Annotated in this window: 52 protein-coding genes (1 of these 52 running past the window's edge); 17 read left to right on the plus strand and 35 right to left on the minus strand. The window is 60.5% G+C overall.

Annotated elements, in window-relative coordinates:
* Positions 1–437 precede the first annotated feature (437 nt).
* Positions 438–1,379: a LysR family transcriptional regulator gene (locus PQR62_RS23700; RefSeq protein ID WP_408160541.1), complete on the plus strand. Its 942-nt coding sequence runs from the start codon at positions 438–440 to the stop codon at positions 1,377–1,379.
* 139 nt (positions 1,380–1,518) lie between these two features.
* On the opposite strand, the gene PQR62_RS23705 is transcribed toward PQR62_RS23700, so the two are convergent.
* The 9 genes from PQR62_RS23705 to PQR62_RS23745 all read right to left on the minus strand — a co-directional run bounded on the left by PQR62_RS23705 (position 1,519) and on the right by PQR62_RS23745 (position 13,316).
* Positions 1,519–2,295: an SDR family NAD(P)-dependent oxidoreductase gene (locus tag PQR62_RS23705; RefSeq protein ID WP_408160542.1), complete on the minus strand. Its 777-nt coding sequence runs from the start codon at positions 2,293–2,295 to the stop codon at positions 1,519–1,521.
* Between the two features lie 42 nt (positions 2,296–2,337).
* A complete protein-coding gene (locus tag PQR62_RS23710) occupies positions 2,338–4,092 on the minus strand; it encodes an IlvD/Edd family dehydratase (RefSeq protein WP_408160543.1) in 1,755 nt (584 codons plus the stop codon).
* A gap of 67 nt (positions 4,093–4,159) precedes the next feature.
* Entirely contained in the window at positions 4,160–5,377 is a 1,218-nt protein-coding gene (gene mmsB / locus PQR62_RS23715) for a multiple monosaccharide ABC transporter permease (protein ID WP_408160544.1), read from the minus strand.
* Positions 5,378–5,389: 12 nt separating this feature from the next.
* Positions 5,390–6,919, minus strand: a complete 1,530-nt coding sequence (gene mmsA, locus PQR62_RS23720) for a multiple monosaccharide ABC transporter ATP-binding protein (RefSeq protein WP_408160545.1) — start codon at positions 6,917–6,919, stop codon at positions 5,390–5,392.
* A 244-nt stretch (positions 6,920–7,163) separates the two neighbouring features.
* Positions 7,164–8,237: a multiple monosaccharide ABC transporter substrate-binding protein gene (gene chvE, locus PQR62_RS23725; RefSeq protein ID WP_408160546.1), complete on the minus strand. Its 1,074-nt coding sequence runs from the start codon at positions 8,235–8,237 to the stop codon at positions 7,164–7,166.
* A 261-nt stretch (positions 8,238–8,498) separates the two neighbouring features.
* Positions 8,499–9,548 carry a galactofuranose ABC transporter, permease protein YjfF gene (gene yjfF, locus PQR62_RS23730; protein ID WP_408160547.1) on the minus strand — a complete coding sequence of 350 codons (1,050 nt, stop codon included), beginning with the start codon at positions 9,546–9,548 and terminating at the stop codon, positions 8,499–8,501.
* A complete protein-coding gene (locus PQR62_RS23735) occupies positions 9,545–10,627 on the minus strand; it encodes an ABC transporter permease (RefSeq protein ID WP_408160548.1) in 1,083 nt (360 codons plus the stop codon). Before PQR62_RS23735 ends, yjfF begins: the two co-directional genes overlap by 4 nt.
* Complete coding sequence (locus PQR62_RS23740) at positions 10,624–12,222, minus strand: sugar ABC transporter ATP-binding protein (RefSeq protein ID WP_408160549.1); 1,599 nt, start codon at positions 12,220–12,222, stop codon at positions 10,624–10,626. Before PQR62_RS23740 ends, PQR62_RS23735 begins: the two co-directional genes overlap by 4 nt.
* A 119-nt stretch (positions 12,223–12,341) precedes the next feature.
* Positions 12,342–13,316 (minus strand): ABC transporter substrate-binding protein, encoded by a 975-nt coding sequence (locus PQR62_RS23745; RefSeq protein ID WP_408160550.1) that lies wholly within the window; start codon positions 13,314–13,316, stop codon positions 12,342–12,344.
* Between the two features lie 460 nt (positions 13,317–13,776).
* Here PQR62_RS23745 and PQR62_RS23750 point away from each other — a divergent pair, with 460 nt between their 5' ends.
* The 6 genes from PQR62_RS23750 to PQR62_RS23775 all read left to right on the plus strand — a co-directional run bounded on the left by PQR62_RS23750 (position 13,777) and on the right by PQR62_RS23775 (position 20,060).
* Positions 13,777–14,697, plus strand: coding sequence for an aldose 1-epimerase (locus PQR62_RS23750; RefSeq protein WP_408160551.1), 921 nt, complete (start codon positions 13,777–13,779; stop codon positions 14,695–14,697).
* A 14-nt stretch (positions 14,698–14,711) separates the two neighbouring features.
* Positions 14,712–15,725: a 2-dehydro-3-deoxygalactonokinase gene (locus tag PQR62_RS23755; protein WP_408160617.1), complete on the plus strand. Its 1,014-nt coding sequence runs from the start codon at positions 14,712–14,714 to the stop codon at positions 15,723–15,725.
* Positions 15,726–15,803: 78 nt separating this feature from the next.
* Positions 15,804–16,439, plus strand: a complete 636-nt coding sequence (locus tag PQR62_RS23760) for a 2-dehydro-3-deoxy-6-phosphogalactonate aldolase (protein WP_408160552.1) — start codon at positions 15,804–15,806, stop codon at positions 16,437–16,439.
* Positions 16,440–16,549: 110 nt separating this feature from the next.
* The gene (gene dgoD / locus PQR62_RS23765; RefSeq protein WP_408160553.1) at positions 16,550–17,698 is read left to right on the plus strand and encodes a galactonate dehydratase; all 1,149 of its coding nucleotides are present in this window, start codon (positions 16,550–16,552) and stop codon (positions 17,696–17,698) included.
* 259 nt (positions 17,699–17,957) lie between these two features.
* Entirely contained in the window at positions 17,958–19,127 is a 1,170-nt protein-coding gene (locus tag PQR62_RS23770) for an MFS transporter (RefSeq protein WP_408160554.1), read from the plus strand.
* Between the two features lie 42 nt (positions 19,128–19,169).
* Positions 19,170–20,060, plus strand: a complete 891-nt coding sequence (locus tag PQR62_RS23775; RefSeq protein ID WP_408160555.1) for a LysR family transcriptional regulator — start codon at positions 19,170–19,172, stop codon at positions 20,058–20,060.
* Positions 20,061–20,151: 91 nt separating this feature from the next.
* Here the strand turns inward: PQR62_RS23775 and PQR62_RS23780 are convergent, their stop codons facing one another.
* Together PQR62_RS23780 and PQR62_RS23785 are read right to left on the minus strand one after the other, a co-directional pair.
* Positions 20,152–20,334 (minus strand): hypothetical protein, encoded by a 183-nt coding sequence (locus PQR62_RS23780; RefSeq protein ID WP_408160556.1) that lies wholly within the window; start codon positions 20,332–20,334, stop codon positions 20,152–20,154.
* Between the two features lie 204 nt (positions 20,335–20,538).
* Positions 20,539–20,799, minus strand: coding sequence for a DUF4148 domain-containing protein (locus PQR62_RS23785; RefSeq protein ID WP_408160557.1), 261 nt, complete (start codon positions 20,797–20,799; stop codon positions 20,539–20,541).
* 256 nt (positions 20,800–21,055) lie between these two features.
* On the opposite strand from PQR62_RS23785, the gene PQR62_RS23790 reads away from it, so the two are divergent.
* Entirely contained in the window at positions 21,056–21,268 is a 213-nt protein-coding gene (locus PQR62_RS23790; protein WP_408160558.1) for a hypothetical protein, read from the plus strand.
* Between the two features lie 30 nt (positions 21,269–21,298).
* Here PQR62_RS23790 and PQR62_RS23795 read toward each other — a convergent pair whose 3' ends face one another.
* From PQR62_RS23795 to PQR62_RS23805, 3 genes are all read right to left on the minus strand, one after another.
* Positions 21,299–22,099 carry a transporter substrate-binding domain-containing protein gene (locus tag PQR62_RS23795; RefSeq protein ID WP_408160559.1) on the minus strand — a complete coding sequence of 267 codons (801 nt, stop codon included), beginning with the start codon at positions 22,097–22,099 and terminating at the stop codon, positions 21,299–21,301.
* 456 nt (positions 22,100–22,555) lie between these two features.
* Entirely contained in the window at positions 22,556–23,755 is a 1,200-nt protein-coding gene (gene argE, locus PQR62_RS23800; RefSeq protein WP_408160560.1) for an acetylornithine deacetylase, read from the minus strand.
* A 287-nt stretch (positions 23,756–24,042) separates the two neighbouring features.
* The gene (locus PQR62_RS23805; RefSeq protein WP_408160561.1) at positions 24,043–24,390 is read right to left on the minus strand and encodes a hypothetical protein; all 348 of its coding nucleotides are present in this window, start codon (positions 24,388–24,390) and stop codon (positions 24,043–24,045) included.
* 97 nt (positions 24,391–24,487) lie between these two features.
* Between PQR62_RS23805 and PQR62_RS23810 the strand changes: the two genes are divergently transcribed.
* From PQR62_RS23810 to PQR62_RS23820, 3 genes are all read left to right on the plus strand, one after another.
* Entirely contained in the window at positions 24,488–25,885 is a 1,398-nt protein-coding gene (locus tag PQR62_RS23810; protein WP_408160562.1) for an aminotransferase-like domain-containing protein, read from the plus strand.
* Positions 25,886–26,522: 637 nt separating this feature from the next.
* Complete coding sequence (locus tag PQR62_RS23815; RefSeq protein WP_408160563.1) at positions 26,523–26,951, plus strand: hypothetical protein; 429 nt, start codon at positions 26,523–26,525, stop codon at positions 26,949–26,951.
* Positions 26,952–28,099: 1,148 nt separating this feature from the next.
* On the plus strand, positions 28,100–29,083 hold the full coding sequence (locus tag PQR62_RS23820) for a porin (protein ID WP_408160564.1): 984 nt from the start codon (positions 28,100–28,102) through the stop codon (positions 29,081–29,083).
* A 271-nt stretch (positions 29,084–29,354) separates the two neighbouring features.
* Here PQR62_RS23820 and PQR62_RS23825 read toward each other — a convergent pair whose 3' ends face one another.
* The 12 genes from PQR62_RS23825 to PQR62_RS23880 all read right to left on the minus strand — a co-directional run bounded on the left by PQR62_RS23825 (position 29,355) and on the right by PQR62_RS23880 (position 40,866).
* Entirely contained in the window at positions 29,355–30,104 is a 750-nt protein-coding gene (locus PQR62_RS23825) for an SDR family NAD(P)-dependent oxidoreductase (RefSeq protein ID WP_408160565.1), read from the minus strand.
* 100 nt (positions 30,105–30,204) lie between these two features.
* Positions 30,205–31,098, minus strand: coding sequence for a DMT family transporter (locus tag PQR62_RS23830; RefSeq protein ID WP_408160566.1), 894 nt, complete (start codon positions 31,096–31,098; stop codon positions 30,205–30,207).
* A 77-nt stretch (positions 31,099–31,175) separates the two neighbouring features.
* Entirely contained in the window at positions 31,176–32,039 is an 864-nt protein-coding gene (locus tag PQR62_RS23835; RefSeq protein WP_408160567.1) for a PhzF family phenazine biosynthesis protein, read from the minus strand.
* 222 nt (positions 32,040–32,261) lie between these two features.
* Positions 32,262–33,062, minus strand: a complete 801-nt coding sequence (gene hutG / locus PQR62_RS23840; protein WP_408160568.1) for an N-formylglutamate deformylase — start codon at positions 33,060–33,062, stop codon at positions 32,262–32,264.
* Positions 33,063–33,122: 60 nt separating this feature from the next.
* Complete coding sequence (locus PQR62_RS23845) at positions 33,123–34,526, minus strand: formimidoylglutamate deiminase (protein WP_408160569.1); 1,404 nt, start codon at positions 34,524–34,526, stop codon at positions 33,123–33,125.
* A gap of 33 nt (positions 34,527–34,559) precedes the next feature.
* Positions 34,560–35,198, minus strand: a complete 639-nt coding sequence (locus tag PQR62_RS23850) for a HutD/Ves family protein (protein WP_408160570.1) — start codon at positions 35,196–35,198, stop codon at positions 34,560–34,562.
* The gene (locus tag PQR62_RS23855; RefSeq protein WP_408160571.1) at positions 35,188–35,979 is read right to left on the minus strand and encodes an amino acid ABC transporter ATP-binding protein; all 792 of its coding nucleotides are present in this window, start codon (positions 35,977–35,979) and stop codon (positions 35,188–35,190) included. The genes PQR62_RS23850 and PQR62_RS23855 overlap by 11 nt, the downstream gene beginning before the upstream one ends.
* Complete coding sequence (locus tag PQR62_RS23860; RefSeq protein WP_408160572.1) at positions 35,979–36,644, minus strand: amino acid ABC transporter permease; 666 nt, start codon at positions 36,642–36,644, stop codon at positions 35,979–35,981. Before PQR62_RS23860 ends, PQR62_RS23855 begins: the two co-directional genes overlap by 1 nt.
* A 295-nt stretch (positions 36,645–36,939) precedes the next feature.
* Positions 36,940–37,692, minus strand: coding sequence for a transporter substrate-binding domain-containing protein (locus PQR62_RS23865; RefSeq protein ID WP_408160618.1), 753 nt, complete (start codon positions 37,690–37,692; stop codon positions 36,940–36,942).
* 147 nt (positions 37,693–37,839) lie between these two features.
* Entirely contained in the window at positions 37,840–38,577 is a 738-nt protein-coding gene (locus tag PQR62_RS23870; RefSeq protein WP_408160573.1) for an IclR family transcriptional regulator, read from the minus strand.
* A 319-nt stretch (positions 38,578–38,896) separates the two neighbouring features.
* Positions 38,897–39,643: a peptidoglycan editing factor PgeF gene (gene pgeF / locus PQR62_RS23875; RefSeq protein ID WP_408160574.1), complete on the minus strand. Its 747-nt coding sequence runs from the start codon at positions 39,641–39,643 to the stop codon at positions 38,897–38,899.
* Positions 39,644–39,792: 149 nt separating this feature from the next.
* Positions 39,793–40,866: an RluA family pseudouridine synthase gene (locus PQR62_RS23880; RefSeq protein ID WP_408160575.1), complete on the minus strand. Its 1,074-nt coding sequence runs from the start codon at positions 40,864–40,866 to the stop codon at positions 39,793–39,795.
* A gap of 101 nt (positions 40,867–40,967) precedes the next feature.
* On the opposite strand from PQR62_RS23880, the gene PQR62_RS23885 reads away from it, so the two are divergent.
* Positions 40,968–41,768 (plus strand): outer membrane protein assembly factor BamD, encoded by an 801-nt coding sequence (locus PQR62_RS23885; protein WP_408160576.1) that lies wholly within the window; start codon positions 40,968–40,970, stop codon positions 41,766–41,768.
* Between the two features lie 111 nt (positions 41,769–41,879).
* Here PQR62_RS23885 and yaaA read toward each other — a convergent pair whose 3' ends face one another.
* The gene (yaaA, locus tag PQR62_RS23890; protein ID WP_408160577.1) at positions 41,880–42,656 is read right to left on the minus strand and encodes a peroxide stress protein YaaA; all 777 of its coding nucleotides are present in this window, start codon (positions 42,654–42,656) and stop codon (positions 41,880–41,882) included.
* 504 nt (positions 42,657–43,160) lie between these two features.
* Between yaaA and PQR62_RS23895 the strand changes: the two genes are divergently transcribed.
* The 5 genes from PQR62_RS23895 (at position 43,161) to PQR62_RS23915 (ending at position 48,315) form a co-directional block, all read left to right on the plus strand.
* Complete coding sequence (locus tag PQR62_RS23895; RefSeq protein WP_408160578.1) at positions 43,161–44,915, plus strand: methyl-accepting chemotaxis protein; 1,755 nt, start codon at positions 43,161–43,163, stop codon at positions 44,913–44,915.
* A gap of 282 nt (positions 44,916–45,197) precedes the next feature.
* Complete coding sequence (locus PQR62_RS23900) at positions 45,198–45,485, plus strand: hypothetical protein (RefSeq protein WP_408160579.1); 288 nt, start codon at positions 45,198–45,200, stop codon at positions 45,483–45,485.
* 35 nt (positions 45,486–45,520) lie between these two features.
* Positions 45,521–46,051, plus strand: coding sequence for a putative toxin-antitoxin system toxin component, PIN family (locus PQR62_RS23905; RefSeq protein WP_408160580.1), 531 nt, complete (start codon positions 45,521–45,523; stop codon positions 46,049–46,051).
* A 129-nt stretch (positions 46,052–46,180) separates the two neighbouring features.
* Positions 46,181–47,341 (plus strand): pyridoxal phosphate-dependent aminotransferase, encoded by a 1,161-nt coding sequence (locus PQR62_RS23910; RefSeq protein WP_408160581.1) that lies wholly within the window; start codon positions 46,181–46,183, stop codon positions 47,339–47,341.
* A 281-nt stretch (positions 47,342–47,622) separates the two neighbouring features.
* Positions 47,623–48,315, plus strand: a complete 693-nt coding sequence (locus PQR62_RS23915; protein ID WP_408160582.1) for a glutathione binding-like protein — start codon at positions 47,623–47,625, stop codon at positions 48,313–48,315.
* 125 nt (positions 48,316–48,440) lie between these two features.
* Here the strand turns inward: PQR62_RS23915 and PQR62_RS23920 are convergent, their stop codons facing one another.
* From PQR62_RS23920 to PQR62_RS23955, 8 genes are all read right to left on the minus strand, one after another.
* The gene (locus tag PQR62_RS23920; RefSeq protein WP_408160583.1) at positions 48,441–50,252 is read right to left on the minus strand and encodes a GGDEF domain-containing protein; all 1,812 of its coding nucleotides are present in this window, start codon (positions 50,250–50,252) and stop codon (positions 48,441–48,443) included.
* A gap of 365 nt (positions 50,253–50,617) precedes the next feature.
* A complete protein-coding gene (locus PQR62_RS23925; RefSeq protein ID WP_408160584.1) occupies positions 50,618–51,070 on the minus strand; it encodes a MaoC family dehydratase in 453 nt (150 codons plus the stop codon).
* Positions 51,071–51,119: 49 nt separating this feature from the next.
* Positions 51,120–52,145, minus strand: coding sequence for a diguanylate cyclase (locus tag PQR62_RS23930; RefSeq protein WP_408160585.1), 1,026 nt, complete (start codon positions 52,143–52,145; stop codon positions 51,120–51,122).
* Positions 52,146–52,162: 17 nt separating this feature from the next.
* Positions 52,163–53,173 carry a chemotaxis response regulator protein-glutamate methylesterase gene (locus PQR62_RS23935; protein WP_408160586.1) on the minus strand — a complete coding sequence of 337 codons (1,011 nt, stop codon included), beginning with the start codon at positions 53,171–53,173 and terminating at the stop codon, positions 52,163–52,165.
* 2 nt (positions 53,174–53,175) lie between these two features.
* The gene (locus PQR62_RS23940; protein WP_408160587.1) at positions 53,176–55,530 is read right to left on the minus strand and encodes a hybrid sensor histidine kinase/response regulator; all 2,355 of its coding nucleotides are present in this window, start codon (positions 55,528–55,530) and stop codon (positions 53,176–53,178) included.
* Positions 55,527–56,222, minus strand: a complete 696-nt coding sequence (locus tag PQR62_RS23945) for a chemotaxis protein CheW (RefSeq protein WP_408160588.1) — start codon at positions 56,220–56,222, stop codon at positions 55,527–55,529. Before PQR62_RS23945 ends, PQR62_RS23940 begins: the two co-directional genes overlap by 4 nt.
* Positions 56,215–57,558 carry a CheR family methyltransferase gene (locus PQR62_RS23950; RefSeq protein ID WP_408160589.1) on the minus strand — a complete coding sequence of 448 codons (1,344 nt, stop codon included), beginning with the start codon at positions 57,556–57,558 and terminating at the stop codon, positions 56,215–56,217. The genes PQR62_RS23945 and PQR62_RS23950 overlap by 8 nt, the downstream gene beginning before the upstream one ends.
* Positions 57,555–57,671, minus strand: partial view of a chemotaxis protein CheW gene (locus tag PQR62_RS23955; RefSeq protein WP_408160590.1) — the final stretch only. It continues 345 nt past the right edge of the window; only the last 117 of its 462 coding nucleotides appear in the window; its start codon lies off the right edge, out of view; it ends in the stop codon at positions 57,555–57,557. The genes PQR62_RS23950 and PQR62_RS23955 overlap by 4 nt, the downstream gene beginning before the upstream one ends.

A 57,671-nucleotide genomic window follows, 5' to 3' on the forward strand; every position in this document is an offset into this window, starting at 1 on the left:
TTGCGTGCCGGTGTTGCCGTTGGCCTGATGCACATTGCTTTGAATGTCGATACCGGCAACCACCCGGCCGTAGATGGTGACGCTGGTCTGTGCTTGCGCAGATACTGCGCAGGAACCGAACAGCGCGGCTGCGCACAATGCCTTTACCGGAGTAAAGGATGGACTCATTTGCTTCATGAATAGTCTCCGTGGATTTTCTGTTTAAGTTATTTTTGCGCCGGGATTGATCGTTGACGATCTCCCAACTTATTTTTGTGATGCCTGCACCCATTACCGCCAGCGCGATCTGCAAATTGTTTTATCAAATTACAGATGTAAATACAGTGCTGCGGAGCTAGATACTAAGGATTCGCGATATGTCTTTCCAATGAATTCTTTCGCAAATCCGATACGCGATTTGATATCATCGACTCACAAAAAAAATCTCACGGAGACATATGAAAAACAGTGATCCAAACTGGTTTCTGCGAGCACGATTAAAAACACGCCAACTTCTGCTGTTAATCGCTCTCGACGACACGCGCAACATTCACCGCGCCTCCACCGAGCTCAACATGACTCAGCCGGCTGCCTCCAAGCAGCTCAAGGATCTTGAAGACATGCTCGGCGTTTCGCTGTTCGAACGCCTGCCGCGCGGCATGCGCCCCACCATCTACGGCGAAGCGATGATCCGTCATGCGCGCATGGCGCTGACGGCCTTGTCAAAAGCACATGAAGATATCGTGGCGCTCAAGTCCGGTCTGGCCGGGCAGGTCGATGTCGGCGTGATTCTCTCGCCCGGCATGGCCTTGCTGCCGCCGGCCATTGCCCGCGTGAAGGAAGAGTCGCCGATGCTGCGTATCGGCGTGCAAGTGGAGAGCAGCAACATCTTGCTGTCGCATCTGCTGCACGGCGAGCTGGATTTTCTGATCGCCCGCATTCTCGACGAGGAGAGCAGCGACAATCTGCACTATGAAGAATTGGCGGATGAACCGATCTGCGCCGTCGCACGCGTCGGCCATCCGCTGCATGCGCGCAAGAATCTGGCCTTGTCCGACATCGCCAACGAAGCCTGGATCATGGCGCCCAAGGGCAGCATCTTGCGTGCGCGCTGCGACCGCATGTTCCGCGAAGAAGGGCTGGCGCCGCCGGCCAATGTGGTGGACACCGCCGCCATTCTCTTCATCACCAGCCTGCTGCAGCAGACCGATTTCCTGTACGCGATGCCGACCGAAGTGGCGCGCTATTACACGCAGGCGCGACTGATGGATATCCTGCCCATCGAGCTGCCCTGCCGCATGGACGGTTTCGGCATCATCACGCGACGCGATCATCTGCTGTCGCCGGGCGCAACGATCCTGCTGGATTCGATACGCGATGTGGCGAAGATGATTTACTGAGGCGCTGTCGCCGATCGGCGACAGCTTTTCATGCTCACTTCAGAGCGCAAGCAGCCCCCACAAAAGAACGGCGCCCCCGTCTGGAGGCGCCGTTCTTTTTTACGTCGGTGGCCGGATCAATTTCGATGACGACAGGGGCTCAGACCCAGCCGGCATCCACGATGAATTCCTGCGCAGTGCACATCAGGCTGTCGTCGGAGGCAAGGAACAGCACCATGCGCGCCAGATGCCAGGGCAGCAACTCGCCTTGCAGACATTGATTGCGCTTGATCGATTGCTTGCCTTCCTCATCCAGCCACAGCGCGATCTGACGCTCGGTCATGACCCAGCCCGGCGTCACCGTATTGACGCGAATCTTGTGCGGACCGAGATCGCGCGCGAGGCCGCGCGTCAGGCCCAGCACCGAAGACTTGGCAGTGGTGTAGACCGGGAAGCCGCCGCTGGAACTGTGCCAGCTGATAGAGCTGAAATTGATGATGGAACCGCCGCCCTTTTTCTTCATGCCCGGCACCACCGACTGCACCGCGAAAAAGGATGGACGCTGATTGATGGCGATGCGGTTGTCCCAATATTCCAGCGTCACGTCTTCCAGCTTGTGGCGCTCGTCGTTGGCGGCATTGTTGACCAGCACGTCGAAGTCGCCGATCTGTTCCGCGATCTCGGCGATGTCTTTTTGCAGCGCGGCGATATCGCGCAAGTCGCAATGACGGAATACCGGCTTCGGCAAACCGGCGTCGGCCAGCTTGCGGCACAGCACTTCGCTGGCTTCGGTGGCGATATCGACGAAGGCGACCAGCGCGCCCTGCTCGGCCAATGCGCTGACGATGGCGGCACCGATGCCGGTGCCGCCGCCGGTGACGAAGACCCGTTTACCGCGCAGGCTGGGGTAGCTGGCCAATTGATAAGTGTCTGACATGTGTGCTCCTGTATGCGTATTGATGTGTTCAGTGGGCGGCGATCAGTGCGAATGCTTGGGCACGCCGGCGCCGCGGCAGCCGACCAGAAAATCGAAATCGCAACCCTGATCCGCCTGCAGCACGCGGTCGATGTACAGCGACTGATAACCGCCCTGCATCGCCGGTACTTTTTCAGCCTGCTGCGCAGCACGTTCGGTCTGGCGACGCGCCATTTCTTCGTCGCTGATGTCCAGATGCAAACGCCCGGCGTAACCGTCCAGCTCAATGAAATCGCCATCCTGCACGATGCCCAGCGGACCGCCGGCAGCCGCTTCCGGCGCCACGTGCAAGACCACGGTGCCGTAGGCGGTGCCGCTCATGCGCGCATCGGAAATGCGCACCATGTCTTTCACGCCCAGCGCCAGCAGCTTGGGCGGCAGGCCCATGTTGCCGACTTCAGCCATGCCGGGATAGCCCTTGGGGCCGCAGTTCTTCATCACCAGCACCGAGCTGGCATCGACCTCCAGATCGGGATCGTTGATGCGTTCCTTGTAGTGCGAAAAGTCCTCAAACACCACCGCCTTGCCGCGATGCTTCATCAGCTCGGGCGAGGCCGCCGAAGGTTTCAGCACCGCACCGCGCGGCGCCAGATTGCCGCGCAGGATGCACATGCCTCCGTCATCGATCAGCGGATTTTGCAGCGAACGAATCACTTCGTCGTTGTAGATCGGCGCAGTCTGGGTGTTTTCCCAGATGGTCTGACCGTTGGCGGTCAGCGCGTTCTTGTGCGGAATCAGATCGGCTTCGCCGAGACGGCGCAGCACCGCCGGCAAGCCGCCGGCGTAATAGAACTCTTCCATCAGGAACCGGCCCGAGGGCTGCAGATCGACGATGGTCGGCGTGCCGCGTCCTATGCTGGTCCAGTCTTCCAGCTCCAGGTCGACGCCGATACGGCCGGCGATGGCCTTGAGGTGAATCACCGCATTGGTCGAACCGCCGATGGCGGCATTGACGCGAATCGCATTTTCAAAGGCTTCGCGCGTCAGGATCTTGGACAGGCGCAGGTCTTCCCACACCATGTCGACGATGCGCATGCCTGACATGTGCGCCAGCACATAGCGGCGCGCATCAACCGCCGGAATCGCGGCGTTATGCGGCAGCGAAGTGCCCAGCGCTTCGGCCATGCAGGCCATGGTCGAGGCTGTGCCCATGGTGTTGCAGGTGCCGGCGGAGCGCGACATGCCGGCTTCCGCCGACATAAATTCATGCAGGCTGATGGTGCCGGCCTTGACCTGTTCGCTGAGTTGCCAGACCACGGTGCCGGAACCAATGTCCTTACCGTGATGCTTGCCGTTGAGCATCGGACCGCCGGTCACCACGATGGCCGGCACGTCGCAACTGGCGGCGCCCATCAGCAGGGCCGGCGTGGTCTTGTCGCAGCCGGTCAGCAAGACCACGGCGTCGATGGGATTGCCGCGTATCGACTCCTCGACGTCCATGCTGGCCAGATTGCGCGTCAGCATCGCGGTCGGTCGCAGATTCGATTCGCCGTTGGAGAACACCGGAAACTCGACCGGGAAACCGCCCGCCTCAATGATGCCGCGCCGCACGTGTTCCGCGATCTTGCGGAAGTGAGCATTACATGGCGTCAGCTCGGACCAGGTGTTGCAGATGCCGATCACCGGCTTGCCTTGAAATTCGTGATCCGGAATCCCCTGGTTCTTCATCCAGCTGCGATACATGAAGCCGTTCTTGTCGGCGGTGCCGAACCACGCCGCCGAACGCAGCTTGCGGGTCTTGTCTTTCTTGTCGTTCATCCTGAGGCTTTCCGTTTTTATAGGTGTTGCTGCCGGGTCTTGCTGAAACTGCGCTTGATGCGTCGGCTTACTTGTTCTTGTTGTAGACGTCGAAGCACACCGCCATCAGCAGCACCAGACCCTTGATCATCTGTTGATAGTCGATGCCGATGCCCATGATCGACATGCCGTTGTTCATCACGCCCATGATGAAGGCGCCGATCACCGCGCCCATCACCTTGCCGACGCCGCCCGAGGCCGATGCGCCGCCGATGAAGCAGGCTGCGATCACGTCCAGCTCGAAGCCGAGACCGGCCTTCGGCGTCGCGGTATTCAGACGCGCCGCGAAGATCAGGCCGGCCAGCGCTGCGAGTACGCCCATGTTGACGAAGGTCAGAAAGCTCACGCGCTCGGTCTTGATGCCGGACAGCTTGGCCGCCTTTTCATTGCCGCCCACCGCGTAGACGCGACGGCCCAGCGTGGTGCGATTGGTGACGAAGGTGTACAGCACCATCAGCGCGAACATGATGATCAGCACGTTCGGCATGCCCTTGTAGGTCGCCAGCAGATAACTGAAGGCGATGATGATGACCGAGAACACCACGTTCTTGAGCAGGAAGAACAGTTGCGGTTCGTCTTCCATGCCGTGCTTGGTCTGCTTGCGGCGGCCGTGAATCTTGACCGCGATCAGCACGATGGCGGCGACAATGCCGACGATCAGCGAGGTGGTGCGGAACTGGGCGTTGCCGGTCACCTCAGGAATGAAACCCGAGCTCAGCATCTGGAAGGCCGGCGGGAATGGTCCGAGCGACTGGCCTTGCAGCAGCGCCAGCGCCATGCCCTTGAACACCAGCATGCCGGCCAGCGTGACGATGAAGGACGGGATCTTGAAATAGGCGATCCAGTACCCCTGCGCGGCGCCGATGACGCCGCCTGCGATCAGACAGATGATAGAGGCCGACACGAAATCCATGCCGTAGTCCACCATCAGCACCGCCGCCAGCGCGCCGATCAGACCGACCACCGAGCCCACCGACAAGTCGATGTGGCCGGCCACGATCACCATCAGCATGCCCAGCGCCATGATCACGATGTAACTGTTCTGCAGCACCAGATTGGTCAGATTGAGCGGCCGCATCAGCGTGCCGTCGGTCATGATCTGGAAGAAGATCATGATCGCCGCCAGCGACATCAGCATGCCGTATTCGCGCATGTTGTTCTTCAGAAAACCGGCATAGTCCTTCTTTTCGGTCTCTGCGCCGGCTCCGGCCAGCGCCGATTTCTTGCTCATGTTGATGCTCTCCATTCTTCTCACTCCTCAGACACGTACGTTGCGCACAATTGCACGCATGATTTTTTCCTGGCTCACATCCTCATCGCTGAATTCACCGACGAACTGCCCTTCGTTCATGACATAGATGCGATCGCACATGCCCAGCAGCTCCGGCATTTCAGAAGAAATCATGATGATGCATTTGCCGTCTGCCGCCAGGCGGCTGATGATGTTGTAGATCTCGAACTTGGCGCCGACGTCGATGCCGCGTGTGGGCTCGTCCAGGATCAGCACTTCCGGGCTGGAAAACAGCCATTTGCTGAGCACCACTTTCTGCTGGTTGCCGCCGGACAGGTTGACCACCTTCTGCAGGACGCTGGAACAGCGGATCCGCATCTGGCTGCGGAAGTCGCTGGCGACCTTGTATTCGCGCTGCTCGTCGATCACGGTGCGTTCGGACACCCCGCCCAGATTGGCCAGAGAAATGTTTTTCTTTATGTCGTCTTCCAGCACCAGGCCATCGCCCTTGCGGTCTTCCGTGACGTAGGCGATGCCCTTGGCAATCGCTTTCTGGATGGTGCTGAGATCGGCTTCCTTGCCATGCATGAAGGCCTGGCCGCTGATCTTCTTGCCGTAGGCGCGGCCGAAGATGCTCTTGGCCAGCTCGGTGCGGCCGGCGCCCATCAGGCCGGCGATGCCGACGATTTCGCCGGCGCGCACATGCATGTTGACGCCCTTAATGACTTCACGGTCCGGATACAGCGGATGGTGCACGCGCCAGTCGCGCACTTCGAGAATGATGTCGCCGATTTCCGGCGTGCGCTGCGGATAGCGGTCGGCCATCTCGCGCCCCACCATGTTCTGGATGATGCGGTCTTCGCTGATGGCTTCCTGGCGGCAGTCGAAGGTATCGACGGTGGCACCGTCGCGCAGTACCGTAATCGAATCGGCCACCTTGGAAATTTCGTTGAGCTTGTGCGAGATCAGGATCGAGGAAATACCCTGGGTCTTGAGTTCCAGCAGCAGCTCCAGCAAGGCATCGCTGTCGCTTTCGTTGAGGCTGGCGGTCGGCTCGTCGAGGATCAGCAGTTTGACTTCCTTCGACAAGGCCTTGGCGATCTCGATCAGCTGCTGCTTGCCGACGCCGAGATTGTTGACCAGCGTCAGCGGCGATTCCTTCAGGCCGACCTTGGCCAGCAAGGCCTTGGCGCGCGCGTAAGACTGTTCCCAGTCGATCACGCCGGCACGCGCTTGTTCATTGCCGAGGAACAGATTTTCCATCACCGACAGCAGCGGCACCAGCGCCAGCTCCTGATGGATGATGATGATGCCCAGATGTTCGCTGTCGCGGATGTTCTTGAAGGCGCGCACGTCGCCTTGATAGACGATGTCGCCGGAATAGGAACCGTGGGGATAGACGCCGCTCAGGACTTTCATGAGCGTGGATTTACCGGCGCCGTTTTCGCCGACGATGGCGTGAATCTCTCCTTCACGCACCGCCAGGTTGACGTTGTTGAGCGCTTTCACACCCGGGAAACTCTTCTCGATGCTGCGCATTTCCAGAATGTTGTTCATGATGCGGACCTCTTGTTCTGCACCGGCGCCGGGCATTCTGCTGCCGCGCCGGTCTTGCGGTTTGACTGGGTCGAGCCGACAGGTGATATGCCTGCCCGGCGGCCTTGCGTGTGCGGCTTAAGGTCGAACGCAATGATCCCGCACAGAAGCGGGACCATGCTTGTTGCTTATTGCGATGTCATGTGGCGAAGGCGAAAGAAGGACGGCGGCGCGCTGGTTCAGGAGCGGCGCCGTCCGCATCGGCTTACTTGACCTGCGCTTCGGTGTAGTAGCCGCTGTCGATCAGCACCGGCTTCCAGTTGCTCTTGTCGACCACCACCGGCTTGAGCAGGAAGGCCGGCACCACCTTGACGCCATTGTTATAAGTCTTGGTGTCGTTGATCTGTGGCTGCTTGCCGCCCAGCAGGGAATCGACCATGCCGACCGTCACCTTGGCCAGTTCGCGGGTGTCCTTGAAGATGGTCGAATACTGTTCGCCGCGGATGATGGATTTGACCGACGGCACTTCAGCATCCTGACCGCTCACGAACGGGAAGGGTTGCTGCGCCGAACCGTAGCCCACGCCGCGCAGCGAGGACAGGATACCGATACTGATGCCGTCATACGGCGACAGTACGGCATCGACGCGTGCACTGGAGTAGTAGGCCGACAGCAGATTGTCCATGCGGGCCTGGGCAGTGGCGCCGTCCCAGCGCAGGGTCGCGACCTTGTCCATGCCCATCTGCTTGCTGCGCACCACCAGCTTGCCCTTGTCGATGTAGGGCTTCAGCACCGACATGGCGCCGTTGTAGAAGAAGAATGCGTTGTTGTCGTCAGACGAGCCGCCGAACAGTTCGATGTTGAACGGGCCCTTGCCTTCTTTCAGGCCCAGCGCCTTTTCCAGCGAGCTGGCTTGCAGCACGCCGACCTGGAAGTTGTCGAAGGTAGCGTAATAGTCAACGTTCTTGGAGCCGCGGATCAGACGGTCATAGGCGATGACCTTGACGCCCTTGTCGGCCGCCTTTTGCAGCACGTCGGTCAGGGTGGTGCCGTCGATCGCGGCGATCACCAGCACCTTGGCGCCCTTGGTCAGCATGTTCTCGATCTGCGACAGCTGATTCGGGATGTCGTCTTCAGCGAATTGCAGGTCGGCCTGATAGCCCTTTTCCTTGAGCACCTTGACCATATTGTTGCCGTCGGCGATCCAGCGTGCCGACGATTTGGTCGGCATGGCCACGCCGACCAGGGATTTGCTCTGTGCGCTGACCGGGGCGCTCATGACCATCAGGCTCATGCCCATGCCAACGGTGAGGGCGGCCAGTATCGATTTGATTTTCATTGTTATGTCTCCTTGTTGATTTGATTGGCGTGTACTTTTGAGTACTTTTGTACTTGTTACACGCGGCCACTTTCGTGAATTGGCCCCATGATTTTTATTGAGGCTCTACGATAATGGCTTCACTAATACATTTCTAATGACTTTTTTGCTGAAACAGATATGGTTTTTGACATCCCTTCCCTGATTAATGACAACTCACTGACAAGCTGATGACGACGCATGATGCTGCCGGCGCCTCTCCCTGACTCCCCTTGACTGTTCTTAACCTCCCGCCAATGATTCCCGCCCCGGCTGCACACCGGTTTGCGGGGCACTGGCCTTGTGCGCGGCACGTTTTCCGCTACCCACAGAAATGATGCGCTGCGCCACGCAAAAGATGAACAGCAGCGCTCCGATGAAAATCTTGGTCCACCACGAACTGAGCGTGCCGTCGAAAGCAATCAGGGTCTGGATCACGCCTAGAATCAAAACGCCGGTCAAAGTTCCTGCCACGTAACCGTAACCGCCGGTCAGCAGCGTGCCGCCGATCACGACCGCTGCAATCGCGTCGAGCTCGGCGCCTTGCGCATGCAAACCGTAACCGGACAGCATGTAAAAAGAAAAAAGCACGCCGCCCATCGCCGCACAGAAACCGCTGAAGGCATAAATCATGACCTTGGTGCGTCCCACGGGCAGGCCCATCAGCAGCGCCGATTGTTCGTTGCCGCCGACGGCGTAGACCGCACGGCCGAAACGCGTGTAATGCCCCATCCAGATCGCCAGCGCCAGCACCGCCAGCGCGATCACCACGCTCGGCGAGATGAACACCTCACCGAACTCCAAGCGCGTCTGCGACATGGCGACGAACAGCGGATCGTCGATGGTGATGGAATTGATGCTGATCAGATAACACAGGCCGCGCGCCAGAAACATGCCGGCCAGCGTGACGATGAAGGCCTGCAATCTGAAGAAATGGATCAAGGCTCCCATGACGGCGCCGAACAGCGCGCCCAGCGCCAGCACGCAGACGATTACCAGCAGCGGCGGCCAGTGCCAGACCTGCAGCAGCCAGGCCGACAGCATGGTGGTCAGGGCCAGCACCGAGCCTACCGAGAGATCGATGCCGCCCGACAGGATCACGAAACTCATGCCGATGGCGATCACCAGCAGGTAGGCGTTGTCGATCAGCAGATTGAGCATGACCTGCGTCGACAGGAATCCGGTGTAGCCGACTGCGCCCAGGGCCAGCATCAGCAACAGCAAGGCCACTGTGATCAGCGAAGTGAAATAAGGCGCAGCGGACAGTGCCGCAAGACGGCTGGAGAGCTTCATGATTTGGCCGATCTGAAAATGCGGCGGAATTCCGGCGACTGCGACATGCACACCAGAAACACCACGATGGACTTGACCACCATGTTCACTTCCGGCGGCACGCCCAGCGAATAGATGGTGTAGGTCAGGGTCTGAATGATCAGCGCCCCGATCACGCTGCCGACCAGGCTGAACTTGCCGCCGGCCAGCGAGGTGCCGCCCAGCGTCACCGCCAGAATCGCATCGAGCTCCAGCAGCAGGCCGGCATTGTTGGCGTCGGCGCTCTTGATGTTGGCGCTGATCATCAGCCCGGCCAGACCGGCACAGGCGCTGCAGAACATGTAAACGAAGAAGATCAGCGCGGCAGTGCGGATGCCGGCCAGGCGCGACGCCACCGGATTGATGCCGACCGACTGGATGAACAGGCCCAGCGCGGTCTTGCGCATCAGGAGCGCCATCAGCACGAACATGCCGGCCGCGATGAACAGTGAAAACGGCAGGCCGAACAGATAGCCGCTGCCCAGATAAAAGAAGGGCTTGTAGTAGACCGTGACGATCTGGCCATCGGTCAGCAACTGCGCCAGCCCGCGCCCGGCCACCATCAGAATCAGGGTGGCGATGATGGGTTGCAGACCCAGCCCGGCGACCAGCAGACCGTTCCAGGCGCCGCACAGTATCGCCGCCCCCATCGCGGCAGCCAGCGCCCACACCATGGGGATATTGCTGATGGTTTGCTGCACGCCGTCCACCATCACCATCTTGCCGCCGATCAGCAGCGCGGCGACGGTGCCGGAGATCGCCACCACCGCGCCGACCGAAATATCCACGCCGCGCGTGGCGATCACCAGCGTCATGCCGAGCGCCGCCAGCATCAGCGGCGCGGCGCGATTGACGATGTCGATCACGCTGCCGTAGAGATGGCCGTCCTTGATTTCCAGATGAAAGAAACCGGGGATCATGATCAGGTCGATCAGCAGCAGCACCGCCAGCGCGCCCAGCGGGCGCAACAGCGGATGACTTCCGGCCAGACCAAACAGACGGCGCAGACCGCCCGAGCCGCCCTGCCCGGCTTCCAGTTTTGAATGAATCGACATACTCACGCACACTCTCCCGCGATCACTTGCAATACCGAGCTTTCATCCAGTTCGCCGCGCCGGTACTGGCCGCAGGCTTCGCGATCGCGCAGCACCAGCATGCGATCGCTGCAGCGCAGGACTTCGGGAATCTCGGACGAGATGAACAGAATCGCCATGCCCTTGCGGCACATGGCGATGACGAAATCCATGATTTCCTGCTTGGCGCGCACGTCGATGCCGCGCGTCGGCTCATCCAGAATCAGCATGCCCGGGTCGGTCGCCAGCCAGCGCGCCAGCAGCGCCTTTTGCTGATTGCCGCCGGACAGCAGGCCGATCGGCGTTTCGATGTCGGCAGTCTTGATGCCCAGCCATTTCACGTAATCCAGCGCGATCTGATTCTGGCGCCGGCGTGGAATCACGTGCAGCAAGCCCTGGCGCGCCTGCAGCGCCAGCACGATGTTTTCACGCACCGACAGATCCAGAATCGCGCCTTCTTTCTTGCGGTCTTCGGAACAGAAGCCGATGCCGGCGGCAATCGCATCGCGCGGCGCGTTCAGCTTGAGCGTCTTTCCGCGCACCTGCAGCTCGCCGCTGTCGGCCTTGTCGGCGCCGAACAGCAGACGTGCGGTTTCAGTCCGTCCCGACCCCAGCAAACCGCACAGACCGAACACTTCACCGGCGCGAATGTCGATATCCTGCGGCGCCAGCGCGCCCTTGCGACCGAAACCGCGCGCCTGCAAAAATACTTCGCCGGCGGCCGCCTGATTGTCGGCCACCGCCGTTGCAGCAGCGCCGGTTGAAGCAATCACCGCCGCTTCCGCACCGGCCTGCGCCCGCGCGTGATCGACGGCCGGCGCACCGACCATCTTGTTCACCAGCTCCAGCCGCGACAGCGCGCTGACCGCATATTCACCTTCGCGCACGCCGTTGCGCAGCACCGTGATGCGGTCGGAAATTTCGTAGGTCTGCTCCAGGAAATGCGTGACGAACAGAATCGCCATGCCCTGCTCGCGCAGGCGGCGCAAGACCTTGAACAGTTGCTGCACTTCCGCCTCATCCAGGCTGGAAGTCGGCTCGTCCAGAATCAGCACCCTGGCCGAGACGCACAAGGCGCGCGAGATCGCCACCATCTGCTGAATCGCCAGCGGATAGTCGGACAACTGCGCCGTCACATCCACTTCGATCTGCAACTGCGTCAGCAGACGCGCGGCTTCGGCGTGCATGCGCTTCCAGTCGATCATGCCGAAGCGGCGCGGATAACGGCCGATGAAAATATTTTCCGCCACCGACAGATTGGGACAGAGATTGACTTCCTGATACACGGTGCTGATACCCAGCTCCTGCGCATGTTGCGTCGAGCTGGCCTGAATCGGCCGCCCCTCCAGCAGCACGCGGCCGCTGTCGGGCGAATACACGCCGGTCAGCACCTTGATCAGGGTCGACTTGCCGGCGCCGTTCTGCCCCATCAGGGTATGCACTTCGCCGGCATACAGACGCAAACCGACATCGCTGAGCGCCTTGACGCCGGCGAAGGCCTTGTCGATGCCGCTCAGCTCCAGCACCGGCGACAAGGATGCATGCCGCGTGCCCCTGCTTTGATCGATTGATGCACTGCTCATCAGCACTCCGGAAAATTGCGAATGCGCGGCTGCAGCAACGCAGTTGAGCCCGTTCTCCGGGGTCAACCGCGCTGTCGCCGACGCGCAGGAATCAGGTCCGAACAGACCCGATCGGCCGATCAATATTTGCGGTTCGGGAATTCCTTGGCCGCGACTTCTGCCGGGAACACGCCTTCTTCGGTGGTGATGCGTTTCGGCACTGGCTTGCCGGCCTTGACGTCCCTGGCAATCGACATCAGTTGCGGGCCGAGCAGCGGGCTGCACTCCACCGTCACGTTCAGCTTGCCGGCCATCATGGCTTCAAACGCGCCCTTCACGCCGTCGATGGAGATCACCAGAATGTCCTTGCCCGGTTTCAGTCCGGCTTCTTCGATGGCCTGGATGGCGCCGATCGCCATATCGTCGTTGTGCGCATAGAGCACGTTGATCTTCTTGCCGTCCGCCTTGAGGAAGGCTTCCATCACTTCCTTGCCCTTGGCGCGGGTGAAGTCGCCGGTCTGCGAACGGATGATCTTCAGATTCGGATTGGCCTTGATCTCCTGCTCGAAGCCGGACTTGCGATCAATTGCCGGCGCCGAGCCGACTGTGCCTTGCAGCTCGACGATATTGATGTCGCCGGCCGGCAGGGTCTTGGCGCGTTCCAGCAGCCAGCGCGCGGCGCGCCGGCCTTCTTCCACGAAGTCGGAACCGATGAAGGTCACGTACAGGGATTTGTCGCTGACGTTGACCGCGCGGTCAGTCAGGATCACCGGGATCTTGGCGGCCTTGGCTTCGCGCAGCACGGTGTCCCAGCCCGACTCCACCACCGGCGAGAAGGCGATCACGTCGACCTTTTGCGCAATGAAGGAGCGAATCGCCTTGACCTGGTTTTCCTGCTTTTGCTGGGCGTCGGCAAACTTCAGATTGACGCCGGCCTGCTTGGCCGCGTCCTTGATCGAGACCGTATTGGCGGTGCGCCATTCGCTTTCGGCACCGACCTGCGAGAAGCCGATGGTCAGCGGCTTGTCGGCCAGCGCCAGCGAAGTGTGGCCGGCAGCAGCCGCGAATCCTATGGTGATAGCTGCGCCCAAGAGCGCTCTGCGCGTCATTTTCATTGCTTGTCTCCGTTATGGAAAATCGTCGATTTCCCTTGTTATTGGTGGCGCCGGCAGCTTGTTCATCCGTGACGGATGCGCTGTTCCGGTCGCTGGCATTCAGGCTTCATGCAAGCTCCGGCGTGCAAGCCCGGCCTGATTGCGCGGCTCAATATTAGGAGTGTGAGAAATATCTATCCAATGAATTTTTAGCGCTTTTCGATATCGTTTCGCGCATTGACAGATGCATAAGCATCGCCTAGGCCGGCGGTGAAATCACGCGCGGCGAAATTGCCGATCCGATTCACCTCGCCCTGCGGCACGCCTGTCATTTTCGATATCACTTTCCATCTTTTTTTCATTATTCCGCATCGGTGGCCGGTGATAGCATCGCCCTGATTTTGGCTTTGCCCTGTCGTGTTCAGACCGGCCGGCCGCACCACCGCAGCACTATAACGATATGCGAGACAAGCGAGACTCTATGCCCTCCCCAGCACGCGTCAATCACAGCGCCCGAGCTTTGCCGGCGCCCGTCATTCTGCAATCCGGTCGTCAGCGCCTGAGCGTGCTGCCGGATCTGGGCGGCAGCATCGCCGCCTGGGACTGGCAGCAGGACGATCGCTGGACTGCGCTGTTCCGCCCCTGGGACGGCCGCAGCCGCGATCTCTACAGCACCGCCTGCTTTCCGCTGGTGCCGTGGTCGAACCGCATTACCGACGGCGGTTTCGAGGCGGCGGGATCGCAGCAGGCGATCAGCCCGAATCGCAGCGGCGAGATCTACCCTATCCACGGCGACGGCTGGCTGCAGGCCTGGCAGATCACCATGCAGAGCGATGATCGCCTGACGCTGGAGCTGCATTCGGATCAGTTCGACGGCAATCCCTATCGCTATCACGCCAAGCAGTTGCTGACGCTGCGCGACAACGCGCTGGAACTGGAATTGCGGGTGGCCAATACCGGCCGGCAGACGCTGCCGTTCGGTCTCGGCCTGCATCCTTATTTTCCGCGCGACGCGGAAACGCGTCTGCAGTTCCGCTCGCGCGGCGTGTGGCTGTGCGGCGCCGATCCGATTCCGACCGGCTTCACCCAAGAGCTGCCGCCGGGCTGGGATTACAACCGCGCCGCCCCGGTGGACGGCGCGCTGATCGACAACTGCTATGAAGGCTGGGACGGCATCGCGCTGATCGACTATCCGCAGCACAAGCTGCGGCTGCACATGCACACGCAAGACCGCAGCGGTTACACCCTGTTGTACCGGCCGCCCGGTCTCGACTACTTCTGCCTGGAGCCGATCACGCATCCTATCGACGCCTTCCACATGCCGGGCCGCCCCGGCCTGATCGATCTCGCCCCGGGCGCCGACATGGTGCTGCTGACGCGCTTTTCGGTCAGCGAACTGTGAAAGCCATGACGCAGATGAACCAGCAGCAAGACACGGACAAGGCTGAAGAAGGCGCCACCGCGCTGATTGCACTCGACTGGGGCACCTCTTCACTGCGCTGCTATCGTTTCGACGCCGCCGGCAAGGTGCTGGAACAACGCAGCCATCCATGGGGCATCATGAATCTGCCGGCGGCGGAAGACGCCGACCAGCCCGATTGTTCCGGCCAGCACGCCGGCTTCCGCCGCGCACTGCACAAGGCCTGCGCCGACTGGATCGCTGCGGCACCCGAAGCGCCGCTGATCGCCGCCGGCATGGTGGGCAGCAAACAGGGCTGGTGCGAAGCCCCCTATCTGACGGTGCCGCTGGCGCCGGATCGCATTGGCCGCAAGCTCACGCGCGTGGAAACAGGCATCGGCGGACCGCTCTACATCGTGCCCGGCCTGCTGCAGGTATCGACGCTGCCCAATGTGATGCGCGGCGAAGAGACGCAGGTGATCGGCGCGCTGGCGCAATGGCCGGAAAAAGAAGTACTGATCGGCCTGCCCGGCACGCATTCGAAATGGGTGCGCGTGAGCAACGGCCGCATCGCCCATTTCGACACCTTCATGACCGGCGAAGTGTATGGCGCGCTGTGCGCCCACACCATCCTCGGCCGCACCATGCAACGCGATCCCTCGCAAGCCTCGGATGAGGCGGCCTTCGTGCGCGGCGCGCGCGTGGCGCAGACTGCCGACGGCAATGCCGGCGTGTTGTCCACCATCTTCAGCAGCCGCACGCTGGGACTGACCGGAGAATTGCTGCCGACCGCACAGGCCGACTATCTGTCGGGTCTGCTGATCGGCCATGAGATCGCTGCGCTCAAGCAGCTGCTGGCCACCGCCCATGATTTTTCACCGCAACGCCTCGCGCTGATCGGCGACGCCGCGCTGTGCAAGCGCTACCGGCTGGCGCTCGATCTGTACGGCGTCGGGCCGGTCACGCTGGCGCAGCAGGCGACCGAACACGGACTGTGGAAACTGGCGCGGCATGCCGGACTGGTGGCCTGATGCACCAGCCCCGACTCAGCCCCTGACATTGATCCCACATCAGCACTCCTATCAGCATCACCAGACAAAGAAAAAGCCATGCTCAACTCCACATTCCAGATCGCCATGCAGCAATGCGGTCTGATCGCGATCCTGCGCGGCGTGCGCCCCGATGAAGTCGGCGGGATCGGGCTGGCCTTGTATGAGGCCGGCTTTCGCATCATCGAAGTGCCCTTGAATTCGCCCGAGCCGCTACAGAGCATAGAAGCGCTGCGCAACAAGCTGCCGCCTGATTGCGTGGTCGGCGCCGGCACCGTGCTGAGCGCTGAACATGTGGCGCAGGTCAAGGCCGCCGGCGGCGAACTGATCGTGATGCCGCACAGCGATGGCGCCGTGATCCGCGCCGCCAAAGCAGCCGGTCTGCTGTGCGCGCCCGGCGTGGCGACCGTCACGGAAGCTTTCGCCGCGCTGGCCGCCGGCGCCGATGTATTGAAGATGTTCCCGGCTGAGCAACTCGGCCCGCAGGTGGTGAAAGCCTGGCGTGCCGTCATCGCCCGCAATATCGCGCTGGTGCCGGTGGGCGGCATCACGCCCGAGGGCATGGCGGTATTCAGCGCGGCCGGCGCTTCCGGTTTCGGCCTGGGCTCGGCGCTGTATGCGCCCGGTACCCCGGCGCAGGAAGTGGCGCGCCGTGCAGCGGCATTCGTCAGCGCCTGGCAGGCCCTGCAGTCCTGAGGCAGCGGCGACGACACAAGGATTCAACACAAGGATTTCAGCACCAGGAAGGCTGCATAGCAGACGCGGCCTTCCGCCCGCAACGACGCAAAGGAAAAGAAAGCAAGTTCATGAAGATCACCAAACTGACTACCTACATCGTGCCGCCGCGCTGGTGTTTTCTGAAAATCGAAACCGACGAGGGCATCGTCGGCTGGGGCGAGCCGGTGGTGGAAGGCCGCGCGCACAGCGTCGCCGCCGCCGTTGAAGAGCTGGCCGACTATCTCATCGGCAAGGATCCGCGCAACATCGAAGACCACTGGACCGTGCTGTATCGCGGCGGCTTCTATCGCGGCGGTGCGATTCACATGAGCGCGCTGGCCGGCATCGATCAGGCGCTGTGGGATATCAAGGGCAAGGCGCTCGGCCTGCCGGTGCATCAGTTGCTGGGCGGCGCGGTGCGCGACAGCATCCGCGTCTATTCCTGGATAGGCGGCGACCGGCCGGCCGACACCGCGGCGGCAGCCAGGAATGCCGTGGCGCGCGGCTTCACTGCGGTGAAGATGAACGGCACCGAAGAACTGCAATTCATCGACAGCTACGACAAGGTCGAAGCGACGCTGGCCAACGTGGCGGCGGTGCGCGATGCGGTAGGCCAGAACGTCGGCATCGGCGTCGATTTCCACGGCCGGGTACACAAGCCGATGGCGAAGGTGCTGATCAAGGAACTGGAGCCCTACAAGCTGATGTTCATCGAAGAACCGGTGCTCAGCGAAAACTATGAAGCGCTCAAGGAAATCGCGCATCTGACCAGCACCCCGATTGCGCTGGGCGAACGCCTGTATTCGCGCTGGGACTTCAAACGCATTCTCAGCGAAGGCTATGTCGACATCATCCAGCCCGATGTCTCGCATGCCGGCGGCATCACCGAAACCCGCAAGATCGCGCAGATGGCCGAGGCCTACGACGTCGCGCTGGCCTTGCACTGCCCGCTCGGCCCGATCGCGCTGGCGGCCTGCCTGCAGGTCGATGCCGGCGCCTACAATGCCTTCATTCAGGAACAAAGCCTGGGCATTCACTACAACGAAAGCAATGACCTGCTCGATTACGTGCAGGACAAGAACGTGTTCGCCTATGAGGAAGGCTACGTCAGGATTCCGCAAGGGCCGGGTCTGGGCATAGAGATCAACGAAGCCTATGTCGAGCAGCGCGCCGCCATCGGCCATCGCTGGCGCAATCCGATCTGGCGTCACAAGGATGGCAGCTTCGCGGAATGGTGATCGGCGTAGCTGAGACTCGGCATTGATCGTTCCCCGCACCGCCGTCGACTCAGGATGGCGGTGCCTTGTTCTTCAGCAGCATGACGCTCCGTCATTGGTCGCAGCAGACAGGCAATAGCAACAGTTTCATCTCCCTCCTTGCGCCGGCAGATCTGCCGGGAGCCTGCACGCATTCATGCGAACAGGTAAACTCCCGGCTTTGACACCGGCGTTTTTTTATCCGCGCGCCGTCTCCGCCTCCCCTCTCAGGAATCACCGCATGAACTGGCCCTTGTTTGCACTCGCCGTCGCCGCCTTTGGCATCGGCACCACTGAATTCGTCATCATGGGCCTGCTGCCCGACGTCGCGCGCGATCTGGGCGTATCGGCTCCGGCAGCCGGCATGCTGGTGTCCGGCTATGCACTGGGCGTGGCGGCCGGTGCGCCGATTCTGGCGATCCTGACCGCGCGCTGGCCGCGCAAGCAGGCGCTGGTCGGTCTGATGACCCTGTTCATCCTCGGCAATGTGCTGTGTGCGATTGCGCCCAGCTACAACTTCCTGATGGTGGCGCGCGTGGTGACGGCCTTCTGCCATGCCGCCTTCTTCGGCATCGGCGCGGTGGTGGCCGCCGAGCTGGTGCCGCGCGAGAAACGCGCGCAGGCCGTGGCGCTGATGTTCACCGGCCTGACCGTGGCCAATATTCTCGGCGTGCCCTTCGGCACTGCGCTGGGCCATGCGGCGGGCTGGCGTTCGACCTTCGGTGTGATCACGCTGATCGGTGTGCTGGCGGTGGCCATGCTCTGGTTCTGCCTGCCGAAGAAGATTGCCATGCAGGGCGGCAGCATCTTCAAGGAATTCCGCTCCATCGTGCAGATGCAGGTGCAATTGTCCCTGCTGACCAGCACGCTGGCGTCGATCAGCATGTTCAGCGTGCTCACCTATATCGCCTACATCCTGCTGGATGTGACCGGCTTCACCGCGCAGCAGGAGAGCTGGGTGCTGCTGCTGTTCGGCGCCGGCATCACGGTCGGCGGCCTGGCGGGCGGCAAGCTGGCGGACTGGAAACTGATGCCGGTGATGGCGACCATCTTCTTTTGCATCGCGGTGATTCTGGCGCTGTTTTCGTGGACCAGCCACTATCAGGTGCCGACGCTGGTGACCATGTTCGTGTGGGGCGCCTTCGCCTTTGCGGTGGTGCCGGCGGCGCAGGTGCGCGTGCTGGACAAAGCCAAGGATGCGCCGAATCTGGCTTCGACCCTGAATCAGGGCGCCTTCAATCTCGGCAACGCCACCGGCGCCTGGCTGGGCGGCGTCTCGATTTCGGCCGGCCTGCCGCTGACCGACCTGCCTTGGCTGGGTTCCGGCGTGGCGGTGCTGGGGCTGGCAGTCGTGCTATTGTCGGCGGTGCTGGACCGGCGCCAGCGCCGTCAGCAGGTACAAGCCGCCTGAAGCAATACGCAAGCGCACAAAAACAAGAACGAGGGAAGCAACATGGACCGACTGGATGCAATGAAAGTCTTCTGCACCGTGGTTGAAACCGGCGGCTTCAGTAAGGCCGCCGAAAAACTCGGCGTCTCGACCTCCTCGGTCACCAATCAGGTAGCCGGCCTGGAAAGCCTGTTCAACATCAAGCTGCTCAACCGCACCACGCGCAGCATGTCGGTGACTGAAGAAGGCCAGCGCTGCTACGACACCGCGCAGCAACTGCTGGCGGATATGAGCATGCTGGAGGATGAACTCACGCATTCGCATGCAACGCCCAAGGGTACGCTGCATGTCGGCATGTCCAATGTTGCCGCGCGCCAGTACATCGGCCCCGAACTGCCGCGCTTCATGGCCATGTATCCCGAAATCAAACTGCGGCTGACGGTCAGCGATCATCTGGTGGACATGGTGGAAGCAGGCATCGACGTGCTGATCCGCGTCGGCCATGCGCCCAATGCCAACATGGTCGCCAAGCAGATCATGGAGACCAGTTTCATCTGCTGCGCCGCGCCCTCTTACCTCGAAAAATACGGCTGGCCGGATACCCCGGACAAACTCGGCGAATATCAGTGCCTCAATTTCATCAGCCCCAATACCGGCCAGCTGCGCACCTGGGTGTTCGAGAAGGACGGCCAGCGCATCGAGCATCTGCCGCAGGCTGCCGCTGCGGCAGATCATGTGGAAACTCTGATCGAAATGGCCAAGGCCGGCGGCGGCCTGATCCAGCAATTGTCGCCGGCACTGCTGCCCTACATCCGCACCGGCGCCCTGGTGCCGATTCTGCGCGAATGGGAAATGCCGGCCGAGAGCGTGTGGGTGCTGTTCCCGCCGCGCCATCACCGCGCGGCAAAGGTCAAAGCCTTTGTCGATTTCGTGCAGGACCCGTTCAATCGCTGATGTGAGCATCGCGGGCTGCAGACGTACAAAAGCCGGCTAACTGCCGGCTTTTTCTTTGCCTCGTTCCTGAGGCCTTCCCCGCGCCAGCCCATCAGGCACGGCAGCCTTCGCAATGCGCGCTGACATCGCGATCATCATTGGCGGCCTTCTGCTCCACGCGCGCACGATGACGGCTGGACCAGAAATGTACGGTTCTGCCCGCCAGCATCATCGAGAAGGTACTCATGTTGAACTCCGCAGCGATCAGCATGCCGGTGACCGTAACGGCCAGCATGGAGAGTCGTGGGTAACTTGAGAATCCGCGCGTAAGGAGACGGGGTAGCATGGCTAACTTTCTTTTGATATTTGTGATGTCAGGCCCTGCTCATCTGCAAGCCACCATCGCAACCCTTGGCGGGCGGATGGATAAGACTTGCGGATTGCACGGCGGCTACTGACTGTTCAACTTTTGCAGACCCTGGCGAACCTGCGGTCCAACTCATGCGCCGGCGTAGGTCGACGCTTGCACATTGCCTGCATGTTGTTGCAGATCTGCGGCCGAGGAACGATCGACGATAGGGTAGACAGCGTCAGCCTGATTGACCAGACCGGCCTTTTCGGCGCGCACCAGATCAGCCTTCACCGCAGCGCGGGTGGTGGTCGAAACGAAAGGCTTTTCGACTGGATAAGGTGCTTCTGCCATGGCAGCACCCGAAGCGGACAGAACGATAAGGGCAGCGATGATTTTCTTGATAGACATGATTAACTCCTTCACTTCATATAATTGAATGAGCCGGGATCGGCTCGGTGCCATGTGATGCAAATCTGATCGATCGGCATCGGCACATCCGTCCATGAACGCTGTAGTGAGTGTTTTGCACTTGCTGCGTTTCGTTCATCGATGGACTGAAGTGTAGAGAAGAAGCGCGTCGGGAAAAACCGGCTGGATCAGAATTCACTATTTAGGATTACGGAACAATCCATCAGGATTAACTATCCCTGCAATAGGAAATGATATGAATCATTTTATGAGCGGCAGCAAACGCAGCAAGCGAAGCTTGCATCAATGCCCTGAAATGCCTTTCCACAAAGGCTTCCGGGGATGTGAACCGGAAGATGCACCGCCGTTCCATGCCCCGTTTTTGCTCCCGCGCCGCGCTCATTTCGACAATAAAAAACGCGCAGCCACATCAGGCGCTGCGCGTTTTTATGCTGCACTTCGGCCTTGATCCGAAGCCGCTACGGATTATTTGAACGACTTATTCAAATGCAGTCGCCATCTTTTCCGGCAGCGGCACGTTCAGCCACTTCTGCACGATCGCATTCAGTTCGCCCGACTTCTTGGCCTTGGTCAGGATCTCATTGACCTTGGCCATCAGCTCCGGCTCGTTCTTGGACAGGCCGATCACACAGCGCGATTCCTGGATCACGTATTTCAGCACAGGCTTGTGCGCAGGATCCTGCTCACCCAGCTTTACCGCCACGAAGTCGCCGGTGCCGAGGATGCGCACCTGACCCGACACGTAGGCCGAGATCATGCTGTTATTGTCTTCGTAGCGCTTGAGCACGGTGCTCTTTGGCGCCGAATCGGTCAGCAGCAGATCTTCGAAGGTGTTGCGCGCGACGCCGACCGTCATATTGGCCAGATCGGCCGCCTTGGTGATCTTGATGTCAGCGGCGCCGAACACGCTGTTGTTGTACGGTGCGTAAGGTTGCGAGAAGCTGATCACCTTTTCGCGCTCGGCATTCTTGCCCAGCGTCGAGACCAGCAGATTCACCTTGTGCGTTTGCAGATAGGCGATGCGGTTGGAAATCTGCACCGGCACCATTTCGATCTTCACGCCCAGGCCCTTGGCCACCAGCGCAGCAACGTCGATGTCCAGACCTTGCAATTTCATGTCGGAGTTGACCGAACCGTAAGGTGCAGAATCCTGGGGTACTGCAATCTTGACTACACCGGCTTTCTGAATATCGGCCAGTTCATTGGCGCCGGCAGTGTTTGCCGCCATGACAAACGCGCCTGTGACTGACATCGCGATCAGAAGTTTTGCAAATTTCATAGTGCCCTCTTTGGTTTTATCTGCGGAAATCCGCTCTGTTTTATTCCAACCCGCGCTCGCAATTCCAGTGCGGCGCGGACCTCCCTGCTCAGCAATATACGTGCCATGAATGAAACCAAAGCCAGCCGATATTGCTGACAATCTGTTCGGCTTGCATTGCGGCAAGACGTCGCGTATCGATAGCGCCTGATACGCTTGACGGCAAGCCCACTCAAAAAACCAACAGCCATCAACAATACTGCAAGTCGACGGCGCTCGTGCGCACAAACGTCTGCGAACAAATGCTCGGCCCGGCAATCTCCCGCCGTTCGTTTGTTCAGGCGCTTCCCAACCTCGCCGGCAAAAAAAATCGCCGACAATCCTGAGGGATGTCGACGATCAATTTGAAGCAGCTTGAACGGGCTGGCGGCCGCAGCGCATCATCCACGCGAGAGCCCGGCGCAGCAAGCAGCAGCTTCAGTTCTTCAGATTGGCCGAGCTGATGAAGTTGTCGAAAAAGCTTTCGCAGCGCGCCAGTTGCGCCAGCGTGACGTGTTCGTTCGGCTTGTGCGCGTGGCCGATGTCGCCGGGGCCGCAGATCACGGCCGGCATGCCGGCCACGCCGAACAGACCGCCTTCGGTGCCGAAGCCGACCTTGCGTGCACGTTCTGCGCCCAGCACGCGCATGGCGCTGGCGACGATAGGATCATCCGCCGGCGTGTTCATGCCCGGATAGGCCGTCAGCACTTCGAATTCGATGCGGCCCTTGACGTCGCCCACAACCATCTGCGGCATCAGTTCCTGCTCGGCATAGGCGCGCACTTCATCCAGCACCTGTTGCGGATCCACGCCCGGCAGGAAGCGATGTTCGAATACGAATTCAGACTTTTCAGGAATGATGTTGGGCGCATTGCCACCGGTGATCAGCGTGGTGGCGATCGAAGAAAACGGCACGTCGAAATCCGGATCCTGGCGATCGGAATGACGCACGCGCGCCGCCACCTGACGAATCTTGGAAACCATCTCGGCAGCGAAATCGATCGAGTTGATGCCGAGGTGCGGGCAGGATGAATGCGCCGAGTGACCGTGCACCGAGCAACGATAGGAGCGCTTGCCCTTGTGTGCGATCACCGGTTCCATCATGGTCGGCTCGCCGATGATGACGCCGGTGGGACGAATCTGGTTGGCTTGCAGATCGGCCAGCAGTTCACGCACGCCGAGGCAGCCGACTTCTTCGTCGTAGGAAAAGGAAAAATGCAGCGGCGTATGCAGACGATCCAGCGCCACATGCGGCAGACGCGACAGGCATACCGCGATGAAGCCCTTCATGTCGCAGGCGCCGCGGCCGAACAGCTTGCCGTCGCTGATGGTGGCGACGAAGGGATCGGTGGCCCAGTTCTGTCCGCCCACCGGCACCACGTCGGTGTGGCCGGAAAAGACGGTGCCGAATTCCGCTTCGGCATTGCCGCGAATGGTGGCGAACAGATTCGCCTTCTTCTTCGCCGCGTCGTAAGTCAGGCGGGTATCCGCACCGAAACGCTGCAGGTAGTCGCGTACCCATTCGATCAGACCGAGATTGGATTCGCGGCTGATGGTGTTGAAACCGATCAGGGTTTTCAACAGCGTGATGGTTTCTGCAGTCGGCTCGACGGCGGCCGTATTCAAATGTGTGCTCATAAAGGTCAATGCTCAATAGATGATGTTGATGCAGGCATGTGCTTCGATCTTCTGGTGGCGTCCCCGTCATTAATAGATTGCGGGTGAAATACGAATCGCGGTTTGAAACGAAACACAGGTAAATAAAAACAAGCGCTCGCTGAAGTTGCTCAGCTCGGAGAAATCTGAAAAATACAGCCATGCACGCATGCAGCCCGACGACGGCGGATGGAACACGAAAAACCGCAGCGAAGCCAGGCGCATCGATGCCGACCTACGCACATCTGACGCCACACCATAGTCAGCCGTCAGTCACACTCCATACTTAAACGGCATTTGCGCTCAGGCGCGAAAGGCTTCATTATCCGCTCACTTGCAAAGCTGCGCCAGCCGCCGCGCAGCTGCAGCGAAGGTAAAACGACAACTTCAACGGCTGCATCTGCTGTGATCTGCTGCGAGGACGGTTGCCATATGCATGCGGTGCGCTTCGCCATTATCGTGAAAAATTCACGCCAGTCGTGAAGTGGCACAAAATTTGCGAGAAGAAAGCGGCCGGCTTCAAATAGCGTGCATGCGTGCGGATAACTCCGCGCCGCGCTTTTTCTGCCTCTATATACCCTCCGCCGTGCGCCGTCTGCCATATGTTCTGAAAGCATTGCAGCCATGCCTCGCAGGCATCATGAATGATGCAGCTCGGCTCAATTCTCACGAAGGCTGTCCCGGGAAGATCACCGTACAGATAAACAAGAAGCAATGGCTTTAATCAAGATATCCAGCAACAGCAAAACCTCACTGGTCGAACAGGTCGTCAACGAGCTCAAGAGCCTGGTTGAACACGATGTGCTGCGCACTGGTTCACGCGCCACCTCCATCCGCACCTTCGCGCTGCAGCATCACATCAGTGCGCACACCGTGGCAGAGGCCTATGAAAGACTGGTGGCGCTGGGCTATCTGCAGTCTCGTCCGCGCAGTGGTTTCTTCGTCACCAAGCCGCATCATCTGCTCGACTCACCGGCGCACAGCCGCATCATCGCGCGCGACTTCGACCACATGTGGCAACTGCGCTCGTATTTTGAAGAGCGTCCGGACATGACCAATTTCAGCTCCGGTCATTTGCCGGCCAGCTGGATGGACAGCGACCTGATCAAGTCGGGACTGAAGTCGCTCGCATCCAAGGCCGATACTGCACTGACGCAATACGGCGATCCTTACGGCTATGCGCCCTTGCGCACCCTGCTGCAATCCAAGTTGCTGGGGCTCGGCATTCATTCGCAGCCGGATCAGCTACTGCTGACCAGCGGCGCTTCACAGGCCACCGACCTGGTGATTCGCTGCCTGCTGCAGCCTGGCGACAAGGTGCTGGTCGATGACCCGGGCTATTTCAATCTGTTCAGCAATCTGCACATGCAGGGCGCCATCGCGCTGCCGGTGCCGCGCAATACCGACGGCCCCGATCTTGACCGGCTGGAGCAACTGGCGCAGGAACATAAACCAGTCGCCATGTTCACGCAGTCGATGCTGCACGCGCCGACCGGTTCTTCGATCTCGCCCGGCAATGCGCACCGCCTGTTGCGACTGGCCGAACAATACGATTTCCGCATTGTCGAGAACGATGCCTACTGCGACATGCTGGCGCCGCAACTGCCGCGCATCGCCACGCTGGATCAATTGTCGCGCGTACTCTATATAGGCAGCTTCTCCAAAACGCTGTCGTCGGCGATGCGGGTCGGCTTCATCGCCGGCAACGAAAAGCTGATGCACGAGCTGGCCAACATGAAGATGACCGCCTCCATCACCAGCAGCCAGCTGGATGAACGGCTGGTGTTTCATTGCCTGACCGAAGGTCAGTACCGGCGCAATCTGGAGCGTCTTCGCTACCGCCTCAGTATCAGCATGCAGCAAAGCTGCGACCTGCTGGAATCGCTAGGCTATCAGTTGTTCTGCCGTCCGCTCGGCGGAAAATTCGTCTGGCTGCGCCATCCTGATTACGACAATTCCGAAGAAATCTGGCGCCTGGCCGCCGATGCCGGCATCGGCATTTCACCGGGCAAGGTGTTCCGCGTCGGCATGAGCCCGACGCCCTGGTTCCGCATCAACGTCTCCATCGGCAATGATCCGGCGCTGATCAAGTTCCTGTCGGCCTTGCGCTGAGCCGGGTCGACGCCCGGTTTATTTCTGCGCCATATCTGCACCAGCCCGCCAGTACGACGGCCTGATCTCCATCCCAAATACCTGATCGGCACCAAGCTGTGCCGAATCTGCAATTCCTGCATCGGCAGCATTTCTATACTTCATTCCATTCACAGCTGAGCGGCTGGTCAGATGCCCTGAGCAGCGCGCAGGCGCATTTGGAAATGTATCGGAGCACGTTCTGCACGCCCTCCCTCTTCGTAAATATTTCTTTCGAAAAGGATAAAAATTACATGCTAGGTCTTTTGAACTAAAAACGTTACGCTCAGCCCGTGATGAGAATTTTCGTTGCCCTTGATGGCGAAAAAACGCGCTTGCATCGCGCGCGCTGCATGCAGAGGCCGGCCGCATGATCTCGAATTCAGGCAAGTCTGCTGCATGCGGCCCTCTATACCTGCAAAGTATTACCGCTATAAAAATATAGTAATTTTCAAGCATAGGCGCTTTGCCTACACTTGCCGGAGTTCTGCAAAACAGCGACGGGATTCATGTCAGCGGGGGAATTCTTGTGGCAAAGCATGGCATCCCCCTTGCATCACGACGCCATTGCCCGAAGCGGCATGGTCAGACGTTTTTTTTGACGAATGCAGAGGTTCAAGTGCAATACACATCGACACGCCTGTCCGTCGTAAAAGAAGAATTCGACGCAGTCCGCATCAATTTCGGACTGCCGCGCAAAGGCCTGCCGCTTGCCTTGCGCGACAAGATCATTGAACAGCTTTACATAGGATCGGACGCCTGCCGCGTCGGCTATCTCGACCGCTACGGCCACTTCGCCGAACTCGATAGCGATGCCGATTTCGACGGCCCCGACTTTGCGCTCTACCTGGATTACGCCATCAGCGGCCGCCAGTTGTTCAAGCACGTGGTCAAACTCAAGGTCGGCATTCTGTTCGGTCATTTCACGCTGAACGTGTACGGCCAGAAATTCGAATTGCGCTTCCTGCCGTCGATGGATGAAAGCCAGCTGACGCTGGTAGCGCGCTGGATCATCCGCAACATCGAAAAGGCTTCGCGCCTGGCCTGAGTCGGCCGCAGCAGGCAAGCAAGACGCAACTCCGGTTTCATTCGGCGACTGCGCATCACGCACAGCGCTTTGCAATCACAGCTTCTGGTGTCCTTTGGGACTTTTACACGCCACGCCTGACCCGCGTGGCGTTTTTTTATGCACGCATTCGCGCGTCGCCTCACTCTTCCCTCCCCCTCCCTCGCCAGCCGTCTTCTGCTGCACGCGATCTTCCGTGCGACCTGCTTTTCAACGCACGGACTTTTGCCGAACCCAGGCTATTTTTACATATGCGCCATCGGCATTTGCCACGTGCGCGCATGCCGGCAGCAGCGATAAGTGCGCCTGAATTTCGCACCACAATAGGCAAGCAGAGACTCAATCCGGTGCAAGCTCACATTCTGATTTGCATCCGAGAAAATGCGGCGATCGCATGCCGACTCAGGCATGAAATTCAGAACGCGCCTGATAAAAATAAAGGCCGCGTTCCAGATGATCCGTACGGCGCAGAAATGAAAAATCTGTTGCAGGCTTGCGACTATTCTTAAAAAATATTTAGCTTATTTTTCATGCGTAAAAACCCATCTTTTCCAGCTGTGTACTGCACGCTGAAAAATCTGTCTGCACGCGTCGGCAGGTAGCGGCAATCCGAATCGCGTGTGCAAGCCGAGCAATTCAGATGGATTGCATCACGCAAATGGTTGGCTTGTTTGCGACAAAAAATAAATACCGAAAATCGATCCACGCAGTACTGACCAAAAGCTGACTCTGCCCTGTTTTTATATCAGTACAGCTTTAATGATTTTGTCAGCATCTGTCTATCGCGACGAAAAACCCCAGTTACTACCATCAAAAACATCAAAAAAAAGCAGGGGGGTTATCACATGAAATCACGCATCTCCAAATACTGACGGCGCACTACTGCAGCGCCCCGCAACAGTGCAAGGGCGTGCAGCGCGCAGTCTCTCCATCCGAGTTTTCCAGGCATTGATCGGCGGTCGCATCTGCTGCTCCGGCGTCGCGCCCTCACGCCTGGAATCGGGCAAGCGTCGTCCGCAAGGACGGCGGCATCACTTTCGGAGTCATCCGGGAACAGCACGGCCGGCAACGGACCGTCGTGCACAAGCTGGGGCATGCAAATGCTTCAATCTACATTACAGGGATCGTCAATGAAAAAATCGCTTCTGGTTCTGGCCGTACTGGCCACCATTTCCACCGCCGCTTCGGCACAAAGCAGCGTCACCATCTACGGTGTGGTGGACGAAGGTATCGTTTATGAAAACGCAGGTGCAGGCGGCGCGTTCCGCGTCGACAGTGGTCTGCAAAGCGGCAGCCGTATCGGTTTCAAGGGCACTGAAGATCTGGGTGGCGGTCTGAAGGCAAACTTTGTTCTGGAAAGCGGTTTCGCCGCTGACACCGGCGCCCAGTCAACTGCCGGCGTGCTGTTCAATCGTCAGTCGTATGTGAGCCTGAGCGGCGGCTTCGGTGAGGTCAAGCTGGGTCGCATCCAGACCATGGTGTATTCGAACGCAGCCGTGTTCGATCCGTTCGGCGACACGCTGGCAGGTGACTCGGCCCGTCTGTTCAACTACGGCGGCAGCCGCACCGACAACACCATCAACTACAGCTACAACGCCACGAACGGCCTGAACGGTCAGCTGGCATACAGCACCGGTGAAGTGGCCGGCAACAACTCGGCAAACCGCACCGTAGCCGGCGCTTTCGGTTACTCGGGCGGCCCTGTGCAAGTGGTGCTGACGCATCAGAACACCAAGAACGCAACCGGTTCCGATGCGGCCAAGACCACCCTGCTGGGCGGCAACTACAACTTCGGCATGATCTCGGCCTTCGCCGGCTACGCCATCAACAAGGGCGTCGGCACGCTGAACACCCGCGACGCATTGCTGGGTCTGCAAGCACGCATCACGCCTGCCGATCTGATCATGGCATCGATCATCCACAAGTATGACAAGGCTGTGGATCACGCGGATGCAACCCAGATCGCTCTGGGCTACACCCACGACCTGTCGAAGCGCACCAACCTGTACACCAGCGTCTCGCGTCTGCAAAACGGTTCGGCCGTTGCTTACAAGGCGACCGGCAATGGCAAGTCCGACAAGCTGTTCAACGTCGGTATCCGCCACAAGTTCTGATGATGCCGGCGCAGCGCTGCACGTCCTGCGGCGCCGCGCCATGCAATATGTTCGCTTCCGATTGAGCCCCGGAAGCGACTCCTTCTCTTGAGGGATGTCCGGTTGTCAGAGCAGCCGGACGTCAGCAGTGCCAGCAGTGTAATGCGAACATATCACTGCTTTCATAGTCCGATCGTCTTCACCGGCGATCGGACTTTTTTTGTTTTGGGATGGGATGAAGTTGGAAATCCGCGCTGCATGGCAATGCGGATACGCGCGCTTCAGCTCAGACTCAAGTCAGATTCAGACCGCCGTCCGACAACAGGATTTCACCGGTCAGATAGCGTGAAGCGATCAGCATCGCTACCGCTTGCGCAATGTCTTCCGGCTGCGCCGCGCGTCGCATCGGCGCGCGTTCGCGCCACAATTGTTGCGCCGCGGTCCAGTCCGCCGTCAGCGGCGTATCGACCAGACCCGGTGCGACGGCGTTGACGCGGATGTCCGGCGCCAGCGTCACGGCCAGCATGCGGGTGACCTGATTCAGCGCAGCCTTGGTCGCGGCATAGGGAATCGAGGCGCCCTTGGGCCGTACGCCGGCATGCGAACTGATGTTGACCACACAGGCCGGTCCGCCCTTGCGCGCAGATTCTCGCAGCGCGCTTTCGGCCTCGGCCACCAGCCGGAACGGTGCGACCACATTGACCTCGTTCAGCGTCTGCCAGATGTCGGAAGTGACGGCGGCAAGATCGCCGTGCGCGATCACCTTGCTGATGCCGGCATTGTTGACCAGCACATCCAGCCGGCCCCATTGCTCGCATGCGCTGCGCACCAGCCGGATGCGATCGCTGTCATCGGCCAGATCGGCCTGGACGTAAATCGCATCACCGCCGACGGCGACTATTTCAGCCACCAGCGCGGCGCCCGCCGCCGATGAAGAGCGGGAATGCAGCACCACCGCAAATCCGTCTGCCGCCAGCCGGTGCGCAACAGCAAGGCCGATGCCGGAAGTCGAACCGGTAATCAATGCCACCTCTTTGTGCATGTCTTGTCTCCTCATTTATTTTTTTGAATGCCGGCCGGCATCGATGTCTGCCGATTCAGTTGATTCAGTTGATTCAGTTGATTCAGCTCATGCACCACATTCAGCGCAGGCCGGCTGCACGCCGTCCCGGCAATCCGATGCCCAGTGCCATGCCGGTCGCCAGCAACACAATCGCAAGGCCGATCAGCGTACCCGCCGTCACCGGCTCCCCCAGCAGCAGCCAGGCCCAGATAATCGCGGTGGCGGGAATCAGAAAGGTCACGGTCACCGCCTTGGTCGCGCCTTCCTTTGAAATCAGATGGAAGAACAAACCATAGGCCACGCCGGTACACACCACGCCCAGCACCAGCACGGCGGCCAGCACCTGCCAGTTGCCGGCTTCAAAGGCATGCGGCAGACCCGGCAGCGCGAACGGCAACAGACACACCGCGGCGGCGAACTGGCTGCCGGCGGCGGTGGCCGGCGCGGCGATGCCGCCGGCCTTCATGCGCGTGTAGGTGGCGGCGAAGCCATAACTGACCGCCGCCCCGGTGGCGGCCAGCACGCCGGCTATCACCAGCGGCGTGACCTCGGTGGGGCCGATACCGACCAGCACGGCGACGCCGAACAGGCCGAGTAAAAATGCCAGCAAGCGCAAGATGCTGAGTCTTTCATTCAGCATCATGAGGCCGAACAAGGCGGTGAAAATCGGCGTCAGCGAATTCATGGTCGCCATGTAGGCCGAGGGAATATAGAGCGCCGACCAGGCAAACAAACTGAAGGGAATCGCCGTATTGGCCAGACCGATCACCAGATACACACGGAAATTCTTGCGCCAGGCGAAGTCCACGCCGCGCGAACGGGCGAACACGTAGAGCGTGATCGCGCCCAGAAATGCACGCCCGAAGGTAGTCAGCATGGGGCCGATCATCGGCGCTGCGATGCGCATCAGCATGAAGCTGGCGCCCCAGATGGCGCCGAGCAACAGCAGTCTGAAGAGATTGGGGAGTGACATGAAGACTTTTCCTGAGCGGTGTCGCTGCGGCGCAAGACCGGGATGTGCGATCTTGCGTCACCGGGGTCACCGAATGATCAGATGCTGATCTGGCCGCGCCCGATTTCGAGTACCTTGCCGCCGACCTGAATCGCGCCCTCTTCAGTCACGTTCAGCAGCAAGCGGCAAGGACGATCCACCATCGCACCCTGATCCACCTGATAGGCCGCCGGCAACGAACGGCCATTGGCGATCAGCCAGCCGCCCAGATTGGCACAGGCCGAACCGGTGCCCGGATCTTCCGCCACGCCCCCGCCCTTCTTGGAAAAGAAATAGCGCGCCAGCACACGCCCCGGCTGATCCGGATCGAAGGCAAAGATATACGCGGTCTTGCGGCCCAGACTGCTTTCGGGCCACCGCTCCAATGCTGCGCTGTCGGGATTGGCACGACGCACCGCCTCGAGATTGCGCAGCGGCACCAGCAACTGATCGGCGCCGGTATCGACCCACAGCGGCGCATCCAGCAGATCGCCTTCGCGCAGCCCCAGCAAGGCTGCCATTTCCGCCTTCGGCAACTGGCCGGGCGCAGTCTTCGGCTTGCCGGCATGCGGCGCGGTGAAGGTCCAGGCATCGCCCTGCGCCCATGCCGGCACGACCCCGGCAAGGAACTCCAGACTCAGCTTGTCGCCGGTCTGCATGACCTCGCGCACCACGTGTGCAGTGCCCAGCGTCGGGTGGCCGGCGAATTTCATTTCATAGCCGGTGGTGAAGATGCGCACGCGGGCGCTGGCTTTTTCTGAAGGAAAGATGAAGGTCGTTTCCGAGAGATTGAACTGCAGCGCCAGCGCCTGCATGGTGACATCGTCCATGCCGCGGGCGTCTTCGAAAACACAGAGCGGGTTGCCGCCGAAAGTCGTTTCGGCGAATACATTCAACAGACGGAAAGCGTAATTATTTTTCATGATGTCGTCGTGGAAAAGGAAATCTCGCGCTGCAGCTATGGCGCACAATATTACGCGCTTACGCGCGTATGCGCACGCGCCCCATTGCAAGCGGGCACGATGAGATGTGCGCGCAGCAAAATGCACGCACGGGCGGCGAGACATCGGAAGCCGTTTGCAGAAACGAAAACCGCCGGCCGCACATCAGAGATGCGTGGCCGGCGGCAATCTTGAGCAGTCGAATCAGCTCGGCTTGAAGGCGACGAAGGTCCTGATCAGTTGCTCCAGCGTCGGCTTCAGCCTGGCGGACAGTGTTTCATCCAGCGCATAAGGACGTTGCTCCTCCATGTAGCTGCGCTGGCCCAGTTCGAGCTGAATGGCGTACACGTTCTGCTCCGGCTTGCCGTAGTTGCGCGTGATGAAGCCGCCCTTGAAGCGACCGTTGAGCACGGCCGGCAATTCCGGTGACATCTTCTGCGCCAGCGCCAGCAAGGCTTCTGCCGTACCCGGCGCGCACGAGGCGCCGTCCACCGAGCCGAAGTTGAACACCGGCAGCTCGCCTTCGAACAGATGCGGAATCACCGAGCGGATGGAGTGCGCTTCCCACAGCAAAGCGTAACCGTGCTGCGCCTTGATGCGATCCAGCTCGGCGCGCAAGGCGTCGTGATAAGGCTGCCAGTACAACGGCAAGCGGCGCGCGGTTTCGGCGGCATCGGGCTCTTTGCCGTCCAGATACAGCGGCACATTGTCGAAGGTGGTCAGCGGACACAGGCCGGTGGTGTTCTGCCCCGGATACAGGCTCTTGCCGTCGGCCGGACGATTGAGGTCGATCACGTAGCGTGAATAGGTCGGGCGCAGCATCGAGGCGCCCATGCCGACGGCGAAATCGTAAAGCCGGTCGAGATGCCAGTCGGTGTCGTCGACTTCGTGGCCGACCGGATTGAGCATGGCGCGGATATCATCCGGCAGGCCGGTGCCGAGGTGCGGCATGGAAATCAGCAAGGGAATGCTGCCCTGCTTCAGCTTGAATACTTCCTGAGTCATATCTGATCCTTGAACTTGTTTCTGTTGCGTGTCTGGTTTTGCTGCAAATGAGCAAGCCGCTCAGTCCTTGAGCAAGCCGGTCACTGCATCGCGATAGGCGGCGCGGGCACGGGCTTGCTCCGGATGATGACCGCCGGCGATCACTTGCCTGCCGCCGACAAACACGTCGCGTACCGGGTTCTCATTGTGCTCGCAGAATACCAGTGCGGAGAGCAATTGCGCAGGTGCGCGTCCGGCCAGGTTGGCGTCTTCGCCGTCCAGCACCAGGAAATCGGCGCGCTGCCCCACCGTCAGGCCGGCCACGCGGCGGCCGCTGACACCGGCGCCGCCGGCGATCGCCTGCTGCAGCAAGCGATCGGCCACGGCCGGCGCCTGAGGATTGGCCAGCACGTTGCGGCGGCGATGCTGCAGGCGTTGGCCGTACTCCAGCAAGCGCAGCTCTGCCCATGGATTGACGCAGACATTGCTGTCCGAGCCCACGCCCCAGCTGGCGCCATCTTCCAGCAGGCGCCGGGCATCGATGATGCCGTCGCCCAGATTGGCCTCGGTGGTCGGGCACAAACCCACCACCGCACCGCTGGCGGCCACATCACGGTATTCGTCGTCGCTCATGTGGGTGGCATGCACCAGACACCAGCGTGCATCGACCTGCTGCTGTTCAAACAACATTTGCACCGGGCGACGGCCGAATGCCGCCAGGCAATCGTCAACCTCGCGCGTCTGTTCCGCCACGTGAATATGGATAGGCGCGTCGGCGTCGCCGGGCGTCGCATTCAGGCCCTGCACCAGCCGCTTCAGGCTGGCGTCGGAAACGGCACGCAGCGAATGCGGCGCCACGCCGTAGCGGCGGCTGCCGTTTTCCGGGAAATCCCTTTTCATGCGCGCGCGCAGATCGAGTATCCATTCCGGCGACGAGATGAAGCGCGCCTGCTGCGTCGACGGCGCGGTGGCGCCGAAGCCGCTGTATTGATACAGCACCGGCAGCAGCGTCATGCCGATGCCGGCCTCGTCGGCGGCGCTGACGATGCGTGCGGAAAGTTCCGCCGGATTGGCATAGGCCTGGCCTCCGACCGCATGATGCAGATAGTGAAACTCGCAGACCGAGGTGTAGCCGGCTTTCAGCATCTCGATATACAGATGCAGACCGATCGCCTGCAAATGCTCGGGTTGCAGACGCTGGGCAAAACGGTACATCAGCGTGCGCCAGCTCCAGAAAGAATCGGCCGGATCGCCCATGGTTTCGGTCAGACCGGCCATGGCGCGCTGGAAGGCATGCGAATGCAGATTCGGCATGCCGGGCAGCACAGGGCCGGCGGCGCGGCGCATGGCCGGTGAATAGATGCTGTCCGGCGTCACGCTGCTGAGATCGCCGTTGGCGTCCCAGCTCAGGATGACATTGCGGCACCAGCCTTGCGGCAACAGCGCCAGATCGGCGAACAGACTCTTAGGTGTTGCTTGGTTCATGGTTGTGACAGGTTCAATAGGGTCCGGGGCGGCTCAGGCCGGTTCGGCCCGGCGCTTGCGATGAATCCGTACCGCCAGCGCCGCCGCGCCGCTGGCGCAGATCAGCTCGGGCAGGATGACGCCTTCGTGAAAACGCACCACGTCGCCGGCACGCAGACTTTGCTGCGCGCCTTGCGGTGTGGTCAGGCGGCCGGCGCCGCTGGCCATGTAGAGCAAAACGGTGGCCGCCGGCAAGCGCCGCGAATTCTGTTCGTTCAGGACGACGACTTCGCCGTCGGCGTCGCTGCGCCTGACCATCAGATTAAAATCCAGCGTGCCGCCGCCGTACAGGCGCACGTTGAGCGCCGCTTCGCCGGCAAAGGAAAACGGCTGAAACGCTTTGCTCAGTTCGTGCACCTTGGCGCCGTCGACCTGTATTTCGAAACCGTCGCCGGCCAGCAGCACGATGGTGCGGGCAACGCCGTCAAAGGTGGAAAACGGAACGTCGGCATCGACATCGGCCACGCTGGCGCGCCAGATGAAGGAATTGAAATCGCTGTCGGGCGGTTCCACATGCAGCTCGCGCGTGCTGCCACCCTGGTTCTTCCAGGACTGCGCCGGAATCTCCAGCAGCCGCTGCAGCGAGACGATCGAATCCAGCGCAGCCACGGCTTGCCTCGCTTCAGATGGCATGCGAAGCCTCGCGCGCCAGCATGGTTTGCAGGAAGCTGCGCGTGCGCGCTTCTTTCGGTGCGGTGAAGATCTGGGCCGGCGGTCCGGCTTCGACGATACTGCCCTGATCCATCACCACCACCACGTCGGCCACTTCGCGCGCAAAGCCCATTTCGTGCGTGACGATCAGCATGGTCATGCCTTCCGCCGCCAGGTTCTGCATCACTTGCAGCACTTCACCCACCAGTTCGGGATCGAGCGCGGACGTCGGCTCATCGAACAGCATGACCTTGGGTTCCATCGCCAGCGCGCGGGCAATCGCCACGCGCTGCTTCTGCCCGCCGGACAAGGTGCCGGGATAGACATCGGCCTTGTGCTCCAGCCCGACTTTTTTCAGCAGCTGGCGGCCCTGCTCTTCGGCCTGCTTGCGCGGCACGCCGCGCAAGGCGGTGGGCGCCAGGGTGATGTTGTCCAGCACGCTCAGATGCGGAAACAGATTGAAGGACTGGAACACCATGCCGACTTCCGTGCGCAGGGCATCGAGTTTGGCTTCGGGCATCATCTTGCCCTGCTCCACCACGGCGTGACCGCAGGCACGGATGGTGCCGCCTTCGGCGGTTTCCAGACCATTCAGGCAGCGCAGAAAGGTGCTCTTGCCGGAGCCGCTGGGGCCGATCACGACCACCACCTGGCTGGGCTGGACGGTGAAATCGATGTTCTGCAGCACCACGTGCGAACCGAAGGATTTCTTCAGGCCTTTGACTTCAATGATGGCTTGGCTGCCCGCATTGTTCAGGTTCATCAGACTCTCCCATCCGAACGCAGGACCTGTTCGATCTTGCGCAGAATCAATGTAGTGGTGCCGGTCAGCACCAGATAAATCAGGGCGATCACCAGATAGACTTCCAGCGAGCGGTAAGACACGCTGATGATCTTTTCACCTTCGTGCATGACGTCGGCGATGGTCAGCAGAGACACCAGTGCCGAGTTCTTGATCAGCGCGATGAACTCATTGCCGAGCGGCGGAATCATGCGCACGAAGGCTTGCGGCAAAATCACGCGACGCATGGCGATCTTGTAGGGCATGCCGAGCGAACGCGCCGCTTCCATCTGACCTTTTTCTATCGACTGAATGGAGCCGCGCACGATCTCCGAAACGTAGGCGCCGCTGTAAATGCCGAGACCCAGAATGCCGCAGACATAGGCGGGCAGCAGGATGCCGAAATGCGGCAAGCCGAAAAACAGAATGAACAGTTGCACCAGCAGCGGCGTGCCGCGAATCAGGGTCAGGTAGACGGTGCACAGCGAATAGATGAAGCGCCGCTGCGGCGACAGCCGACCGAGCCCCACCAGCAAACCGAGGACGCAGCCGAGCACCAGCGCGGCGGCGGTGACCTCGACCGTGACGGCGGCGCCCGACAGCAGTTCGCGCCAGCTCGCCCAGACCGGTGAAAAATCAAAATCCATATGTTGGCTCCGGCTTGCAGCTACATTGCAGCTAAAAAGAATCCCCCGTCAGGCCGGTGTTGCAGGCCTGCTGCGGATGCTTGGTTCGAAAAAGAAGAGCGCGCGTGCCGCCGCGTTTTTCGCTTGAGTCATTTGCGCGTCGGAGACGGGCCACGGAAATCAGGCGTGTGAAAAAAGCGCGGCAATTTAGACAATCTGGCAATCGGATCATGCAAGCGAAAATCCGATGTCGTTCAGAGCTGCCGGCACGCGCGTCTCTGCAGATCACGTCGTACGGGCCGGCAGTCGGAGCGAATTACTCGCTCTTGCCGAACCACTTGTCGGTCAGCCTGGTGTAGACGCCGTTGGTGCGCAGCGTCTGCAATGCCTTGTTCAGTTGCGAGGCCAGTTCAGTATCGTTCTTGCGCATCGCAAAGCCGTACAGCTCGGTGGTCAGGCCCTTGTCGAGCACGCGCACTTGCGGTTGCACCTTGGCATATTCCACTGCGGCAGGACGGCCGGTGACGGCGGCATTGACGCGGCCGGTGGCCAGCAGATCGAACATGGCCTGGTTCTTTTCAACCTCGACCCGTTCCACGGTCGGGAAATTGTCTTTCAGATAGCCAACCGACTTGGTGCCGACCTGTACCGATACCTTCTTGCCCGCGACCAGATCGGCCGGCACGTTGATGCTCTTGTCGTCGCGACGCACCAGCACCGCCAGACCGCCACGATAGTAAGGATCGCTGAAATTGACGACCTTGCGACGATCGTCGGTCATGTAGATGGCCGAGGCGGCGATGTCGAAGCGATTGGAAATCAGACCCGGGATCAGGCCCTTGAAATCGATGTCCACCCATTGCACTTTCTTGCCCATGCTCTTGGCCAGCGCTTCGATCAGTTCAATGTCGAAGCCGGTGCGCTTGCCGTCCTTGAGAAATTCCATGGGCGGGAAGGTGGCATCGGTGCCGACGCGGATCACGTCATCGGCGGCGGACGCTGCCGGCGCAACGGCGGTCAGCAGGGAAAAAACAGCGGCACATGCACACAAGAGCTTGGAAATTTTCATCATGGTTCCTTGAGATGGACGGAAATGCTGGGCGAACGGATGCCGGATGAAGTCCTGGCGAAAAAAGAGAAGAACAAAGAGACAAACGAAACAGAAACGAAACACAGACTGCCGGACCGCACGGACGCTGGCCGCCGATCCCTCATTTCAAAATCGGTTGCAGATGCGCTCGGCGGTTTCACGCGTCAGGCGGATCAGTTCGGCTTCGCGCTCGCCGACGCGCAAGGCCGGCGCCATCAGGGTCAAGGTGCCTTCCAGACGACCGTTGTGCGACAGCAGCGGCGCGCTCACGCCCCACACGCCGAAATCGACTTCGCTTTCGCTGATGGCGTAACCGCGCTTGCGGACTTCAGCCATCTGCGCGTGCAGGGCCTCGCCCTCTTGCGGCGCGCCGGCGTATTCGGTATCGATCAGGCGCTGTTGCAAACTGCGCGGCAAGAACGCCAGCAGGCTCTTGGCCGAGGCGCCCTTGAACATGGAATGGGCGCGGCCCTTGACGAAGGAACAGCGCAGCGGCTGATCGGCTTCTTCCATGGCGATGCACACCATCTGGCCGTTGATGTAGACCAGCAGGCCAACGCTCTCGCCGGTGCGCGCCACCAGCGCGCTGATTTCTTCGCGGCTCTGGCTGATCAGGTTGGAGTTCTGATCGAAGCCCCAGGCCAGTTGCACCCCGGTCGGACCGGGCTCGAACAGGCCGCTGTCCATGTGTTCCTGCAGCAGGCCCCATTTCTTGAGCGCCGCCAGATGGCGATAGACGGTACTCAGCGGCAGCGCCACCTGTGCGGCGATCTGCTTGGCGCTGATGGGACGTCCTGCCTTGGCCACACAGGCCAGCACATGCAGTACGCGGTCGACAATACTTGGGGTATCAGTGGCATCCATGGATGTACTATAAATTTAAATTCTCACTTTATGCGCAAGCTTCTCAAGGAGCGAGAAATTTAAATAAAATAATTTCTACAGTGTTGCTGGAAAAATATCCGGGCGACGAGATTCGCCAGTTGAAGACCGCTTGAAAGGCGTTTTATGCGGGAGCGAGGCTGATGATGGCGGATGGGGATGGCGGCTCAAGGAAAAATTTCCGCAAAGAAACCTGGCTGTAGCGCAGTCGGGCGAACCGCACCAATCTGAAAACACGAGGGACAAAAAAACGGCGGGAATATCGTCTCCCCGCCTGCCTGCATTGACACCGATATGCCGCTTACTTCAGCCAGATCAGGGAAGCCATGCGTCCGGTGGTCTTGTCGCGGCGATAGGAATAGAAGCGCGGATCGCTGACCGTGCACAGGCCGCCGCCGGAAATCTCCTGCACGCCGGCACGATTCAGGCGCAAGCGCGCCAGCTGATAGATGTCGGCCAGATATTTGCCGTCGCGCCCATCGATCGCCGCAAAGGCGGCGTGCGCCTGCCCGTCTTGCGCAGCGAAGGCCTGCAATACGTCGGCGCCGACTTCAAACTGCTGCGGGCCGATGGCCGGGCCTAGCCAGGCCATGATGTCTTCGGCACCGCGCGCACGCATCGCGGCCACCGTGTTTTCAAGAATGCCGGCGGCCAGTCCGCGCCAGCCGGCATGCGCGGCGCCGACCACGCTGCCGGCGCGGTCGCAGAACAGCACCGGCAGACAGTCGGCGGTCATCATCACGCAAATCGCACCGGGCAAGGTACTGATGCTGGCATCGGCCTCATCGCCCAGGATCACGCGCGCGGCATCCGCTACCTGGGTGCCGTGCACCTGCGACAGCCAGGCCGGCTCCTGCGGCAGGATACTGCGCAGCAAAGCGCGATTGTGCAGCACCAGCGTGGCGTCGTCGGCCACATGCAGGCCGAGATTAAGCCCCCCGCTGCCATCCGCGTCGGCATAAGGCGGCAGGCTGACGCCGCCCTGGCGCAGCGTGGTGAAGGCGCCGACATTGACCGGCGCATTCCAGTCCGGAATCAGTAATTGCATGCGGAAGTCTCCGAAACGCCCCTGGGGCGGCAGAACAGGATGAAAAGACAGTAAAACCAGGTCAGGCCGGGTAAAGAAAAACGGCTGCAGGCAAGTTCATGCAGCCGTGACCGACTCTTCCTATTCCCCGACTCACACTACGCCACTACTCAGTCATCTTCCTCGTCCGGGAAGTCCGCTGCCGAGGCGGCAATGCCGGAACGTTGCAACAGATCGGCGAAGTCTGCCGGCATCGGCGCCGACCATAGCCGCGGCTTGCCCGAAGACGGATGAATCAGCCCCAGCCGCGCCGCCTGCAAGGCCTGGCGCGGAAAGTACGCTGCCAGATGCTGCTTGCCGTACAGAGTGTCGCCTACCAGCGCGAAGCCCAGCGATTGCATGTGCACCCGGATCTGGTGCGTGCGGCCGGTTTCGAGCCGGCAATGCATCAGGCTGACCGCCTTGCCGTCCAGCATGCCGCCGGCCAGCTTGCGGTAATGCGTGACGGCCGGCTTGGCGGTGATGCTCTGCGACACCGCCATCTTGATGCGATCGCGCGGGTGACGCGCCATGGCGGCATCCACGGTGCCGCTCAGCGGCGGCGTGCCCCACACCAGCGCCAGATACTGGCGCTTGACGCTGCGCGCCTGCAACTGGCGCACCAGATCGGTCTGCGCGGCCAGCGTCTTGCCGACCACCATCAGGCCGCTGGTGTCCTTGTCCAGCCTGTGCACGATGCCGGCGCGCGGCACGTTGGCCAGCGCCGGGCAGTGATGCAGCAAACCGTTGAGCAGCGTGCCGCTCCAGTTGCCGGCGGCGGGATGCACCACCAGCCCGGCCGGCTTGTTGAGCACCAGGATGGTTTTGTCTTCGTGCACGATGTCCAGGTCCATCGCCTCGGCCTGGTAGGCGTTGTCCTGCGGCGCCGCCTGCGGCAGCACCTCGACCAGTTCATCGCCCAGCACGGTCATCTTATTGCGCGCCGGGGCGCCGTCCACGGTCACGTGGCCGGCCTCTATCCATTGCTGGATGCGGCTGCGCGAGAATTCGGGAATCAGTCCTGACAGAACTTTATCCAGACGCTGCCCGCAGGCATCGTCGGTCATCTTGAGTGAAATGGGCGCAAGTTCGGTTGAAAAATCGTCGACGGCTTCGTCGCCATCTTCCAATTCGAGCGCTTCGGCTTGATCGATCCTTACGGACGTCTCTACATTTGTAATCTGAGGGAGTTTGGTACGTGACATCAGCTATAATCTGCGGATTGTTTTTTGGGTATCTTTTTCATTTTGCACATCGTCCGGTACGGCATCACCTGTCGCCCGGCAATCAGTCAAGCAAACAAGTCATGCAAAAATTCTTATTGAAGTTGGTCACCGTCGCATTCGCACTGTCTTTGACGGCCTGCGGTCTGTTGCCGGAACAGAAAGATGAAACAGTCGGCTGGTCTGCGTCGAAATTATACTCGGAAGCCAAGGATGAACTGAATGCAGGTGGTTACGAAAAGGCCATCAAGTACTTCGAAAAGCTGGAATCCCGTTATCCCTTCGGCACTTATGCGCAACAGGCGCAGATGGATATCGCCTACGCTTACTACCGTCAGAACGAGCAGGCGCAAGGCCTGGCCGCAGTGGATCGCTTCATCAAGCTGCACCCGAATCATCCTAATGTCGATTACATGTACTACCTGCGCGGCCTGATCAACTTCAATGATCGCACCAGCATTTTCGACACCTTCACCGATCAGGACAACACAGAACGCGATCCCAAAGCCATGCGCGATGCTTTCGATTCGTTCAAGCTGCTGGCCGAACGCTTCCCGGAAAGCAAATACACCCCGGATGCTATCGCCCGCATGAACTATCTGGTCAATGCGATGGCGTCCTACGACGTTCACGTGGCGCGCTACTACTTCCGTCGCGGCGCCTATGTCTCGGCGGCCAACCGCGCCCAGTCGGCGGTCAAGGAATATCCGGACGCACCGGCCAACGAGGAAGCATTGTTCATCATGATGCGCTCCTACGATGCACTGGGTCAGGACAAGCTGCGCGACGACACCCTGCGCATCATTCAGGCGACGTATCCGAAGAGTGCTTACTTCACCGGCGGCCCGAAAGCCAAGGACAAGCCATGGTGGAAGATCTGGTAATTCGGTAACAAGCCGGACAGGCCAAACAAAAGCCTCGCAAATATAAATTGCGAGGCTTTTTTTATGCTTGCTGCAAACCTGAAAAACCGGCCGCAGCGAGCGGCCGGCAACTCAGTCGGCGATACGGCGGCGAAACACCCAGCTGCTTTCCGATGAAGCGTCTTCGGCAAAAGCATAGCCGTCGAGGTCGAAGCCTTTCAGCTTCTCCGGCTGGCTGATGTTCTTCAGCGCCGCGTAACGCGCCATCAGGCCGCGGGCGCGCTTGGCGTAGAAGGAAATGATCTTGTACTTGCCGCCCTTCCAGTCTTCGAACACGGGTGCGATGACCTTGGCCTTGAGCACCTTGCGACGCACCACCTTGAAGTATTCCTCCGACGCCAGATTCACCAGCACCGGCGCCTTTTGCTGCTCCAGTTCACCATTGAGCGACTCGGTCACCTGATCACCCCAGAAGGCATACAGATCCTTGCCATGCGGATTGGCCAGCTTGGTGCCCATTTCCAGGCGATACGGCTGCATCAGGTCGAGCGGCCTGAGCATGCCGTACAGGCCCGACAGAATACGCACATGCGCTTGGACGTAGTCGAGCTGCTTGGCTGACAGCGACGCCGCGTCCAAGCCTTCGTAGACATCGCCGTTGAAAGCCAGCACCGCCTGTTTGGCGTTCTTGGTGGTGAACCTGGTCGACCAGTTGGCATAGCGGTTGGTATTGAGCACCGCCAGTTGATCGGAAATGCCCATCAGGCTGCCGATCTGGGCCGGTGAGAGCTTCTTCAGCACCTCGATCAGTTCGGCCGAACGCGGAACGAAGCCGGGCTTGGTATGGATGTCGGTAACAGCAGGGGTTTCGTAGTCGAGCGACTTGGCGGGGGACAAAACAATCAGCATGAGTTTTCGATCCAGACAGTAAATGCGTAAGTGCCGCAATCATACCGAAAGCTCAGCGCTTGCGCGTGGCAGGCAAGCCCCCTTCCGTCCTTGGAGCACGTATTCTCATTTCAGATCAAGAATTGCAAAAAAAGAAACAGCGTCCGCCGATATGGACGAGAAATCCGCTGTTAATGGCGCTTTAACAAGCGGCATACGGGGTCTACACTGATCTTTCCCCAACCCGTCGCCCAATCGTCCAGGTGCCGGGTCAGGATAAAAACATCTTCATCGTTGCCGCAATCATCATCGGCCGGCCGCGATCCTCAGCCACCTATACGTGGCACCTGAGCACCTCGAATTCGTCGCATGTAGCGGCAAAGCCGGCCCGGTCCGAAGTTGCAGCTCGGCACCAAGGCTTAGCCGCAATCCGACAGAGCAAGCACGAATACCGACGCCATCAATCGCCACACCGTGGCGTGGCTTCCCCGCTGCGCCGTATGCTTAATCCAACAGGGGCAAAACATGAAATGGTTCTATGACTTGCGCATCGCCAAGAAGCTGCTCATCACCTTCGCCGTGATCCTGCTGCTGGCGACCGGCCAGGGTATTTTCTCGGTGGTTCAACTGGCCAAGGTCAACCAGGCCTCGACCGACATCGCCACCAACTGGCTGCCCAGCGTACGCTACACACTGGAAATCAAGGTCGCGCTGGCGCGCATCCGCACCTTGCAATTGCAGCACTTGCTGGCCGACAGCGATCAGACCTTCGCCGTAACGGAAAGCAAGGTCGAAGAACAGTTCACTGCCATCAAAAAAGGAATGGCCAGTTACGCGCCGCTGGTTGACACCGATTTTGAAAAGCAGCACTTCGGCATTCTGCAAAGCGATTTCGAATCCTTCCTCGCCATCCACAAGAAAATGGCGGATCTGGTGCGCGACAAGAAAAACACGGAGGCCCGCGACGTCTTGCTGCAGCAATCGACTCCGGTTTATCTGAAACTGTTCGATACCGTCGACAAGCTGGTGGCCATCAATCAGGACGGCAGCAACAAGGCGGATCGCGATGCCCAGGTCACTTATGAATCCTCGCGCATCCTGATCGGCGTGCTGCTGGCCTCTTGCATAGCTCTGGGCATGCTGTTGGCCATGTGGGTGGCGCGCGTGGTTTCGCGTCCGCTGCAGGAAGCGGTCGATATTGCGCAGCGTGTGGCGGAAGGCGACCTGACGGCCGAAATCCACCCCTCCAGCAAGGATGAAACCGGTCGCCTGATGGTTTCGCTGAAGGCCATGAACGACAGCCTGTTCCGCATCGTGAGTCAGGTGCGTCAGGGCACGGACACCATCGGCACCGCCTCCTCTGAAATTGCCAGCGGCAATCTGGATCTCTCTTCGCGCACTGAGGAGCAGGCCAGCTCACTGGAAGAAACGGCCTCGGCGATGGAGGAAATTACCTCCACCGTCAAACAGAATGCAGACAATGCGCGCCAGGCCAACCAACTGGCGGTATCGGCATCGGAAGTGGCGAGCCAGGGCGGCAGCGTGGTCGGCCAGGTGGTCGACACCATGGGGTCGATCAATGCCTCGTCAAAGAAGATCGTCGACATCATCAGCGTCATCGACGGCATCGCCTTCCAGACCAATATTCTGGCCTTGAATGCAGCGGTGGAAGCGGCGCGTGCCGGCGAACAGGGACGCGGTTTCGCCGTCGTGGCTTCGGAAGTGCGCAGCCTGGCGCAACGCTCGGCGGCCGCAGCCAAGGAAATCAAGGGACTGATTGACGACTCCGTGGCAAAGGTCGACGCCGGTAGCCGCTTGGTGGAACAGGCAGGCAACACCATGAGTGAAGTGGTGAACAGCGTACGCCGCGTGACCGACATCGTCGGCGAAATTTCTTCAGCGAGCCAGGAACAGAGTTCCGGCATCGAACAGGTCAACACCGCCATCACCCAGATGGACGAGGTTACCCAGCAAAACGCAGCACTGGTGGAACAAGCTGCCGCAGCGGCTCAGTCCTTGCAGGATCAGGCCGGCAAGCTGGCTGAAATCGTCAGTGTGTTCAAACTGGATCGCTCGCAACTGAGCCATGCAGGCCAGCCTGCTTCACATTCTGCAGTGCTGCGCAAACCGCCCGCAGCGCCGCTGAAAACAATCAGCCCGAGCCAGACTCAGGCCAAGCCGCTGGCGCACAAGTCGGCACCGGCCTTGCCGCCCAGGAAAGCCGATAGCAAACCGCTGCCCAGCGGCAATGATGACGGCGGTTCATGGGAACAGTTCTGAGCCGGGCGTTTGCGCATGTGCATGAAAAGCGGCCCTGATACGGCCGCTTTTTTTCAGTCGGATGTTGCCGCATCGACAATCGGTGATGCCTGGCATCAAGTTATCGCCAGCCTGTCGTTAACGATGCAGATGCAGTCAGGCTGATCAAGAGCCTGCTGTATGGGCGCGAGCACATGCAGGCTGCGGTTGACTGAGGTATGCTGCAGGCATCCTCGGTCTTGCGTGACAATCGGCCACATTCCGGGGTCGGCTCATGCGAAACGGAATTCACATGGAGGAGACATGAAGCGCGATAAAGCTTTGATGGCGGACATTCTTAAAACTCTGTCCACATTCGGCACGACCTACGGCGATGTCGAAAAGATCCAGAGCGGTCTGAGTTCGCAAAACGTTCCTCCCGAGCAAATTCTGCATCATCTGCGCCTGCTGCATGACCGCAGTCTGGTAGCGGTGGACATGCATAATTTCTGGCGTGTGACCGATCAGGGTTACGATCTGCTGGATGCCGGCGTCGACATTAGCAAGCCGGGCGCCATCGCGCCGGAGCCTAACCGGGGCATAGACAATTGATTGAATGCGGTTGAATATTGATTTCCGAAACTGAAGTGACAAATACCATAGCGACAAGCGCAGTGCCGGCGGCTGCGGCAGAACTGAATGATGGCAGCAGCGCAGCCGGATCTGCCACCCTGCCGCGTGTAGTGCTGGACACCAATGTCTGTCTCGATCTGTTCGTGTTCCGCGATCCGCGCTGGGATGCCTTGCTGCAAGCCCTGCGCGACAAGTCGATTCAGGCGGTGACGCGCGACGATTGCCGCAACGAATGGATGGCGGTGCTGAACTACCCTCACCTGCCGCTGACCGAAGCCGACAAGCCGGACATCTGCGCCGCCTTCGATCAGTTGATCACTTGCTTGCCGGTCGCCGGCGTGAACAGCTTCGGCCTGCCGCTGTGCAGCGACAAGGACGATCAGAAGTTTCTGGAACTGGCCTTGCAGTCGGGCGCGGATGTTCTGATCACCAAGGACAAGGCCTTGCTCAAGCTGGCGCGAAAAACCCTGAACAAGGGGATGTTCCGCATCATCCCGCCGCAGGCCTGGAACGCAGAACTGCATGTGCCGCGCGCACTTTCCTGAACCACCTTGTACCTGTATTTGCAGCAAGACATGCCGGCCTCAGCGCCGGCAGAAGATAGGAGACAGCGATTCCGGCTAAAATAGCCGACTCGTTCAGATTAAAACAACAGCATTCATGCACCGCCCGCAATGAGCAATCCAGCCAATATCGTTTCCAAGCTGCCGAATGTCGGCACGACCATTTTCACCGTCATGTCGGCGCTCGCCAGCGAACGCGGCGCAGTCAACCTCGGCCAGGGCTTCCCCGACTTCAACTGCGACCCGGCGCTGGTGCAAGCCGTGACCGGCGCCATGCAGGATGGCCTCAATCAATATCCACCGATGGCCGGCGTGCAGGTCTTGCGCGAAGCGATCGCGCAAAAGGTCAAGGCGCTGTACGGCTACGCCTACGATCCGGTCAGCGAAATCACCGTCACCGCGGGCGCCACGCAAGGCGTGCTGACCTCGGTCTTGTGCGCGGTGCATGCCGGCGATGAAGTGATCGTGCTGGAACCGGCCTACGACTGCTACGTGCCCGCCATCGAACTGGCCGGCGGCATTCCGGTGTTTGTGCAGATGACGGTCGACGCCAATGGCTTCAGCGTGCCGTGGGACAAAGTGGCCGCAGCGGTCACGCCCAGGACGCGCATGATCATGGTCAACACCCCGCACAATCCGACCGGCACCGTGCTCAAGGCGGCCGACATTCAGGCGCTGGCCGACATCGTGCGCGGCACCGACATCCTGATCTTGTCCGACGAAGTGTATGAACACATGGTGTTCGACCAGCAACCGCATGAATCGCTGAGCCGCCACCCTGAGCTGGCGCAGCGCAGTTTCATCAATTCCAGCTTCGGCAAGACCTATCACGTGACCGGCTGGAAGGTCGGCTACGTGGCAGCGCCGGCGGCCTTGATAGCTGAATTCCGCAAGGTGCACCAGTTCAATGTGTTCACCGTCAATACGCCGGTGCAATACGGTCTGGCGGCCTACATGAAGAATCCCGCGCCGTATCTGGACCTGCCGGCCTTCTATCAGCGCAAGCGCGACCTGTTCCGCGACGGCCTGAAAAACACCCGCTTCAAGTTGCTGCCGTCGGAAGGCACCTATTTCCAGTGCGTGGAATACGGCGCCATTTCGGATTTGCCGGAGGCTGAATTCTCCAAATGGCTGACCACCGAAATCGGTGTGGCGGCGATTCCGGTCTCGGCCTTCTACAACACGCCCAAGGAATCCGGCATCGTGCGCTTCTGCTTCGCCAAGAAGGATGAAACCCTGCAACTGGCGCTGGACCGTCTGGCCAGGCTCTGATTGCTGCGCGATGTAAGCGCAGGCAAAAACGACAGCAGAAAAAACGGCGGCATCCGGATCCGGAGCCGCCGTTTTTTCATGTCCGGCACAAAGTTTCATCGCCTGGATCCGGCGCAAAGTTGAGCTCCTGAAGAGCTTGCGCGACAAAGCCGCCTCGCCTGCGAACTCATGGCCGATGGGCTACACTAGCCCGGCATTTTGGCGATCAGCCTGCGCTCACCATGACGGATACAGCACGCTGCGCCGCTCTCTCATCATTCATTTTTCACACAAGGAAATACATGATCGACGTCTATAGCTGGGCCACGCCCAACGGTCACAAGATTCACATCATGCTGGAAGAATGCGGCCTGCCCTATCAGGCGCATGCCATCGATATCGGTACCGGCGACCAGTTTACGCCGGAGTTTCTGAAGATTTCGCCGAACAACAAGATTCCTGCCATCGTCGACTCCGAGGGTCCGGACGGCACGCCTATCTCGCTGTTCGAATCCGGCGCCATCCTGATTTATCTGGCAGGCAAAACCGGCCGTTTTCTGGGCACCACCGACCGCGAAAAATTCGAGGTGCTGCAATGGGTGATGTTTCAGATGGGCGGTCTCGGCCCGATGCTGGGGCAAGCACACCACTTCCGCCTGTACGCGCCCGAGCAGATCGACTATGCCGTCAATCGCTACAGCAATGAAGCCAAGCGCCTGTACGGCGTGATGGACAAGCAACTCGGCAAACATGCTTATCTGGCCGGCGATGAATACACGATTGCCGACATCGCCTGCTTTCCCTGGACCCGTTCGCACAAGAACCAGGGCATCGCGCTGGAGGACTTCCCCAACGTCAAGCGCTGGTTCGATGCCATCAACGCACGCCCGGCGGTGCAACGCGGCGTGACCGTGCTGGCCGACAAGCGCAAGCCGCTGCACGACGACAAAGCCAAGGAACTGCTGTTCGGCAAGAGCCAGTATCAAAAGCGCTGATCGAAAGACGCTGAGCTCAGCAGGCATCGATTGCCGTGATGATCGATTGCAATCGATGCAATGAAAAAGAGACCGGGGCATATGCCTGCGGTCTCTTTTTTAATCATCCGGCGAATGCGCTTGCGTCAGCGCTCCAGACTCTCGATCCGATTGCGTCCGCGCTGCTTGGCGCGGTAAAGCGCGGCATCGCTCTGCGCCAGCACGACTTCGGCGCCGGCATGACCGGCATCCATGATGGCAATGCCGATGCTGACCGTGACCGGCAGAATTTCAACACCGAGCGATAGCGGCTTGTCAGCGAAACGACGTTGCAGGCGGGCCGCAAAACTACGCGCAGCCTCCAGATCGGTATCAGGCAAGAGCATGGCGAATTCTTCGCCGCCGATGCGGCCGCCGGTGTCGCTCAGACGCAGCGTGCCGCGTAAGACTTCTGAAAAATTCTTCAGCACCAGATCGCCCACGGCATGGCCGTGACTGTCATTGATCAGCTTGAAGTGGTCGAGATCGCACATCAGCACGGCGGTGCTGGCATTGGCCAGATGCCGCAGGCGATTGCATTCTTCCTCCAGCCGCGTCATGAAATAGCGACGGTTCGGCAGCAAGGTCAGAAAATCGGTACGGGCGATTTCCTGCAACTCCAGCTCCAGCAGCTTGCTGTCGGTCACGTCTGAAATGAAACCGTGCCACAGAGAACCGCCGTCGCCGATGGCGTGACGCTGGGCATGGCCCTTGCGCCAGCGCAGGCCCTGGCGCGGCAGCAGCACGCGATACTCCAGCTTCCAGCAGTCTTCGCCGTCTCTCAGCGCCTGCAACGAAGCCTGATAAGCATGCATGTCTTCCGGATGGATCAGTGCATCGATCAGTTCCGGCCCATCCTTCAATTGCTGCGGGCTGAGTTCGTAGATGTCGCCCACGCCTTCGCTCACATAAGAAAAGTAGCCGCTGCCGTCAGGCCGCGTGGTGTATTGAAACACCAGGCCCGGAATTTCATTGGTCAGCCCGGTCACCAGCTCGACGCTCTTGCTCAGTTGCTCCGACAGCACGCGCATCTCGGTAATGTCGGTGGTGGTGCCGACCATGCGCAAGGCATTGCCCTGCGCATCACGGCTGACCACCTTGCCGCGACTCGAGATCCATTTGTAACTCTGATCCTTGCAGCGGATGCGATGCTCGACCACATAGCTATCGCTCTTCTTTTCGAAGTGCTCGCGAATGGTTGCCTGTACATACGGCAAATCATCAGGGTGCAGACGTGTGTAGCTGTCTTCAATGCGGTTCGACAACTCCCAGTCTTCGTAACCGAGAATAGCCTTCCAGCCTTGTGAATAATGAATCTCGCCGGTCACGGCATTGCGGTCCCAGATGCCGGTGCCGCTGCCTTCGATCGCCAGCGCCATGCGCGCCACGCGCTGATCCTGGCTGCTTTCCCGCGCCTCTGTCGCTGCGGCAGTCTGCGCCGCCATCGTCATATGCGCGCGTTCGATTGCCAGCAGCGCCAGCGCCAGCGTGCCGTTGAGGGTCTGGCGATAGCGTGCGTATTGCTGCTGATGGATGGAGGTGGAACCGGGGTCCGTCACGCGCAACTGCCCGGGCGCCGAATACAGCACGAACAGACCGAGAACGGCATCGGCGATGGAACGCAAAGGAATGGATTCAGCAATCTGGTGGCCATGCTGCACTGTGAGTTCGGCAAAGCGCTGTTCAAACTGCACGGCATCAACCGTCGGCACCTCCAGCGCTGCCATGCCTTCGCAATACGACTGCGGCAAGCCCTGCACAGCGCCGATGCTCAGCCTTTGAGATGCTGCGTCGAACAGCAGCATGGCAATCGAAAAACCGGGGTATTGGGTGTTGAAGGCCTGCACCACAAGCGGCAAAGTCTGCGTCAGCGGAGCGCCGCGCACGATATAGGTCATTGCCTCGTTGCAAATGGCCATGGCCTTCTGCTGAGCGCCGGGGTCATTGTTTTTGTTGATGTCAGACTTCATGTGTCGATCAGAATCATTGAAACCAGTTCTGCAGCAGCACTCTCGCGCGCCTGGTGATCCATGTGCCGGCGACATCTCGGACACACGCTGAACATGAGGTGTTTCGCCGACATGCCCCGGAACGTTTGCGCGCGCCGGTCTTAACATCATGCATCATCATTTGCAGGGTGAATCGCTTGCAAAACGATTCCACCTTACCACTGTTTTCTGACCAGCGTTTTACGCGAAGCTGACATTCAGCCTGCGCAACGCCAAAGTACTAAGAAGAGATGACAAATGTCGCATGCACAACACAGTGCACGGAAGAGAAATGTTCAGTAGCGGCGCACGATGAACTCGGCCACACAGACAGGTTTATCGCCGCCTTCACGTTCGATGCTGATTTCCCAGATCAGTTGAGCGCCGCCGGCGATGTCTTCCACCGACTGCAAGACCACATGTCCGCGCACACGATTGCCGACCGGCAACGGTGCTGGAAAGCGCACCCGGTTGAGGCCGTAGTTGACCAGCATCCTGACCTCGCCCAGCGAAATGCTCTGACTCAGAATCTGCGGCAACAAGCCCAGCGTCAGAAAACCGTGCGCGATGGTGCCGCCGAACGGCAGCTCCTTGCGCGCGCGTTCGACATCCACGTGTATCCACTGATGATCGCCGGTGGCGTCGGCAAAGCGATCTACCTGCTCCTGGGTGATCGTGATCCAGTCGCTGACGGCGACCTCCTGGCCGCTCAGGGCATGCAGTTCTTCCAGCGTGGCGATTGCGCGCATAGGCTTCCGTATGGTGTTCTGTTCTTGATCGGATCTTGTTGCAGCGCTATCAGGCGTCTTCCGACACGACCCGGTTCTTGCCCTGCTGCTTGGCCAGGTAGAGACGGCGATCCGCCATTTCAATCAGGTCGTTCGGCGTCTGCTCCGGACGCGGCACGATGCAGGCGGCGCCGATGCTGACCGTCAGCCACTGGCTGGCCTGAGAATGCGCATGGGCAATCTGCAGATGCTCGATCTCTTCGCAGATGCGCTGACCCAATGCCACCGCGCCGTTCAGATCGGTGGCCGGCAGGATCACCGCGAACTCTTCGCCGCCGAAACGCGCATTGAGGTCGGCTGCGCGCATGTTGCTGCGATCCAGCGCGCGCGCCACTTCCTTCAGCACGCCGTCGCCGGCCACGTGGCCGTAGTTGTCGTTGTATTGCTTGAAGAAATCGACGTCAATCAGCAGCATCGACAATTGCAATTGCTCGCGCCGCGCGCGCTTCCATTCCGCGCCCAGATAGTCATCGAAATAACGGCGATTGGCGATAGCAGTCAGGCCGTCGGTATTGGTCAGGCGCTGCAGCTCGAAGTTGGTCTTCTGCAATTGCTGCTGGCTCTCGCGCAAGGCGCGATAGGCGGCGTCGCGCTGCAAGAGATTAATGTAGGAGCGCGAGTGATAGCGGATGCGCGCCACCAGCTCGATCGTGTCAGGCAGCTTCACCATGTAGTCGTTGACGCCTGCAGCAAAAGCGTCGCGCTTGATGGTGGCGTCTTCCTTGCTCGACAGCACGATGATGGGCACATCCGCCAGCACCGGACTCTGGCGATACAGGCGCACCAGCGTCAGGCCGTCGACGCCGGGCATCACCAGATCCTGCAGGATCACGGTCGGCCGCGTACGTTCGGCCACCTCCAGCGCTTCTTCAGCCCGTGCGCAGAAATGGAAATCGAGGTTTTCCTCCTTCAGCAAGGCGCGCCGGATAGCCTCGCCCACCATGGCCTGGTCGTCTACCAGTAAGACCATGATCTTGTAGTCGTCCGCCGGCAAACTAATGTCCGGCTCGTTGTCGCTGTAGTCCGAAGACGCCATGATTTCCTTCCGCTGATTCAATGAAATACGCCGAGCAGAGCCGGCACCATTGCGGGCACCGACAACATCTCGGTGGCCGCGCCGGCCTCTGCCGCCGCCTTGGGCATGCCGTACACGGCACACCCTTTCTGATGCTGCGCCACGGTGTAAAACCCGCGCTCGCGCATCGCCTTCAATCCAAGCGCACCGTCGCGCCCCATGCCGGTCAGCAGCACGCCGGCCGCCGACCCGCGCCAGTGCTTGACGACACTGTGAAAAAATACATCGATGGAAGGCCGGTACACATCGCTGGCCTTGCCCGCTTCATAAGTAAGCGCACCGCCGCTGCGAAACACCAGGTGCCGATCCGAGCCTGCCAGCAAAGCCTGTCCGCGCTGCGGCCGGTCGCCTTCGCGCGCCAGCCGCACATCCAGCTTCGATTCGCGCTGCAGCCAATCGGCCAGGCCGGGTGCAAAAGCGACATCGATGTGCTGCACGATTACCAGCGCCGCCGGGAAATCCGCCGGCAGCTTGCTCAGCAACTGCGCCAGCATGGCCGGGCCGCCGGCCGATGCACCGATCGCAACCACCCCGGTCGACGGGTCGGCCACTTCGAGCTCCGCTTGCGGTTCCGCCTTGGGCGCCGGCATGACTTGCGTGCTGACGCCGCTCAAGCGTTCCATCTTGGCAATCAGCGCCGCTGCATTCTGGCGCAGATCGCCGCCGGCCAGCACCGGCGTCTGCACTGCATCCAGGGCGCCGGCGCCAAGTGCCTCATAAATCTTGCCGGCGCTGCTGCCCATGTTGGCGGTCACGATCAGGATAGGACATGGCGTACGCTGCATGATCTGGCGCGTGGCTTCAACGCCGTCAAGATTGGGCATCAGCAAATCCATCAATACGATGTCGGGCAGTTGCCAGGCGCACATCTGTACCGCCTCGGCGCCGTCGCGCGCAACCCAGATCAGTTCATGGCGCTGCGACTCCGCCACCACCCGGCGCAAGACTTCAACCATCATGGGAGTATCGTTGACGATGCCGACTTTCAAGTTCAGGCCGCTCCAATCAAATCCACCACGGCCTGCAACAGGCTTTCGTCGTGGAAACTGCTCTTGGTGAAGTAATAATCGGCGCCGGCATCGAGGCCGCGCTGACGATCTTCTTCACGATCCTTGTAAGACACGATCATCACCGGCAGCGACTGCAGATTGGGCGCACGCCGCATCAGGGTCACCAGCTCGATGCCGTCCATGCGCGGCATGTCGATGTCGGTAATGACCAGATCGAATTTCTCGGTGCGCACCGCGTTCCAGCCATCCATGCCATCCACCGCGACCACCACCTGATAGCCACGATTGGTCAGCAATTTTCGCTCCAGCTCGCGTACCGTGAGTGAATCGTCCACCACCAGCACGCGTTTGCGCGCCTGGCCGGCAGCGGCTTCGCCACGCGTGCCGTCGCGTACCGCCTCCAGCTGGCCGGCCGAGGTCAGCTTTTCGACCGAACGCACCATATCGGCCACGTCCAGAATCAGCACCGGCGCACCATCTTCCATCAAGGCCCCGGCCTGCACATTGGGGATCTTGCCCAGCCGGGTATCCAGCGGCTGCACTACCAGCATGCGTTCGCCGAGAAAACGATCGACGGCCAGCCCGTAAGTGTGATCGTGCTCACCGATGACCACCACCGCCACTGCATCACCCTGCGAACGCAAAGCCCCCCTCTGCAGCACCTGATGCGCACTCACCAGACCGATCTGCCGACCGTCGAAGTCAAAATGCTGATAGCCCTCCAGCACTGCCAGTTGATCGCGCCGCAACTCCAGCGTGCGATTCACATAGGCCAGCGGAAAGGCGTAAGGTTCATTGTCGATGCTGACCAGCAGGCTGCGGATCACCGACAGCGTCAGCGGCAACTGCAGCAGAAAGCTGGTGCCCTGCCCGGCCACGGTGCTGATGCGGATGGTGCCGCGCACTTCCTTGAGCATGTTGGCGACCACATCCAGACCGACGCCGCGCCCGGAAATTTCGGTGACGGTATCGCGCAGGCTGAAGCTGGGCAGCAGCAGGAACTCCAGCAGCTCGGCCTCGCTCAGCCGGGCCACGGTTTCTTCGTTGGACAGCTTGCGGCGCACCACGGTCTGCCGCAAACGTTCCAGATCGATGCCGGCGCCGTCATCGCTGACGTCGATCAGCAGCATGCCGGCGCTATGCCGCGCCTTGAGCCTGATCAGGCCTTGTTCCGGTTTGCCGGCAGCGCGGCGCGCAGCGCCGTCTTCGATGCCGTGATCGACGGCATTGCGCAGCAAGTGGCCGATGGGCGCATCCAGGCGCGCCAGAATATCGCGGTCAATCTGGGTTGCCGTGCCGGAAATTTCCAGTCGCACCGACTTGCCCAGCTCATGGCCGACATCGCGCACCATGCGCGCCAGCCCATGAGTACCGTCGGCGAACGGCCGCATGCGGCAGGCCAGCGCTTCGTCGTACAGTCGTTGCGAGAGGTTCACCGAGCGGCGGTCGAACGCATCGAGTTCGCCCATCTGGTCCGACAGCATGTGCTGGCATTGCGCCATCACCGCGCGCACATCGGCCAGCGCCAGTTGCAGACTGTCGTCGGCGCCGAGGCCGGACAATTGCTGTTGCAGCAACTCCAGCGAATGGCCGGCTTCGCGCTGCATGCGCTTGAGCCGCAGCATGCTGGCGGAAAACGGTTTGAGGCGGCGCGACTCCACCAGCGATTCGCCGCTCAGACTGAGCAAGCGGTCGAGATTATCGGCACTGACGCGCACCGAGCGAGAGCCGATGTCGCGCGCGTCCATCTGGGTCTGAGCAGCGGCAGATGGCGCTGCCAGGGCGGCCATGCCGGCGGTAGCGGCAGTAATGGCAGTAAGGGCAATCGCCGCTGTCTCTTGCGCCGGAGAGTTTGCCGGCACTGCGGCTGCCTCTCTTGCAACAACTGGCGCAGCGGGCCTGGCCGCAGGCGGTGCAGGTTCATCGCCGCCGGTCATGGCAATCGCCAGCGCCAGCTCGAAACTATCGACTTCGCGCTTGCCCGCATGTTCGGCCCAGGCTTCGTCCCCATCAGGTGGATTGGCGATACGGTTAAGCAGATCGGTGCCGGTCAGCAGCACGTCGATCTGACGTCGGCGCAATTCAAGCTTGCCCTGCTGCGCCAGCACGAAGCAATCTTCCATCACATGCGCGATCTTGACGCCGCCTTCCAGGCCGACGATGCGCGCTGCGCCCTTGAGCGAGTGCGCAGCACGCATGCAGGCTTCCAGCTCATCGGTAGCGGCCGGATTCTGCTCCAGGCTCAGCAGACCGGCATTGAGCGCCTGAGTCTGGCTCTCGGCCTCTTGCCGGAACAGGTCCAGCATCGACATCTGGCTCAGATCGGGTGAACTCATGTGAAGCTCCGGTTCAGTCCGTAAAACAGCAAACCATGATCGAGCAGACCAACCTTGCCCTGCGGGCTGTTGAGCATGCCCCGCGTATAAGTCGCGCTGGCATGCGCCACCGTGGTCGGCACCGGTTCCAGGCGTCGCTCGGCGAAACGCTGCACACCGGCCACTTCATCCACCGGAAACACCAGCGTCTGCCCCTCATGCGCCACCACCAGCAAACGTCGCGCCAGCAGGCTATCGTCTTCAGTCGGTTCGGTCAGCACCCGGCGCAGGGAAATGCAGATCTGCAAGGCGCCGCGTACATTGATCAAACCAAGAATCGCGGCATTGCGCTGATGCGGCAGGCTGTGCACCGGCCGCAGCTCGGCCACTTCGACCACCACCAGCGTCGACAGCGCCAGCCACTCCCCGCCGATGCGAAACACCAGCGCCGAATTGTTCAGCTCATGGTGATGCTGGACATCGAATTCATTGGCCTGCGCTTCAGCTTCCGAAGATGCCCCCCAGCCGCCGTCTTCCTGCGCATAGGCATCGACCCGATCCAGCATGCGCAAGGCCGCCGAGGCATAGGTCGGGCAGTTCAGGCAGCGCAGATGCTTGCTCAGTTCGCCGCAACTGCCATCGCCGCGCACGCCGATGGTGTTCCAGCAATCGTCGATATCAATATCGTGCAGCACGGGCATTGCTTCAGGCATGCGAACGCTCCCCTGCCCGCTCTGCGCGCTGCTGCATCAGGCGCGCGCCGGCCTCGTCGCCCTGTGCGCGCAACAGCGCCGCCAGATGGGTCAACGCTTCCTGATGAGCGGGTTGCAGATAAATGGCCTTGCGATACAACTGCTGGGCAGCGACAGCGTCATCGCCGGCATCGCTGATCAAGCCCATCAGATAAAAGGCATCGGCGCTGGGGCCGTATTGCTGCGCGTGCCGCGCGCACAATTCGTTGGCGGCGGCCAGATCGCCCTGATCGGCTTTCTGCATGGCTTGCGTCAACAGTTCATGACGCCGGCCGGCGACCGTCGATGGCGCAACCGACGCCGGCGCGGCGAACGATATGGCGGCGCTCGCCGCCGGCTTCAGCGCATCCTTGGCGCTTGCGGTGTTCACTGTGCTCACGGCAGACTTCTTGAACTGCGATGAAAAAGCAAACGGCGGCAGCGCCTGCATCTGCAGGCCCGACTTTACCGACTTGGCGCCCAGCGGTTTTTCGCGCCGCTGAAATGCGAACGCCAGTGGAATGCCGGCCGACTCGATCCGCGGACTCAGCATGATGCCGCCTTCGGCCGGGCCGACAAACAGGGTGCCGGCCGGTTTCAGCAGGCGCTCCAGCACCTGCACCGCCTGCTGCTGCACCGGCCGGTCGAAATAGATCAGCACGTTGCGGCAGAACACGAAATCGTAAGGCGCTTCGCCCTGCAGGAAGTCGGCCGCCAGCAGATTGCCGAAGCGAAATTCGACCTGCTCGCGGACTTGCGCAGACAGCTTCCAGCGCTCCTCGCTTTCGACAAAATAGCGATCGCGAAACTCCAGCTGCTTGCCACGGAAGGAATTGCGCCCGTAACTGGCTTGCTGCGCAATCGCCAGCGAACGTTTGCAGATGTCGACGGCATCGATGCGGAATGCAGCAGCAGGCACGCCGGCATCGAGCAAACCCATGGCAATCGAATATGGTTCTTCGCCGGTCGAGCATGGCAGACTGAGTATGCGCAGTTTGGATGGCAGGCCGGCGGCTTGCGGCGGATCTTGCGCCAATTGCTGGCGCGCCAGTCGCGCTACCGCCAGAATCGCTTCGCGGTCGCGGAAGAACCAGGTCTCCGGCACCACGGTGAGCTCAATCAGCTGCTGCAACTCTTCGCTACCGGCATGCAGCGACGCCAGATACTCGGCCTCGCCGGCCATGCTGCGCACCACCATGCGTTCACGCACGACACGCTCGATCAGGCTGATGCCGACCGAGGCCACATCCAGGCCCATGGTCTGCTTCAGCAGATCGGCGATGCGCCCGATGACATTGGTCGGAGCGGCAAGATTCACGATGTCACACTTTCAGGAAACAGCAAGGCCTGCGCTGAAGCCGGCAAGATATCGGCCAGCGCGATGCGCTGGATCATGCCGTCGCGATGCTGCATCACTGGACCCAGATAAGG

This window comes from Herbaspirillum lusitanum, assembly GCF_046025995.1.
GTDB classification, from domain to species: Bacteria; Pseudomonadota; Gammaproteobacteria; order Burkholderiales; family Burkholderiaceae_D; genus Herbaspirillum; species Herbaspirillum lusitanum_A.

Bases quoted from the DNA above. Each gene is read 5' to 3' on its own strand.
- PQR62_RS23700 (WP_408160541.1), top strand. From the start codon at position 438: ATGAAAAACAGTGATCCAAACTGGTTTCTGCGAGCACGATTAAAAACA.
- PQR62_RS23705 (WP_408160542.1), bottom strand. From the start codon at position 2,295: ATGTCAGACACTTATCAATTGGCCAGCTACCCCAGCCTGCGCGGTAAA.
- PQR62_RS23710 (WP_408160543.1), bottom strand. From the start codon at position 4,092: ATGAACGACAAGAAAGACAAGACCCGCAAGCTGCGTTCGGCGGCGTGG.
- mmsB (WP_408160544.1), bottom strand. From the start codon at position 5,377: ATGGAGAGCATCAACATGAGCAAGAAATCGGCGCTGGCCGGAGCCGGC.
- mmsA (WP_408160545.1), bottom strand. From the start codon at position 6,919: ATGAACAACATTCTGGAAATGCGCAGCATCGAGAAGAGTTTCCCGGGT.
- chvE (WP_408160546.1), bottom strand. From the start codon at position 8,237: ATGAAAATCAAATCGATACTGGCCGCCCTCACCGTTGGCATGGGCATG.
- yjfF (WP_408160547.1), bottom strand. From the start codon at position 9,548: ATGAAGCTCTCCAGCCGTCTTGCGGCACTGTCCGCTGCGCCTTATTTC.
- PQR62_RS23740 (WP_408160549.1), bottom strand. From the start codon at position 12,222: ATGAGCAGTGCATCAATCGATCAAAGCAGGGGCACGCGGCATGCATCC.
- PQR62_RS23745 (WP_408160550.1), bottom strand. From the start codon at position 13,316: ATGAAAATGACGCGCAGAGCGCTCTTGGGCGCAGCTATCACCATAGGA.
- PQR62_RS23750 (WP_408160551.1), top strand. From the start codon at position 13,777: ATGCCCTCCCCAGCACGCGTCAATCACAGCGCCCGAGCTTTGCCGGCG.
- PQR62_RS23755 (WP_408160617.1), top strand. From the start codon at position 14,712: ATGAACCAGCAGCAAGACACGGACAAGGCTGAAGAAGGCGCCACCGCG.
- PQR62_RS23760 (WP_408160552.1), top strand. From the start codon at position 15,804: ATGCTCAACTCCACATTCCAGATCGCCATGCAGCAATGCGGTCTGATC.
- dgoD (WP_408160553.1), top strand. From the start codon at position 16,550: ATGAAGATCACCAAACTGACTACCTACATCGTGCCGCCGCGCTGGTGT.
- PQR62_RS23770 (WP_408160554.1), top strand. From the start codon at position 17,958: ATGAACTGGCCCTTGTTTGCACTCGCCGTCGCCGCCTTTGGCATCGGC.
- PQR62_RS23775 (WP_408160555.1), top strand. From the start codon at position 19,170: ATGGACCGACTGGATGCAATGAAAGTCTTCTGCACCGTGGTTGAAACC.
- PQR62_RS23780 (WP_408160556.1), bottom strand. From the start codon at position 20,334: ATGCTGGCCGTTACGGTCACCGGCATGCTGATCGCTGCGGAGTTCAAC.
- PQR62_RS23785 (WP_408160557.1), bottom strand. From the start codon at position 20,799: ATGTCTATCAAGAAAATCATCGCTGCCCTTATCGTTCTGTCCGCTTCG.
- PQR62_RS23790 (WP_408160558.1), top strand. From the start codon at position 21,056: ATGAATCATTTTATGAGCGGCAGCAAACGCAGCAAGCGAAGCTTGCAT.
- PQR62_RS23795 (WP_408160559.1), bottom strand. From the start codon at position 22,099: ATGAAATTTGCAAAACTTCTGATCGCGATGTCAGTCACAGGCGCGTTT.
- argE (WP_408160560.1), bottom strand. From the start codon at position 23,755: ATGAGCACACATTTGAATACGGCCGCCGTCGAGCCGACTGCAGAAACC.
- PQR62_RS23805 (WP_408160561.1), bottom strand. From the start codon at position 24,390: ATGCTTTCAGAACATATGGCAGACGGCGCACGGCGGAGGGTATATAGA.
- PQR62_RS23810 (WP_408160562.1), top strand. From the start codon at position 24,488: ATGGCTTTAATCAAGATATCCAGCAACAGCAAAACCTCACTGGTCGAA.
- PQR62_RS23820 (WP_408160564.1), top strand. From the start codon at position 28,100: ATGAAAAAATCGCTTCTGGTTCTGGCCGTACTGGCCACCATTTCCACC.
- PQR62_RS23825 (WP_408160565.1), bottom strand. From the start codon at position 30,104: ATGCACAAAGAGGTGGCATTGATTACCGGTTCGACTTCCGGCATCGGC.
- PQR62_RS23830 (WP_408160566.1), bottom strand. From the start codon at position 31,098: ATGTCACTCCCCAATCTCTTCAGACTGCTGTTGCTCGGCGCCATCTGG.
- PQR62_RS23835 (WP_408160567.1), bottom strand. From the start codon at position 32,039: ATGAAAAATAATTACGCTTTCCGTCTGTTGAATGTATTCGCCGAAACG.
- hutG (WP_408160568.1), bottom strand. From the start codon at position 33,062: ATGACTCAGGAAGTATTCAAGCTGAAGCAGGGCAGCATTCCCTTGCTG.
- PQR62_RS23845 (WP_408160569.1), bottom strand. From the start codon at position 34,526: ATGAACCAAGCAACACCTAAGAGTCTGTTCGCCGATCTGGCGCTGTTG.
- PQR62_RS23850 (WP_408160570.1), bottom strand. From the start codon at position 35,198: ATGCCATCTGAAGCGAGGCAAGCCGTGGCTGCGCTGGATTCGATCGTC.
- PQR62_RS23855 (WP_408160571.1), bottom strand. From the start codon at position 35,979: ATGAACCTGAACAATGCGGGCAGCCAAGCCATCATTGAAGTCAAAGGC.
- PQR62_RS23860 (WP_408160572.1), bottom strand. From the start codon at position 36,644: ATGGATTTTGATTTTTCACCGGTCTGGGCGAGCTGGCGCGAACTGCTG.
- PQR62_RS23865 (WP_408160618.1), bottom strand. From the start codon at position 37,692: ATGAAAATTTCCAAGCTCTTGTGTGCATGTGCCGCTGTTTTTTCCCTG.
- PQR62_RS23870 (WP_408160573.1), bottom strand. From the start codon at position 38,577: ATGGATGCCACTGATACCCCAAGTATTGTCGACCGCGTACTGCATGTG.
- pgeF (WP_408160574.1), bottom strand. From the start codon at position 39,643: ATGCAATTACTGATTCCGGACTGGAATGCGCCGGTCAATGTCGGCGCC.
- PQR62_RS23880 (WP_408160575.1), bottom strand. From the start codon at position 40,866: ATGTCACGTACCAAACTCCCTCAGATTACAAATGTAGAGACGTCCGTA.
- PQR62_RS23885 (WP_408160576.1), top strand. From the start codon at position 40,968: ATGCAAAAATTCTTATTGAAGTTGGTCACCGTCGCATTCGCACTGTCT.
- yaaA (WP_408160577.1), bottom strand. From the start codon at position 42,656: ATGCTGATTGTTTTGTCCCCCGCCAAGTCGCTCGACTACGAAACCCCT.
- PQR62_RS23895 (WP_408160578.1), top strand. From the start codon at position 43,161: ATGAAATGGTTCTATGACTTGCGCATCGCCAAGAAGCTGCTCATCACC.
- PQR62_RS23900 (WP_408160579.1), top strand. From the start codon at position 45,198: ATGAAGCGCGATAAAGCTTTGATGGCGGACATTCTTAAAACTCTGTCC.
- PQR62_RS23910 (WP_408160581.1), top strand. From the start codon at position 46,181: ATGAGCAATCCAGCCAATATCGTTTCCAAGCTGCCGAATGTCGGCACG.
- PQR62_RS23915 (WP_408160582.1), top strand. From the start codon at position 47,623: ATGATCGACGTCTATAGCTGGGCCACGCCCAACGGTCACAAGATTCAC.
- PQR62_RS23920 (WP_408160583.1), bottom strand. From the start codon at position 50,252: ATGGCCATTTGCAACGAGGCAATGACCTATATCGTGCGCGGCGCTCCG.
- PQR62_RS23925 (WP_408160584.1), bottom strand. From the start codon at position 51,070: ATGCGCGCAATCGCCACGCTGGAAGAACTGCATGCCCTGAGCGGCCAG.
- PQR62_RS23930 (WP_408160585.1), bottom strand. From the start codon at position 52,145: ATGGCGTCTTCGGACTACAGCGACAACGAGCCGGACATTAGTTTGCCG.
- PQR62_RS23940 (WP_408160587.1), bottom strand. From the start codon at position 55,530: ATGAGTTCACCCGATCTGAGCCAGATGTCGATGCTGGACCTGTTCCGG.
- PQR62_RS23945 (WP_408160588.1), bottom strand. From the start codon at position 56,222: ATGCCTGAAGCAATGCCCGTGCTGCACGATATTGATATCGACGATTGC.